The 57,671-nt window shown below is 62.2% G+C and carries 48 protein-coding genes, 1 tRNA gene and 1 pseudogene (1 of these 50 running past the window's edge); 21 read left to right on the top strand and 29 right to left on the bottom strand.

Annotated features, from left to right (window positions below):
• The 6 genes from I3253_RS15185 to I3253_RS15160 form a co-directional block, all read left to right on the top strand.
• Positions 1-634, top strand: partial view of a CmpA/NrtA family ABC transporter substrate-binding protein gene (locus tag I3253_RS15185; protein WP_197918728.1) — the final stretch only. 734 nt of this gene lie to the left of the window's left edge; the window shows 634 of its 1,368 coding nt (coding positions 735-1,368); the start codon falls outside the window, past its left edge; the stop codon is at positions 632-634.
• Positions 635-732: 98 nt separating this feature from the next.
• Positions 733-1,815: an ABC transporter permease gene (locus I3253_RS15180; RefSeq protein ID WP_197918727.1), complete on the top strand. Its 1,083-nt coding sequence runs from the start codon at positions 733-735 to the stop codon at positions 1,813-1,815.
• 6 nt (positions 1,816-1,821) lie between these two features.
• A complete protein-coding gene (locus tag I3253_RS15175; RefSeq protein WP_197918726.1) occupies positions 1,822-3,513 on the top strand; it encodes an ABC transporter ATP-binding protein in 1,692 nt (563 codons plus the stop codon).
• A 5-nt stretch (positions 3,514-3,518) separates the two neighbouring features.
• Positions 3,519-5,963, top strand: coding sequence for a nitrite reductase large subunit NirB (nirB, locus tag I3253_RS15170; RefSeq protein WP_197918725.1), 2,445 nt, complete (start codon positions 3,519-3,521; stop codon positions 5,961-5,963).
• Positions 5,960-6,292, top strand: a complete 333-nt coding sequence (gene nirD / locus I3253_RS15165) for a nitrite reductase small subunit NirD (protein WP_197918724.1) — start codon at positions 5,960-5,962, stop codon at positions 6,290-6,292. The genes nirB and nirD overlap by 4 nt, the downstream gene beginning before the upstream one ends.
• Complete coding sequence (locus I3253_RS15160; protein WP_197918723.1) at positions 6,292-8,934, top strand: nitrate reductase; 2,643 nt, start codon at positions 6,292-6,294, stop codon at positions 8,932-8,934. The genes nirD and I3253_RS15160 overlap by 1 nt, the downstream gene beginning before the upstream one ends.
• 1 nt (position 8,935) lies before the next feature.
• Here the strand turns inward: I3253_RS15160 and I3253_RS15155 are convergent, their stop codons facing one another.
• The 8 genes from I3253_RS15155 to I3253_RS15120 form a co-directional block, all read right to left on the bottom strand.
• The gene (locus I3253_RS15155) at positions 8,936-9,772 is read right to left on the bottom strand and encodes an alkaline phosphatase family protein (protein ID WP_197918722.1); all 837 of its coding nucleotides are present in this window, start codon (positions 9,770-9,772) and stop codon (positions 8,936-8,938) included.
• 126 nt (positions 9,773-9,898) lie between these two features.
• Positions 9,899-10,225, bottom strand: coding sequence for a hypothetical protein (locus I3253_RS15150; RefSeq protein WP_197918721.1), 327 nt, complete (start codon positions 10,223-10,225; stop codon positions 9,899-9,901).
• A 152-nt stretch (positions 10,226-10,377) separates the two neighbouring features.
• Entirely contained in the window at positions 10,378-12,015 is a 1,638-nt protein-coding gene (locus I3253_RS15145) for an ABC transporter ATP-binding protein (protein ID WP_197918720.1), read from the bottom strand.
• The gene (locus I3253_RS15140) at positions 12,012-12,827 is read right to left on the bottom strand and encodes an ABC transporter permease (protein WP_197918796.1); all 816 of its coding nucleotides are present in this window, start codon (positions 12,825-12,827) and stop codon (positions 12,012-12,014) included. The genes I3253_RS15145 and I3253_RS15140 overlap by 4 nt, the downstream gene beginning before the upstream one ends.
• Positions 12,827-13,783, bottom strand: coding sequence for an ABC transporter permease (locus I3253_RS15135; RefSeq protein ID WP_197918719.1), 957 nt, complete (start codon positions 13,781-13,783; stop codon positions 12,827-12,829). The genes I3253_RS15140 and I3253_RS15135 overlap by 1 nt, the downstream gene beginning before the upstream one ends.
• A gap of 1 nt (position 13,784) precedes the next feature.
• Positions 13,785-15,368 (bottom strand): ABC transporter substrate-binding protein, encoded by a 1,584-nt coding sequence (locus I3253_RS15130; RefSeq protein ID WP_197918718.1) that lies wholly within the window; start codon positions 15,366-15,368, stop codon positions 13,785-13,787.
• Between the two features lie 106 nt (positions 15,369-15,474).
• Positions 15,475-17,463 carry a CocE/NonD family hydrolase gene (locus I3253_RS15125; protein WP_197918717.1) on the bottom strand — a complete coding sequence of 663 codons (1,989 nt, stop codon included), beginning with the start codon at positions 17,461-17,463 and terminating at the stop codon, positions 15,475-15,477.
• A 79-nt stretch (positions 17,464-17,542) separates the two neighbouring features.
• Positions 17,543-19,435, bottom strand: coding sequence for a PhoX family protein (locus I3253_RS15120; RefSeq protein WP_197918716.1), 1,893 nt, complete (start codon positions 19,433-19,435; stop codon positions 17,543-17,545).
• 186 nt (positions 19,436-19,621) lie between these two features.
• On the opposite strand from I3253_RS15120, the gene I3253_RS15115 reads away from it, so the two are divergent.
• The 3 genes from I3253_RS15115 (at position 19,622) to I3253_RS15105 (ending at position 23,574) form a co-directional block, all read left to right on the top strand.
• The gene (locus I3253_RS15115; protein WP_197918715.1) at positions 19,622-20,941 is read left to right on the top strand and encodes an aromatic ring-hydroxylating dioxygenase subunit alpha; all 1,320 of its coding nucleotides are present in this window, start codon (positions 19,622-19,624) and stop codon (positions 20,939-20,941) included.
• A gap of 367 nt (positions 20,942-21,308) precedes the next feature.
• Positions 21,309-22,766, top strand: coding sequence for a glutamine synthetase family protein (locus I3253_RS15110; protein WP_332255707.1), 1,458 nt, complete (start codon positions 21,309-21,311; stop codon positions 22,764-22,766).
• Positions 22,767-22,770: 4 nt separating this feature from the next.
• Positions 22,771-23,574, top strand: a complete 804-nt coding sequence (locus I3253_RS15105) for an arylamine N-acetyltransferase family protein (protein ID WP_197918714.1) — start codon at positions 22,771-22,773, stop codon at positions 23,572-23,574.
• Positions 23,575-23,603: 29 nt separating this feature from the next.
• On the opposite strand, the gene I3253_RS15100 is transcribed toward I3253_RS15105, so the two are convergent.
• The 7 genes from I3253_RS15100 to I3253_RS15070 form a co-directional block, all read right to left on the bottom strand.
• Positions 23,604-24,230, bottom strand: a complete 627-nt coding sequence (locus tag I3253_RS15100) for a trimeric intracellular cation channel family protein (RefSeq protein ID WP_232237091.1) — start codon at positions 24,228-24,230, stop codon at positions 23,604-23,606.
• The gene (locus I3253_RS15095) at positions 24,223-25,629 is read right to left on the bottom strand and encodes an FAD/NAD(P)-dependent oxidoreductase (protein WP_197918713.1); all 1,407 of its coding nucleotides are present in this window, start codon (positions 25,627-25,629) and stop codon (positions 24,223-24,225) included. Before I3253_RS15095 ends, I3253_RS15100 begins: the two co-directional genes overlap by 8 nt.
• A complete protein-coding gene (locus tag I3253_RS15090; protein ID WP_332255706.1) occupies positions 25,616-25,930 on the bottom strand; it encodes a 2Fe-2S iron-sulfur cluster-binding protein in 315 nt (104 codons plus the stop codon). The genes I3253_RS15095 and I3253_RS15090 overlap by 14 nt, the downstream gene beginning before the upstream one ends.
• Positions 25,908-27,008, bottom strand: coding sequence for an NAD(P)/FAD-dependent oxidoreductase (locus tag I3253_RS15085; RefSeq protein ID WP_197918712.1), 1,101 nt, complete (start codon positions 27,006-27,008; stop codon positions 25,908-25,910). Before I3253_RS15085 ends, I3253_RS15090 begins: the two co-directional genes overlap by 23 nt.
• A 323-nt stretch (positions 27,009-27,331) precedes the next feature.
• Entirely contained in the window at positions 27,332-28,606 is a 1,275-nt protein-coding gene (locus I3253_RS15080) for a bifunctional folylpolyglutamate synthase/dihydrofolate synthase (protein WP_197918711.1), read from the bottom strand.
• Positions 28,603-29,553: an acetyl-CoA carboxylase, carboxyltransferase subunit beta gene (gene accD, locus I3253_RS15075; RefSeq protein ID WP_197918710.1), complete on the bottom strand. Its 951-nt coding sequence runs from the start codon at positions 29,551-29,553 to the stop codon at positions 28,603-28,605. Before accD ends, I3253_RS15080 begins: the two co-directional genes overlap by 4 nt.
• A 63-nt stretch (positions 29,554-29,616) precedes the next feature.
• Positions 29,617-30,498: a CPBP family intramembrane glutamic endopeptidase gene (locus I3253_RS15070; protein WP_197918709.1), complete on the bottom strand. Its 882-nt coding sequence runs from the start codon at positions 30,496-30,498 to the stop codon at positions 29,617-29,619.
• A gap of 171 nt (positions 30,499-30,669) precedes the next feature.
• Here I3253_RS15070 and I3253_RS15065 point away from each other — a divergent pair, with 171 nt between their 5' ends.
• The 3 genes from I3253_RS15065 to I3253_RS15055 all read left to right on the top strand — a co-directional run bounded on the left by I3253_RS15065 (position 30,670) and on the right by I3253_RS15055 (position 34,265).
• A complete protein-coding gene (locus I3253_RS15065) occupies positions 30,670-31,440 on the top strand; it encodes a DUF6478 family protein (protein WP_197918708.1) in 771 nt (256 codons plus the stop codon).
• 33 nt (positions 31,441-31,473) lie between these two features.
• Positions 31,474-31,851 (top strand): hypothetical protein, encoded by a 378-nt coding sequence (locus I3253_RS15060; protein ID WP_197918707.1) that lies wholly within the window; start codon positions 31,474-31,476, stop codon positions 31,849-31,851.
• 386 nt (positions 31,852-32,237) lie between these two features.
• Positions 32,238-34,265, top strand: a complete 2,028-nt coding sequence (locus I3253_RS15055) for an NADPH-dependent 2,4-dienoyl-CoA reductase (protein ID WP_197918706.1) — start codon at positions 32,238-32,240, stop codon at positions 34,263-34,265.
• Positions 34,266-34,307: 42 nt separating this feature from the next.
• On the opposite strand, the gene I3253_RS15050 is transcribed toward I3253_RS15055, so the two are convergent.
• Positions 34,308-35,189, bottom strand: a complete 882-nt coding sequence (locus I3253_RS15050) for a LysR substrate-binding domain-containing protein (protein WP_197918705.1) — start codon at positions 35,187-35,189, stop codon at positions 34,308-34,310.
• 107 nt (positions 35,190-35,296) lie between these two features.
• Between I3253_RS15050 and I3253_RS15045 the strand changes: the two genes are divergently transcribed.
• From I3253_RS15045 to pbfA, 4 genes are read left to right on the top strand one after another with little or no spacing between them, the layout of a single operon-like run.
• A complete protein-coding gene (locus tag I3253_RS15045; RefSeq protein WP_197918704.1) occupies positions 35,297-36,472 on the top strand; it encodes a 2-aminoethylphosphonate--pyruvate transaminase in 1,176 nt (391 codons plus the stop codon).
• A gap of 24 nt (positions 36,473-36,496) precedes the next feature.
• Entirely contained in the window at positions 36,497-37,741 is a 1,245-nt protein-coding gene (gene phnA, locus I3253_RS15040) for a phosphonoacetate hydrolase (protein WP_197918703.1), read from the top strand.
• Between the two features lie 16 nt (positions 37,742-37,757).
• Positions 37,758-39,206 carry a phosphonoacetaldehyde dehydrogenase gene (gene phnY / locus I3253_RS15035; protein WP_197918702.1) on the top strand — a complete coding sequence of 483 codons (1,449 nt, stop codon included), beginning with the start codon at positions 37,758-37,760 and terminating at the stop codon, positions 39,204-39,206.
• Positions 39,203-40,567 (top strand): (R)-1-hydroxy-2-aminoethylphosphonate ammonia-lyase, encoded by a 1,365-nt coding sequence (gene pbfA / locus I3253_RS15030; protein WP_232237089.1) that lies wholly within the window; start codon positions 39,203-39,205, stop codon positions 40,565-40,567. Before phnY ends, pbfA begins: the two co-directional genes overlap by 4 nt.
• A gap of 146 nt (positions 40,568-40,713) precedes the next feature.
• Here the strand turns inward: pbfA and I3253_RS15025 are convergent, their stop codons facing one another.
• From I3253_RS15025 to I3253_RS14970, 12 genes are all read right to left on the bottom strand, one after another.
• Complete coding sequence (locus tag I3253_RS15025; protein WP_197918701.1) at positions 40,714-41,454, bottom strand: proteasome-type protease; 741 nt, start codon at positions 41,452-41,454, stop codon at positions 40,714-40,716.
• A 7-nt stretch (positions 41,455-41,461) separates the two neighbouring features.
• Positions 41,462-42,259: a transglutaminase family protein gene (locus I3253_RS15020; RefSeq protein WP_197918700.1), complete on the bottom strand. Its 798-nt coding sequence runs from the start codon at positions 42,257-42,259 to the stop codon at positions 41,462-41,464.
• A 3-nt stretch (positions 42,260-42,262) separates the two neighbouring features.
• Positions 42,263-43,204 (bottom strand): alpha-E domain-containing protein, encoded by a 942-nt coding sequence (locus I3253_RS15015; protein WP_197918699.1) that lies wholly within the window; start codon positions 43,202-43,204, stop codon positions 42,263-42,265.
• 4 nt (positions 43,205-43,208) lie between these two features.
• Positions 43,209-44,633, bottom strand: a complete 1,425-nt coding sequence (locus I3253_RS15010; protein WP_197918698.1) for a circularly permuted type 2 ATP-grasp protein — start codon at positions 44,631-44,633, stop codon at positions 43,209-43,211.
• Positions 44,634-44,894: 261 nt separating this feature from the next.
• Positions 44,895-45,554: a DsbA family oxidoreductase gene (locus tag I3253_RS15005; RefSeq protein ID WP_197918697.1), complete on the bottom strand. Its 660-nt coding sequence runs from the start codon at positions 45,552-45,554 to the stop codon at positions 44,895-44,897.
• A gap of 55 nt (positions 45,555-45,609) precedes the next feature.
• Entirely contained in the window at positions 45,610-46,539 is a 930-nt protein-coding gene (locus tag I3253_RS15000; RefSeq protein WP_197918696.1) for an AEC family transporter, read from the bottom strand.
• A 9-nt stretch (positions 46,540-46,548) separates the two neighbouring features.
• Complete coding sequence (locus I3253_RS14995; protein ID WP_197918695.1) at positions 46,549-47,349, bottom strand: MBL fold metallo-hydrolase; 801 nt, start codon at positions 47,347-47,349, stop codon at positions 46,549-46,551.
• On the bottom strand, positions 47,346-48,152 hold the full coding sequence (locus tag I3253_RS14990; RefSeq protein ID WP_197918694.1) for a TatD family hydrolase: 807 nt from the start codon (positions 48,150-48,152) through the stop codon (positions 47,346-47,348). The genes I3253_RS14995 and I3253_RS14990 overlap by 4 nt, the downstream gene beginning before the upstream one ends.
• A 4-nt stretch (positions 48,153-48,156) precedes the next feature.
• Complete coding sequence (locus I3253_RS14985) at positions 48,157-49,308, bottom strand: DNA polymerase III subunit delta' (RefSeq protein ID WP_197918693.1); 1,152 nt, start codon at positions 49,306-49,308, stop codon at positions 48,157-48,159.
• Entirely contained in the window at positions 49,305-49,922 is a 618-nt protein-coding gene (gene tmk / locus I3253_RS14980; protein ID WP_197918692.1) for a dTMP kinase, read from the bottom strand. Before tmk ends, I3253_RS14985 begins: the two co-directional genes overlap by 4 nt.
• 5 nt (positions 49,923-49,927) lie before the next feature.
• Positions 49,928-51,106, bottom strand: a complete 1,179-nt coding sequence (locus I3253_RS14975) for a D-alanyl-D-alanine carboxypeptidase family protein (RefSeq protein WP_197918691.1) — start codon at positions 51,104-51,106, stop codon at positions 49,928-49,930.
• Positions 51,107-51,118: 12 nt separating this feature from the next.
• Positions 51,119-52,000: an SPOR domain-containing protein gene (locus I3253_RS14970; RefSeq protein ID WP_197918690.1), complete on the bottom strand. Its 882-nt coding sequence runs from the start codon at positions 51,998-52,000 to the stop codon at positions 51,119-51,121.
• A gap of 194 nt (positions 52,001-52,194) precedes the next feature.
• On the opposite strand from I3253_RS14970, the gene I3253_RS14965 reads away from it, so the two are divergent.
• Together I3253_RS14965 and I3253_RS14960 are read left to right on the top strand one after the other, a co-directional pair.
• Positions 52,195-52,284: transfer RNA gene (locus I3253_RS14965), tRNA-Ser, on the top strand.
• Between the two features lie 211 nt (positions 52,285-52,495).
• Positions 52,496-53,203: pseudogene (locus I3253_RS14960) on the top strand (IS6 family transposase).
• Positions 53,204-53,298: 95 nt separating this feature from the next.
• On the opposite strand, the gene I3253_RS14955 reads toward I3253_RS14960, so the two are convergent.
• Positions 53,299-53,985: a GntR family transcriptional regulator gene (locus tag I3253_RS14955; RefSeq protein ID WP_197918689.1), complete on the bottom strand. Its 687-nt coding sequence runs from the start codon at positions 53,983-53,985 to the stop codon at positions 53,299-53,301.
• A 112-nt stretch (positions 53,986-54,097) separates the two neighbouring features.
• Between I3253_RS14955 and I3253_RS14950 the strand changes: the two genes are divergently transcribed.
• From I3253_RS14950 to I3253_RS14940, 3 genes are all read left to right on the top strand, one after another.
• Positions 54,098-55,432, top strand: coding sequence for an FAD-dependent oxidoreductase (locus I3253_RS14950; RefSeq protein ID WP_197918688.1), 1,335 nt, complete (start codon positions 54,098-54,100; stop codon positions 55,430-55,432).
• An 8-nt stretch (positions 55,433-55,440) separates the two neighbouring features.
• Positions 55,441-56,193: an enoyl-CoA hydratase/isomerase family protein gene (locus I3253_RS14945; RefSeq protein ID WP_197918687.1), complete on the top strand. Its 753-nt coding sequence runs from the start codon at positions 55,441-55,443 to the stop codon at positions 56,191-56,193.
• On the top strand, positions 56,190-57,671 hold a 1,482-nt coding region (locus I3253_RS14940), incomplete at its 3' end, for a CoA-transferase (RefSeq protein WP_197918686.1). The genes I3253_RS14945 and I3253_RS14940, both read left to right, overlap by 4 nt.

The raw sequence follows: 57,671 nt of genomic DNA, 5'->3' as shown, positions 1-57,671 counted from the left end.
CGATTATGAACTCTGGAAGAACAACCCCGAAAAAGTGTTCGGCATTACCGACGAATTTGCCCGGGAAAACCCCAACACCACGCTGGCCGTGGTCAAGGCGCTGATCCGCGCGGCGATGTGGCTGGATGAAAACGACAACGCCAATCGCATGGCGGCGGTCGAAATGCTCAGCCAGCCGGAATATGTGGGCGCCGATGCCGATGTGATCGCCGCCTCGATGACAGGCACGTTCGAGTATGAAAAAGGCGACGTGCGCGAGGTGCCCGATTTCAACGTGTTCTTCCGCTACAACGCGACCTACCCCTTTTATTCGGACGCCGTCTGGTACCTGACCCAGATGCGCCGCTGGGGCCAGATCGCCGAGGCCAAGCCGAACACCTGGTATGACGAAGTCGCCAGGTCGGTCTACAAGCCCGAAATCTACCTGCAAGCCGCCCGGCTTCTGGTCGAAGAAGGTCTTGCCAACGAGGCTGATTTCCCCTGGGACAGCGATGGCTACAAGGCCCCGACCCCGGCGGCGGATATCATCGACGGCATCGCCTATGACGGCAAGGCCCCGAACGCCTATCTCGAAAGCCTGCCCATCGGCCTGAAGGGCAACCAGAAGGTGATCGGCACCGAGATCCAAGGCTAAGCAACGCACAACGCGCCGCTCCTCCGCCCCACCGGGCGTCCTCGCGAGGAAAGCCCGCAAGGGCATGAGGAGCGGCCAGCCCCCCAAGGACCTGACCCATGACCGCGACAGACCCCCAAGCCCTTGCCGATGACGCACGCGAAGCCCGCCGCGCGCGCCTCTTCACCCGCATCAACAAGGCCGACACCTGGTTCCAGGTTCTGGGCCTCAGCTTCATCACCCCGATCCTCAAGGCCGCCGCCGGCGACAACCCCAAAGCGCAGGCCAGGGAAATCTGGCGCCTGCTCGGTGTGCCGGTTCTGGCAATCCTCCTGTTCCTGTTTGTGTGGGCCAGCCTCGCCCCGACGGTGCAAACCTCGCTGGGCGCCGTACCCGGCCCCTCCCAGGTCTGGACCGAAGCCGTCAACCTGCACGAGGACGCTCAGGCCAAGGCCACGAAAGAGCAGAAATTCTATGACCGGGTCGACGCGCGCAACCAGAAATTCATCGACAACGGTCAGCCCGAAAAGGTGAAACAGATCACCTATACCGGCGCGCCCAGCTATTACGATCAGATCTGGACCTCCATCAAAACCGTGTTCTTCGGCTTCCTGATCGGCTCGGCTGTCGCCATTCCGCTGGGCATCCTCGCCGGCCTGTCGCCCTATGCCAGCGCCGCCATCAACCCGCTGATCCAGATTTTCAAACCGGTCTCGCCGCTGGCGTGGCTGCCGATTGTCACCATGATCGTGTCCGCCACATACACGGTCGATGACGGGCTGTTCTCCAAATCCTTCCTCAACTCGGCCATCACCGTCACGCTGTGCTCGCTCTGGCCGACGCTGATCAACACCTCGCTTGGGGTCGCCTCCATCGACAAGGATCTGGTGAATGTCTCCAAGGTTTTGAAAATGAACACCTATACCAAGATCACAAAGCTGGTTCTGCCCTCGGCCCTGCCGCTGATTTTCACCGGCCTGCGCCTGAGCCTCGGTGTGGGCTGGATGGTACTGATCGCCGCCGAAATGCTGGCCCAGAACCCCGGTCTTGGCAAATTCGTCTGGGATGAATTCCAGAACGGCTCGTCCAGCTCGCTGGCCAAGATCATGGTGGCGGTTCTCACCATCGGCATCATCGGCTTCCTGCTGGACCGCCTGATGTATGCCATCCAGTCGCTCTTTACCTTCTCCTCGAACCGGTGATCCGACATGAGCATTCTCAAGTTCGAAAACGTATCCAAGGATTTCGGCGAGGGCACCGCCCGCACCCATGTTCTGAAAGACATCACGCTCGATGTGCAGGAAGGCGAATTCCTTGTCCTGCTCGGCTTTTCCGGCTCGGGCAAGACCACGCTGATCAACCTGATGGCGGGTCTGGAACAGCCAACCAAAGGCAGCGTCACCTTCAAGGGCGCACCGATCACCGGTCCGGGGCCGGAACGCGGCGTGATCTTCCAGAACTACTCGCTGATGCCCTGGCTCACGGTGAACGGCAACGTCATGCTGGCGCTCGATTCGGTCTTTCCGAACATGCCCAGGGCCGAAAAGGCCGCGAAGGTCGCCCATTACGTTGACATGGTCGGCCTCTCCCATGCCACCACGCGCCGCCCGGCCGAACTTTCGGGCGGGATGCGCCAGCGGGTCAATGTCGCCCGTGCGCTGGCCATGAACCCCGAAATGCTCCTGCTCGACGAGCCGCTCTCCGCGCTGGACGCGCTCACCCGCGCCAATCTCGCCGACGAGATCGAGGCGATCTGGGACGCCGACAAGAAAACCTGCGTCCTGATCACCAATGACGTGGACGAGGCGATCATCCTCGCCGACCGCATCATCGCGCTGAACCCGGACGGCACCCTGGGCGACGCGTTCACTGTCACCATCCCGCGCCCCCGCGACCGGATGGAAATGAACCACCATGACGGCTTCAAGAAGCTGCGCGCCGAAATCACCACCTACCTGATGGATGTCGGGATCAAGGCCAAGGTGGATACCGCGCGCGAGCTTCCCAACGTCACCGCAATCCACAACCTGCCCAAGGCCCAGGCAGACGTGCAAGCCACGCAATCCCAGCGTACCGACCGCTATCTCGAGTTTTCGCAACTCCACAAGATCTACCCGACCCCCAAAGGCCCGCTCACCGTGGTCGAGGATTTCGACCTCAAGCTGGACAAGGGCGAGTTCATCTCGCTGATCGGCCATTCGGGCTGCGGCAAATCCACCGTGCTCACCATGGCAGCCGGCCTCAACGACATCTCCAAAGGCGTCATCAATCTTGACGGGCGCGGCGTGGTCGGCGCCGATCCCGAACGCGCCGTGGTGTTCCAGTCGCCCAACCTGTTCCCATGGCTCTCAGCCAGGGAGAACGTCGCCATAGGCGTGGACAAGGTCTATCCCCGCGCCTCCCAGGCCGAACGCCAGGACGTGGTCGAATACTACCTCGAACGGGTCGGTCTGGGCGATGCGATGGACCGCCCCGCGCATTCCATGTCCAACGGCATGAAACAGCGCGTCGGCATCGCCCGCGCCTTTGCCCTCTCGCCCAAACTGCTCTTGCTGGACGAACCCTTCGGAATGCTCGACAGCCTCACCCGCTGGGAGCTGCAAGAGGTGCTGATGGAAGTCTGGGACCGCACCAAGGTCACGGCGGTCTGCGTCACCCATGACGTGGACGAAGCCATCCTGCTGGCCGATCGCGTGGTGATGATGACCAACGGCCCCCAGGCCACCATCGGCAAGATCGTCGATGTCGATCTGCCCCGCCCGCGCACCCGCAAGGCGCTGCTGGAACATCCCGACTACTACAAGTTCCGCCAGGAAGTTCTCGATTTTCTCGAGGAATATGAACACGGCGCCAAGCCCACACCCAAAACCCCGGCCCCCGCGCCGATTGCAGCCGAGTGAACCCCATGAAACAGAAACTGATCATCGTCGGGGCTGGCATGGCTTCGGGCCGCGCGCTCGAACACCTGCTGGAACACGCCCCCAACGCTTACAACATCACCCTGTTCAACGCCGAACCGCGCGGCACCTATAACCGCATCATGCTGTCCCCCGTGCTCTCCGGCGACAAGACATTCGACGAGATCGTCACCCACACCGCCGAATGGTACGAGGAAAACGGCGTCACCTGCCGCTTTGGCGAAAAGATCACCGCCATCGACAAATCCGCCAGGACGGTCACGGCGGAAAACGGCGATGTGCTGGAATATGACAAGCTGATCATCGCAACCGGCTCCGCCCCCTTTATCATCCCGCTTCCCGGCCACGATCTTGACGGCGTGATCGCTTACCGCGACCTCGAAGACACCAACGCCATGATCGCCCTTGGCGACCGGCCCGGCGCCAGGGCGGTTGTCATCGGCGGCGGCCTTCTGGGTCTCGAAGCGGCGGCGGGCCTCAAGGCGCGCGGCGTCGACGTGACCGTTGTGCATATCATGGGCCACCTGATGGAGCGCCAGCTTGACGAGGCCGCCGGGTATCTCTTGCGCAAGGCACTGGTCGACAAGGGCATCACGGTGAAATGCTCGGCCAACTCCAGGGAAATTCTGGGCGAGAATGGCAAGGTCAAGGCCCTGCTGCTGGATGACGGCACCGAACTGCCCTGTGACCTGCTGGTCATGGCCGTCGGCATCCGCCCCGCCATCGCGCTGGCCGCTGACGCGGGCCTCGCCACCGGTCGCGGCATCCATGTCGACGATCAGATGGTCACTTCCGATGCCAACATCCTCGCCCTTGGCGAATGTGTCGAACATGACGGCAATATCTTCGGCCTCGTCGCCCCTCTCTATGATCAGGCCAGGGTGCTCGCCAAGACCCTGCTCGGCGAAGAGGCGGCGTTCAGGAACAAGGAAGTCTCGACCAAGCTCAAGGTCACGGGCTGTGACCTGTTCTCTGCCGGGGATTTTGCCGAAGCCGAGGGGCGCGAGGACATCGTCTTCCGCGACCCGGCGCGCGGCGTCTACAAGCGCCTGGTGATCGCGGAAAATCGCCTCATCGGCGCCGTGATGTATGGCGACACCGCAGACGGCAACTGGTTCTTTGGCCTGATCAAAGACGGCACCGACATATCCGAAATGCGCGACACCCTGATCTTTGGACCCGCCTACCAAGGGGGGGCCGCCCTGGACCCTATGGCGGCCGTTGCAGCCTTACCGGCTGACGCAGAAATCTGCGGCTGCAACGGCGTTTGCAAAGGTCAGATCGTCGACGCCATCAACAACGGCGCCACAGACCTTGGCGCGATCCGTGCCACCACAAAGGCATCCGCCTCCTGCGGCACCTGCACCGGGCTTGTGGAACAGGTGCTCGCCACCACGCTGGGGGACGATTTCGTCATGCCCGCCGCCGCCTCGGTCTGTGGCTGCACCGACCTGAGCCACGAGGACGTGCGCCGCCTGATCAAATCCCGCGCACTGAAATCCCAGCCCGCCGTCTGGCAGGAACTCGGCTGGAGCACGCCCAACGGTTGCCATGTCTGCCGCCCGGCGATCAATTACTACCTGCTGGCCGACTGGCCGCTGGACTATGCCGACGATCCGCAATCGCGTTTTGTCAACGAACGCAACCACGCCAATATCCAGAAAGACGGCACCTATTCCGTCGTGCCGCGCATGTGGGGCGGCATCACCACCCCCGAAGAACTGCGCGCCATTGCCGATGCCGCCGACAAATACGCCGTGCCCACCGTCAAGGTCACAGGCGGTCAGCGCATCGACCTTCTTGGCGTCAGGAAAGAAGACCTGCCCGCCATCTGGTACGATCTCAACCAGGCCGGGCTGGTCTCGGGCCACGCCTATTCCAAGGGCCTGCGCACGGTAAAAACCTGTGTTGGCGCGGACCATTGCCGTTTTGGGACACAAGACAGCACCGGGCTTGGCATCAAGCTGGAAAAACACCTCTGGGGGTCGTGGACACCGCACAAACTCAAGCTCGGGGTCTCGGGCTGTCCGCGCAACTGCGCCGAGGCCACCTGCAAGGATATCGGCGTGATCTGTGTCGACTCGGGCTACGAGATTTCCATCGCCGGCGCGGCTGGCATGGAGGTCAAGGAAACCGAATTGCTGTGCAAGGTCGCCACCGAGGAAGACGCCATCGAAGTGATCTCGGCCATGACCCAGATCTACCGCGAAAATGCCAAATACCTTGACCGCGTTTTCAAATGGGTCGCCAAGGTGGGTCTCGACTGGGTCAGGGAACAGATCGTCGACGATCTGAAAAACCGCAAGGCGCTGGCCGACCGGTTCGAGATCTCCCAATCCGTCTATCGCACCGACCCATGGGCCGAACACGCCCGCGAAAAGGCGGCCACCTATCACCCTATCGCCAACCTGACACTGGAGGCCGCAGAATGAGCTGGATCGACATTGGCGCCATCACCGACATCCCCCTGCGCGGCGCGCGTATCGTGAAAACCGAACTGGGCTGTGTCGCCGTGTTCCGCACCGACGACAACGAAGTGTTCGCCACTTCGGACCGCTGCCCGCACAAGGGCGGCCCCCTCTCCGAAGGCATCGTGCACGGGCGCAAGGTAACTTGTCCGCTGCACAACTGGGTTTTCAGCCTTGAGACCGGCGAGGCCCAGGGCGCCGATGACGGCCAGATCGCCACCTACCCCACCCGCATCCTTGATGGGCGGGTCATGCTGGACGGAACCCACCTCGCGACCGAGGCCGCCGCCTGATGAAAGACCTTGATCTGACCCCCGCCAACGCGACCTGCACCACCTGCCCCTATTGCGGCACCGGTTGCGGCGTTCTGGCCGCCCCGGACGGCGCGGGCGGGCTGGCGATCAAGGGCGATCCGGCCCATCCGGCCAATCTCGGCCGGCTCTGCTCCAAGGGGTCGGCGCTCGGCGAGACCGTCGATACCGACGGTCGTCTTCTCACGCCGCAGATCGCCAACCGTTCCGCAAGCTGGGACGAGGCGCTCGATCTGGTCGCCACCCGGTTCTCCGACACCATCGCCATGCATGGGCCGGACTCGGTGGCCTTCTATGTTTCGGGCCAGCTTCTGACCGAGGATTACTACGTCGCCAACAAGCTGATGAAGGGCTTCATCGGATCGGCCAACATCGACACCAACTCGCGCCTCTGCATGGCTTCCACCGTCGCTGGCCACAAACGCGCCTTCGGCACCGACACGGTGCCCGGCACCTACGAAGATCTGGAACTGGCCGATCTGGTCGTGCTGGTCGGGTCCAACCTGGCCTGGTGCCACCCGGTTCTTTATCAACGCATCGCGGCCGCCAAAAAGACCCGTCCCAACATGCGCATCGTGGTCATCGACCCGCGCCGCACCGCCACCACCGACATCGCCGATCTGCACCTTGCAATCGCCCCCGGCACCGACGTGGCCCTGTTCAACCGCCTGCTCGCGGAGATCCACCAACAAGGCGCCGTGGACGCGGATTTCGTTTCCAACCACGTGTCCGGCCTGCGCGAAGCCCTTGATACCGCCAGTTCCACAGACACCGCCGAAACCGGCCTTCCCGACGACCAGTTGATGCATTTCCTGAACCTCTGGGTGCGCACGGAAAAGGTTGTCACTGTCTTTTCCCAGGGTGTGAACCAATCCGCTCAGGGCTCGGACAAGGTGAACGCGATCCTGAACTGCCACCTTGCCACGGGCCGCATCGGCCAGCCCGGCATGGGACCGTTCTCTGTCACTGGCCAACCCAACGCCATGGGCGGGCGCGAGGTGGGCGGGCTGGCCAATATGCTCGCCTGCCACCTGGATATCGAAAACCCCGATCACCGCGCCCTTGTCGGTGGCTTTTGGTCCGCCCCCGCCATGCCCGAACGGCCCGGGCTGAAGGCGGTGGACATGTTCCGCGCCGTGGCCGATGGCCGGATCAAGGCGCTTTGGATCATGTGCACCAATCCTGCCGTGTCCATGCCGGATGCCGATGCCGTGCGTGATGCCATCGCGGGCTGTGACTTTGCCGTGGTCTCCGACCTCACCGGCACCACCGACACCGCGCGCCTTGCCGACGTGGTGCTGCCCGCCACCGGCTGGGGCGAAAAGGACGGAACCGTCACCAATTCAGACCGCACGATCTCGCGCCAGCGCAGCGTCCTGCCCGCCCCAGGCCAGGCGCGCCACGATTGGGACATCATCACCGAAATCGGTCGCCGCATGGGCTGGCAGGCCGCGTTCGATTATTCCTGCCCCGCCGAGATCTTCCGCGAATACGCCGCCCTTTCCGGCCTGGCCGCCGCGCAGGGCAAGGATTTTGACATCTCCGGCCTCGCGGACCTGTCCAATACGGAATACGATGCCCTGCGCCCCATACGCTGGCCCGTCAGCGCCCGCAACAAACCCGCCGACCGCCTGTTCGGCGACGGGCGCTTCTTTACCGCGTCGGGACGCGCCAACATGCTGGCTGTGGAACAGGCCCCTTCCGTCCGCACCCCACCCCACCGCTTTCGCCTCAACACCGGCCGTATCCGCGATCAGTGGCACACCATGACCCGCACCGCCCGCGCGCCCCGGCTCAACCAGCACTATGGCGAGCCCTTTCTGGAAATCCACCCCGAAGACGCGCTCGCCCTTGGCCTGAAACCCGCCGAACTTGCCCGGGTTTCGAACCAGCACGGCCATGCCGTCCTGCGTGTTCTGATCACCGACCGACTGCGCCCCGGCACCGTCTTTGCCCCGATCCACTGGACATCCGAAACCGCCTCGGCAGGACGCATAGGCACACTGGTCCCCCCCCGCACCGATCCGGTCTCGGGCCAGCCCGACAGTAAATCGGCCATGGTCTCGATCGCGCCATACGCACCCGAATGGTATGGGTTCGCGGTCTCCTCCACACCGCTCGCGCCAAAAACCGATTACTGGGCCAACGCCCGCCACAGTTCCGGCTGGCGCAGCGAACTGGCCGGTTTGCAAACGCCCGACAACTGGGAGGATTTTGCCCGCGCCCTCTTTGACGCACCCGGCGCGCAGGTCTCCAGCGTCATCGATCCTGCGAAATCCACAACCCGCATCGCCCTGCACGACAACGGCGCCCTGATCGGCGCGCTTTATACCGCGCCCGAACCCGTCGCCGTGGCGCGCGCCCATATATCGGCCCTGCTGGGCACCCCCGGCGCCGCCGCCCTCGCGGGCCGCCCGGGTCAGGACCAGCCCGATCCCGGCGCCACGGTCTGCGCCTGTTTCAATGTCGGGGTGAACACCATCATCGCCGCCATCACCCAACAGAACCTGCTCAGCGTGGACGAGATCGGCACCGCCCTTCAGGCCGGCTCCAACTGCGGCTCCTGCCGCCCCGAACTTGCCGCGCTGCTGAACGCCACGCTGGGCCAAGCCGCCGCCGAATAGCTCAACTCAGAAATGGCCGCGCCTTCATGGTTTCCGGCACCGGCACACCCAGGCGGCTCAAAACCGTCGGCGCCAGCTGCAACTGGTGCAGCACGGTATCCGCCGAAGGCCCCTCGCCCGGCCCAAAATAATACAGCGCGAATTCCTGCTGCAACGTCCCGCGCCCGCCATGATGCCCACGTTCGTCCTGTCCGTGATCCGCCGTCACGATCACCTCATAACCCGCCGCGCGCCACTTCGGGATAAACGGTGCCAACATCTCGTCCATGACGAAACAGGCATGATCCATCTCGTGGCTTTCATGCTGAAACCGGTGCCCCATGCTGTCCAGCGTACAGGTGTGCAACATCCCGTAATTCAGCCCGAACCGCAGGCACAGATTGGTCAGCGTGCCAAACAGGTCCACATCCGACGGCGTCATCTGGTTGGCCGCGCCATACCCCGTCATCGTGTGAAACCGCCCGTGGTTGATGGTCTCGCTGTCGGGTTCGTCATACTCAATGTCACGCACGAAATCGAACGGATGCCGATTGAAAAACTCTGACCAGAAGGAATGCGCCACCGCCCCGGTCACGCCGCCCGCCTTGCGCACTTCGCTGAATATATCCGGCTGGCTTATGCGGAACACATTGCCGTTTCCGGTGCACCCATGCTCCTGCGGCGTCACGCCGGTATGGATCGACGCATAGCAACTGGCCGAGATCGACGGCAGCACCGCCGACATCCGCCATTTCCTGGCCTCGCCACTTTCGACCCATCCCTCAAGATTGCCGAACAACCGCTCCCAGTTGCGCCACGGCACCCCGTCCAGAATGATCAGCAGTAGCTTTTTGTCCATCTTCGCCCTCGCATCGCGTGATTTGCATTGCCACTACCCTAGGCACAACACGGACCTTCCCGCAATTCGCCGCGGCCCTTGTCCAGCCACGTCACCCCCCATTTCCAGGACGTTCAGATCCCCGGATCAGCCGTCTTGCCCCCGTCCGCCGCGCACAGGCGCGTTGCCCGCCAACGCCTGCGCGATCTGCGCGTCACTCAGCCCCGCATCCGCGCTTTTCAGACAGGCCGCCACCGCGCGCATGTCCCGGCGCGCAGGCTGACCGCCACCACTCAGGTCCGACCCGGGAAAACAGGCCGCAACCTGATCCGCGCGCACCCCCAGATCGGCGCCAATGGCCGCAAATCGCGGCGCTGTCGCGTGCCGCTCCTGCGCCGCCGTTTCGCTCAGGTAGAACCCGGCCAACGAGGCAAAGCCCAACACGGCGATGAATAGATACTGCTTAACGGTCATCGCAACGAAGTCCTTTCTTGTTCACTTGACCCTGATACGCGCCCACCCGTAGATCCGTCGCACCACGCACAAAAAAAACGGCCCCGATCCCGGAGCCGCTTCATTTTGCCAGAAATTCTCCTGCCCGCCGCCCGAAAGGGGGGCAGCGAAGCTCAGTTGCCCGCGCTCTCCATCTTGCGGTTCGCGATCACCTCTTCCAGCCAGCCCAGCTTCATTTCCGGCACCGAACTCAACAGCAGGTCGGTATAATCGTCAAAGGGCGGGCTCAACACCTCCGTCTTGCCGCCATACCGCACCACTTCGCCCTGATACATCACCGCAATCGAATCCGCGATCGCCTTCACCGTTGCCAGATCATGGGTGATGAACAGATAGGCCACATCCTCGATCTTTTGCAGGTTCAGCAAAAGCTTGAGAATGCCATCCGCCACCAAAGGGTCCAGCGCGCTGGTCACTTCGTCGCAGATGATCATCTTCGGCTTGGCCGCCAGCGCGCGCGCGATGCACACTCGCTGCTTCTGCCCCCCCGAAAGCTCGGCCGGATAGCGGTCGATAAACTCGATCCCCATCTCGATCTCGTCCAGCAATTCCACGATCCGCTTGCGCTTCTGCGCGCCGCGCAGCCCGAAATAGAACTCCAGCGGCCGCCCGATGATCGTGCCCACCGTCTGGCGCGGATTCATCGCCACATCCGCCATCTGGTAGATCATCTGCAACTCGCGCAGATCCTCTCGAGAACGCCCGCCAAGGGCGGCCGAGAGATCACGTCCCGCGAAATGGATACTGCCCTCCTTGGGCGGCAACAGCCCGGTGATCACCCGCGCCAGCGTCGACTTGCCCGATCCGCTCTCACCCACCACCGCCAGCGTCTGGCCCGGATGCAATTCCACGTTTACATCATGCAACACGTCGAAATTCGTACCCCGATAACGCGCCGTGATGTTTTCAACCTTCAGCACCGGTTCGGACGTTGGCTCCTTTTCCTTGTGGTCGATCGAGCGCACGGACACCAGCGCCCGGGTATATTCTTCCCGTGGCGCGTTGATGATCTGGTCGACGGATCCGTATTCCACCATGTCGCCCATCTTCAGCACCAGTATATCGTCGCTCACCTGCGCCACCACGGCCAGATCATGGGTGATATAAAGCGCGGCAACCCCGGTGTCGCGAATGGCCTCCTTGATCGCCATAAGCACTTCGATCTGCGTGGTCACGTCGAGCGCCGTCGTCGGCTCGTCAAACACCACCAGATCCGGTTCCGGGCACAGCGCCAGCGCCGTCATGCAGCGCTGCAACTGCCCGCCCGACACCTGGTGCGGATAGCGGTTGCCGATGGTCTCCGGATCCGGCAGGCCCAGCCTGGCAAACAGCTCGATAGCCCGCGCCTCGGCGTCTTTCCTGGAAAACTTGCCGTGACGCACCGAGGCCTCGATCACCTGGTCCATGATCTTCTTGGCCGGGTTGAACGACGCCGCCGCCGACTGGCTGACATAGGTCACTTCGCCACCGCGCAAACTGCGCACATCCTGCAACGGCGTCTTCAGAATATCGCGCCCGTTGACCCATACTTCGCCGCCGGTGATCTCCACACCGCCCCGGCCATAGGCCATCGACGCCAGCCCGATGGTCGATTTCCCGGCGCCCGACTCTCCGATCAGGCCCAGCACCTTGCCCTTCTCCAGATCGAAGGACACACCATGCACAATCTCGATATCATGCGGCTTCTCGCCCGGCGGATACACCGTCGCGCCGATCTTCAGGTCGCGGACTTTCAGCAAGGACTCACTCATCCCCGGCCCCCTTTCAGCGAGGTCGTGCGGTTCAGCACCCAGTCGGCCACCAGGTTCACGCTGATCGCCAGCGTCGCAATCGCGACCGCCGGATAAAGCGCGGCACCGATGCCGTAGACGATCCCGTCCTTGTTTTCCTTCACGATCCCGCCCCAATCGGCCTGCGGCGGCTGCACGCCCAGCCCCAGGAACGACAATGTCGAGACAAACAGCACCATGAAGATGAACCGCAGCCCCATTTCCGCCACCAGCGGGCTAAGCGCATTCGGCAGGATCTCGCGGAAAATGATCCAGCGCCGCCCCTCGCCACGCAGCTTGGCGGCCTCAACGTAGTCCATCACGTTGATATCCACCGCCACCGCGCGGGCCAGACGATACACGCGCGTCGAATCCAGCAATCCCATCACCACAATCAGAACCGGCACCGTCACCGGCATCACGGACAGGATCACCAGCGCAAAGATCAGCGACGGGATCGACATCAGCAGATCAACAAAACGGCTCAGCGCCTGATCCACCCAGCCCCCGACAACAGCGGCCAGAAACCCCAGAACCGACCCGGTGACAAAACTCAGGATCGTCGCCACCGTCGCGATGAATATCGTCGTCCGGCCGCCATAGATCATCCGCGTCAACAGATCGCGCCCGATATTGTCGGTGCCCAGCCAATGCTCCGCGCTGGCTGGCTCCCATACGTCACCCACCGATTCGGCCATGCCATAGGGCGCCAGCAACGGCGCAAAGATCGCCATCAGGAAATAGAGGGCCATGAAAAACAGCCCGACCATCGCCGAGACTGGCATATTCTTGATCATTTCGGATGCCTCAATCGCGGGTTGGACAGGATGGCGACAATATCGGCAACCATGTTCAGCCCGATATAGACGGCCGCAAACACAAGCCCGCTGGCCTGCACCACCGGCAGGTCGCGTTTGGACACGTGATCCACAAGGTATTGCCCCATGCCGGGATAGGTGAACACCACCTCGATCACCACCACACCCACCACCAGATAGGCCAGGTTAAGCATCACCACGTTCACGATCGGCGCGATAGAATTGGGGAACGCATGTTTCCAGATGATCAGGAACATCGTCAGCCCCTTGAGTTCGGCCGTTTCGATATAGGCCGACTGCATCACGTTCAATATCGCCGCGCGGGTCATACGCATCATATGCGCAAGAACCACCAGCGTCAGAACGGCCACCGGCAGCGCGATGGTTTGCAGCTTTTCGCCAAGGCTCATGCCGTCATAGATCGTTGCCACCGTCGGCGCCCAGCCCAGCTTGACGCCAATGAAATACATCAGCACATATCCGATCAGGAATTCGGGGATCGAAATCGACGCCAGCGTAACGCCGGAAATCAGCTTGTCCGGCCAACGATCGCGAAACCGCACCGCAACCAGCCCAAGGAAAACGGCCAGCGGAACCGAAATGATCGCCGCCCACATGGCAAGGAAAAGCGTGTTCGACAGGCGCTTGCCCATGCTTTCGGCAATGTCCTGGCCACTGGTCAATGCCGTGCCCAGGTCGCCCTGCAAAACCCCGCCCAGCCAGCTGAAATAGCGGTTCAGCGCCGGTTCGTTCAGCCCGAGCTCTTCACGCAGGTTCGCCAACGCTTCAGGAGTTGCCGATTGGCCCAGAATACTCTGGGCGACGTCACCGGGCAGTATATTCGTGCCGGCGAAAATCAGCGCCGAAACCATGAACAGCAATAGAAGCCCCAGCGCAAGACGCTGGGACACCAGTTTTAACGCCACGTGCATATCAGGCAGTGACCCAGGTTTTCACCGGCGCGTAGAGGTTCATCAGGCCGAACCCGGCGGTTTCATCCCAGCCACCGATCTTGTCGCTCACGCCATCGATGAAATCGTTGAACATTGGCGCGATCAGCCCGCCTTCATTGTGCAGGATCAGGGCCATGTCGGCATACATCTGCTTGCGCTTGGCGCTGTCAAGCTCGGCCCGTGCGGCAACAAGCAACTGGTCGAACTGCGGGTTCTTGAACCGGGTATCGTTCCAGTCCGCCGTTGACAGATACGCCGTCGAATACATCTGGTCCTGAACCGGGCGACCGCTCCAGTAGCTCGTAGAGAAGGGTTGCTTGTTCCAGACTTCCGACCAGTAACCGTCATTGGGCTCGCGCTTGATGTCCATCTTGATCCCCGCCGCGGCACAGGATTGCTGGAACAACGCCGCCGCATCCGGCGCTCCAGGGAAGGAGTTGTCCGAGGTCCGCAGCAGAATCGGGCCGTCATATTCCGATTTCTTCATGTGAAACGCGGCCTTTTCCGGATCATACTCGCGCTGCGGCAGCGGGGTGAAAAGCGGATAAGACGCGTTGATCGGAATGTCGTTGCCGATAGACCCATAACCAAACAGGATCTTGTCGACCATTTCCTGACGGTTGATGCCGTATTTCAGCGCCATCATCACGTGCGGGTTGTTGAACGGCGCGGTATCGACATGCGCGATGAACACGTAATGGCCCGGTCCGCTCTTGGTGTGCACGTTGATGGTTGGCGCCCGCGCGATCAGCCCGGCGGTGCGCGGCGGCACCCGGCTGATCATGTGAACCTGACCCGACTGCAACGCCGCAACGCGCGCCGTGTCATCGTTGATCACCAACAGTTCGATCGTGTCGGCATGGCCCTGGCTGTCATCCCAGTGATTGGGGTTCTTCTCGGCCACATAGCGCACACCCGGATCGGCGCTCTTGATGATATAGGGGCCGGTGCCGATCATGGCGCTGGGATCATCCTTGCCGCCATTGGGCTGAATCATCAGGTGGTAATCGGTCATCAGGAACGGCAGGTCCGCATTCGCTTCATGCAGTTCGACGATAAAGTCACGGCCTTCCGCGCGCATCGCCTTGATGCCGCGCATCACACCCAGTGCACCAGATTTCGTATCCTCGCCCGAATGACGATCCATCGTGGCGACAACGTCCTCGGCAGTCACTTCCTTGCCGTTGGAGAACGTGATGCCCTGACGAATCCGGAACGTCCACACGCTGGCGTCGGCGGATCCTTCCCAGCTCTCGGCAACGCGGCCATCAAGCCCGCCGCCCGCCGCCAGTTCCACCAGCGGTTCACCCCAAAGCCGTGTCACCGTCCCCATGGTGGTGTTGGTCGACAGCGCCGGATCAAGGCTGTCGGACGAGCTGCCGCCCTCCACGCCAACCTTGATCGTCCCGCCTTTTTTCGGTCCGGCGGCCTTCACGGCACCGGCCAGCATGGTATTGGCGGCAACCGCGCTCAGACCCAGCGCGCTGGCCCGGCCCAGGAAATTCCGGCGTGTCAAACGCCCCATCGCAGCCCGGCTGCTCAGATATTTCAGTTCGTCATTCATTGTTGATCTCCCGTTGGTCACTTGCTTTTTTCCCATGCTGCGGTCCAGCCGGATCACAAATCAAGGAAAAACTTAAACACTCATTCAAACTTTTTCGCGAAACGGCTCAGGCGCGCGGCACCTGCGCCCGCCATTTGCGGTCAAAAACGGTCGCGTCTCCCTCGCGCACCTCCATGTCGGCCTCGACGATGAAACCGGCTTTATCCGCCCGCATCGTCACCCCGGAAATCACCCGCGCGCCCCAAGCCCCGCGCCCCAGGGACCGGTCCCAGCGAAAGCTGGCCTCGGCCGAAAGCGGATCACCCTCGCGAATGACAAACCGTTCCTCGACGCGGGTCGCGTGATCCAGCCCGGTGGGCAGATCGCGCAGCTTGCCGTCATCTCCGGTGATCTCCAAACTCAGGGTATTGCTCCCGGCATCAAGAATCAACCGCTTGGATTCCCGCGCTTTTTCCAGCCGCTCCCGGGCCAGCGGCGGCGCCGCTTTCGGCGGGTCAAACACCCATTCGTCGCCCTGCGCCACCGGACGCAGCGGCAGCGACATATGCCCTCCGACGATCTCCAGCACCGCCTGCTCCGCCTCCGGCCAGACAAAAGGCCAATAGCTGGACGATACCGCCAGCCGCAACCGATGCCCGGCCGGCAGGTGATAGGCGCATTGGTCCAGCACCACGCGCGCCTCGACCACCTCTCCCACCGGCAGATCCTGCATGGCGCTGCGCCCTTGACGCTGGCGCAGGTTCAGGAACCCATGGGCGATCAGGGCGCTGGTGCCGTCCGGGCGCAGATCGCACAACCGAACCGCCACCTGGGCCCGTGCCTTGTCCGAACACAACCGCAGCGTCACCTCCGGCGCGCCAATGATATCGCGCGCACCAGGGGTTTCCGCGCTGTCAAAACAACAGCTCAGCGCATCGTCCCGCCGCTGATCGTCGGGCAATTCTCCGGGGCCAAAGCCAAACGGGAAATACTCACCCGTCCCCTGCCCGCAGGCCAGCGACGGAACCACCTTGCGCGCCACGTCGCCCGGACCGCCGGCCAGCATTGCCCCGTTCAGATGCCAGGTCTCCGGTGATCTTTCGCCATGCCAGTCGCGAATCGCCACCCAGCGCCCGGGCCGCTCTTCATAGCTCACTCTCGGGGCCACGCTGTCCATCACCCAGACGCGCATCTCGGGCCAGTCCTCGGCCCCGTTGTCCACGCCCTTCAGCCAGCGGTCCCACCAGCGCAGCATTTCACCCAGAAAATCGATCCGCGGCCCCGGCACCGCGAAATGCGGGTATTTGTGGTTCCACGGCCCCACCAGTCCCTTGACCGGCGCGTCCAGATTCTCCACCAGATGCGCCATCGTGTTGCGATACCCGTCATGCCAGCCGCCCACGCTCAGCACCGCCGCCTTGATCGCACCGTAATCCTCGCAAACCGAACCGTGCTTCCAGTAATCGTCCCGCAGCTGATGCTCCACCCATTTCGCCGCCAGAAACGGCGTGTTCTCCAGCCGCTCCAGCCACATCTCGCGCCAGCCCTCCCCCACGATCTCGGGGTCCGGCGGCAGGGCAAACCAGCCCAGCACGGTTGCCGCCCAGCCGGGATTTTCGCCCAGCATCAGGCCGCCCTTGTAATGGATGTCGTCCGCATAACGGTCCGTGGTGGAACAGATGCTGACCACCGCCTTCAACGGCTCCGGCGCCAGCGCGGCGATCTGCAATCCGTTGAACCCGCCCCAGCTGATTCCCATCATGCCCACGCTGCCGCTGCACCAGCCCTGCGCGGCCAGCCAGTGGATCACCGACACACCATCGGCCAGTTCCTGTTCGGAATACTCGTCGTCAAACAATCCCTCGCTGTCACCGCAACCGCGCATGTCAACCCGTACGCAGGCGTATCCATGCCCGGCCAAATAGGGATGGGTCAGCGCATCGCGCACCGCCGTGCCGTCGCGCTTGCGATAGGGCAGGTATTCCAGGATCGCTGGCACCGGACCGGCACCTACGGGCCGCCATATCCGCGCCGACAGATTCACACCGTCGGGCATGGGAATGGCCACATGCGGCGTTTCCTCCACCTCGAACGGGAAGTCTTCGACAATCTGCATGAGGCACCTCCCAAGGCCGATAGGCTCACCTCACCCTGCCGCGCGGTCGCCCGCGCGGCAAGTGTTCTTCAGGTCGGGCTCAGCCGACCAGCCCGTTGTCGTCGCGCTTGACCGCGATCACCGCCGACCGGGGCAGGCCGCTGCCGGTGGGCCAGCTGCCGCCGGGGTGCTGGATGCCGACAAACATCGTGCGCCGGTCCGCCGACCAGGCCAGCCCGGTCACTTCGCTGCCCTGCGGCCCGGTCAGGAACCGCACGATCTCGCCGGTCGCCGGATCGCCCGCCAGCATCTGATTGTTGCCCATGCCGGCGAAATCCCCGGCGTTGCCGTCGTCGCCATCGGTCTGGATCCACACCAACCCGGTCGAATCGAACGCCATGCCATCCGGCGCGTTGAACAGGTTGCCTTCGTTGATGTTTTCCGACCCGCCATAGACGTTGTTATAGACGCCCGGATTGCCCGCCATCACATAAAGATCCCAGTCAAACGCCTCGGCGGCGTGGTCATCGTCCTTCGGGAACCAGCGCACGATCTGGCCATAGCGGTTGGTCTCGCGCGGGTTGGGGCCGTTGACCGGGGTTTCGTCGCCCCCCGCATTGGGCTTGACCCCGCGGTTCTTGTTGTTGGTCAGACAGCAATAGGCCTCGACCGCATGGGGGTTGGCCGCGATCCATTCCGGGCGATCCATCGTTGTCGCGCCCACCGTGGACCCGGCCATCCGGGCAAAGATCAGGATCTCGGCCGGCTCCATGCCCGTGCTTTCGGGGGTCAGCGCGATCCAGCGGCCGGTGCCGTCCTCCTCGAACCGGGCCACGTACAGCGTGCCGTCATCCAACAGCCCCTCGGTCGATCCGCCCGGCCTATAGGTGCCGTTCGACACGAACTTGTAAAGGAACTCGCCACGCTCGTCGTCGCCCATGTAAACCACCACACGCCCGTCGCGGGCCAGCACGACCTCGGCGTTCTCATGCTTGAACCGGCCCAGACCGGTGTGCTTGACTGGCGTGCTCTCGGGGTCGGTCGGGTCAATCTCGACCACCCAGCCCGCGCGATGCGGCTCGTTGGGATTTTCCGAGACATCAAACCGAGGATCGTGCTTGTGATAGTCATACCCCCAACCGTCGGCACCGATCCCATAACGGGAGTAGCCAGCCTCCAGAGCGGCCCCGCCGGGCAGCGCGCCCGTCGCCCCGAAATACCCGTTGAAGTTTTCCTCGCAGGTCAGATAGGTGCCCCAGGGCGTCGTGCCCGATCCACAGTTGTTCATCGTGCCCAGCGACATCGTGCCGGTCGGATCGGCCCCGGTCTGCATCAGCGCGTGCCCGGCGGCGGGGCCAACGATCTTCATCGGCGTGTTATGCGTGATCCGGCGGTTATAGGGGCTGTCCCTGACCACCTCCCAGCCGCTGTCGCCCTCACGAATTTCCATCACCGTGACGCCTTGCAGGTTCTGCAACTTCACCACGTCGCCCGCGTTGGCTGGCGTGCCTTCCTGCGCGGCGGGCAGGTTGATCTTGCGATTGGTGTACTCGTGGTTGACGGCGATCAGCTGGCGCCCCTTGTGGGTAAAGGTCTCCATGCCATCGGTATTCTCGCCGAATACCCGGTCCGACCCCGCGACCGGGCCGCCCTCTGCCACGTCATAGCCATCGGCATCCGAAAACAGCGGATCCCCCCAGCGGGCCAGAACCTGGGTGCCATAGCCATCGGGCACATGCACCTCGAAATCAGTCTGGATCGGGATCGGCGTAAAGGCAAAGCGCGACGCGCCCATCGCCCGGGCCGAGGCGCCGCCCAGCAGGCCGGTGCCCATCACCGCCGCGCCCGACCCAAAGGCCAGCACGCCGCCCAGGAACCCGCGCCGCGAAATCGCGCGCTCGACCACGCGGTCAAAATCGTTCTCGTCGGGGCGGGGAAAATTCAGTTCATCCAGTTCGTCAAAGGTAAGCTCGGTGGCGTCGATACGGGTCATGCGAATCTCCTTGTTCTGGTGTGACGGATCATACGTCGCGGGGAACCGCTAAGGGCATTGCGTGAAACCCTTGTGACATGGCTGCGATTGCGCCGTAACCTGCGATCACCTTTGTGCATCCACTGACCCCTTGCGATAGGCGCCGACCTGCGCAACCATCCCCACAACGAAAGCGGAGGCCTTCACATGATCAGCCAGGAACAGAATGACCTTATTACCCGCATCACCCCCGGCACCCCGGCGGGCCAGGTCTTGCGCCGCTACTGGCAGCCCGCCGCGCTGTCGGACGAACTTGCCGGGAACCGTCCGGTGGTGCCGGTGCGCCTGCTGGGCGAAGATCTCGTGCTGTTTCGCGACAGCGAGGGCAAGCTGGGCCTGATCCAGCGCGCCTGCCCGCATCGCGGCGCCGACATGTGCTTTGGCCGGCTCGAAGACAACGGCCTGCGTTGCCCCTTTCACGGCTGGCACTTCAACCGCGCGGGCCAATGCGTCGAACAACCCGGCGAGCCGGACGGCAGCCGGATGCATGAACGTATCCGCGCCACCGCCTATCCGGTGGTCGAAAGGAACGGCATCGTCTTTGCCTATATGGGCCCCGGCGAACCGCCCGCCTTCCCCGATCTCGATTGCTTCCGCGCGCCCGATACCCATGTCTTTGCCTTCAAGGGACTGTGGGAATGCAACTGGCTCCAGGCGCTCGAAGTCGGCATAGACCCGGCCCATGCCTCGTTCCTGCACCGCTTTCTTCAGGATGAAGACCCCGCCGAAAGCTATGGCAAGCAATTTCGCGACACCGCCGCCGATACCGAAATCCCCATGACCCGCCTTCTGCGCGAATACCCCCGTCCCGACATCACCGTCGAAGATACCGAGTACGGCCTGCGCATCATCGCCCTGCGCCATCTGGATGACGGGCGCACCCATGTGCGCGTCACCAACCAGATCTTCCCCGAGGCGATCTCGATCCCCATGTCGCGCGAGATGATCATCACCCAGTGGCACGTCCCGATCGACGATGAAACCTGCTACTGGTATTCGATGTTCACCAGCTTCGACAAACCAGTGGACAAGGACAGGATGCGCGCCCAGCGCCTTGCCGAACACGTCCTGCCGACCTATGCGCCGAAAAAGAACAGGCGCAACAATTACGGCTATGACCCGGACGAACAGGCGCGCGAGACCTATACCGGCATGGGGCTGGATATCAACGTACACGATCAATGGGCGGTCGAAAGCATGGGCGCGATCCAGGATCGCACCCGCGAACACCTGGGCAAGACAGACGTGGCGATCATCGCCAACCGCCGCAAGCTGCGCGCCGCGATCCAGGCGCTTCAGGACGGCGACGAAACCGCCCTGCCGATGCGCAACGGGGTGGACCCGGCGACCATTCGCGGCCCGATCTCCAACGACACGCTCACCGCCGACGGCAACTGGCGCTTGTCCTTCGAAAAAGGCGACGCCGCCCGCCGCGCCGCCTGCGCCGACTGGGACGCCACGATCTAGGGTCAGGACCCGTTAATCCTGCACCACTGGCGCCAAATCCACGAAATATCGGGGGTTTGGCGCGCGCCGGACATAGTGGCTCTATTTCCAAGCGTGCCAAGCCGCTGGGATGAAGTGGATTTGGCGTCCTACGGATTTGACGGATTTGCCGCCTGACGTCCTTTCAATGCCTTGAAATAGAACCACTATTCCTGCGGCATTGTACGTAGTCAGACAGCAAATCTGTTAAACTAGTGGCGCAGGATTAATGGGTCCTGACCCTAGCGAAGCGGCCCGCCCAGGGCCAAAGAGCGCGCGCGCAAACCTTGCCGCGCACACGCCACTGGTGTTTGATCCCCGGAACAAAGCCATCACAACAGGAGCCGCCGTGACCCGCCACAAGGACATGATCGCAAACGGCGCCCTGGCGCGCCTTGGCCTGATGCCGGATGCGCGGATCCACGCCGCCGCCACGCTGGCCGATACCGTGGCCGCCTCGGATCTTGAAACCATCCGCGTGCTGTTCCCCGATCAGCATGGCGTCCTGCGCGGCAAGACCGTCACCGCCGCCGCCCTGCCCGCGATCCTGGCGGGCGGCATGGCCGCGCCGTCCACCCTGCTGCTCAAGGACACATCGCACCGCACCGTCTTTCCGGTCTGGTCCGGTGCGGCCGCCACCGATGCCGATCCGATGCGCGGCGCGGGCGATATCCTGCTGGTTCCCGATCCGGCCACCTTCCACCCCCTGCCATGGTCGCCCCATTCCGCGTGGCTTCTGTGTGACGCGCATTTCAAATCCGGTGCCCCGATCCCATTTGCCCCGCGCAGCGTGCTGCGCACCGCGCTGGACCGGCTTGGCGCGCGCGACCTGTCGCTGACCGTGGGGCTTGAACTGGAATTCCACGTCTTCGAAAAACGCGACCCGCATCCGCGCCACCGCGATACCACCATGCCGCCACATCCGCCGCGCACCCGCCCGCTGGCCACCGGCTACCAGTTCCTCACCGATGCGCTTTACGATCAGCTAGAGCCGGTGATGGACGATCTGCGCCGCACCGCGCAGGCCATGCGGATGCCGGTGCGCTCGACCGAGGTCGAAATGGGCCCGTCACAGTTCGAATTCACCTTCGATCCCGCCGACCCGATGACCCATGCCGACACGATGGTGATGTTCCGCACCATGGCGAAAGAGCTCTGCGCCCGGCGCGGGCTGCATGCCACCTTCATGTGCCGCCCCCGGCTGGAAAACGCCGCCGCCTCCGGCTGGCACCTGCACCAATCTTTGTGCAACGCCAACGGCGACAACCTGTTCACCCCCGGCTCCAACGGCGCGCTGACACCCTACGCCACCGCATGGATCGCCGGCCTTCTGGTGCACGCCAACGAAAGCTGCCTGCTGACCACGCCCACCGTGAACGGCTACAAACGCTATCAGCCGTTTCAACTCGCGCCCGACCGTATCCAATGGGGCCAGGACAATCGCGGCGCCATGCTGCGCGCGCTGCTCGCCCCCGGCGACCCGGCCAGCCGCATCGAAAACCGCGTGCCCGAAAGCGCCGCCAACCCCTATTTCGTCTTTGCCAGCCAGATCATCTCGGGCCTGTCGGGGCTGGATCGCGACATGATCGCCCCGCCGCCCTGCGAACAACCCTATGACGGCACCGCACCCGCCCTGCCCGCCAGCCTGGCCGACGCCATCATGCATTTCGAAAACAGCGCGCTGTACCGGGACGCGCTTGGCGCGGGTTTCGTGGATTGGTTCACCACGATCAAGCGCGCCGAATGGTCCCGCTATGTCTCGGCCCTCTCCGAATGGGAGCAGGCCGAATATTTTTCCCTATACTAGCGCCATGCTGCATACCAACGCCTACCTTGCCCGCCTGGGCCTCCCGGCCCCCGCCCCCCACACGCTGGACGGGCTGCACAGGCTTCAGGCCGCCCAACTTCGCGCGATCCCCTTCGAAAACCTCGATCCCCTGCTGGGCACGGTCCCCGATCTTGATCCGCACGCGCTTCAGGACAAGCTGCTTGGCGCCGGTCGGGGCGGCTATTGCTTCGAGCTGAACGCGTTGTTCGGCCTTGCGTTGCGCGAATGGGGTTTTGCCGCCGAGCCGCTCCTGGCCCGTGTGCGCAACGGCGCGCCCCATGGCGGCGCGCGCACGCACCAGGCCTGGATCGTGGCCATCGACCGGCATGAATACCTGGCCGATGTCGGGTTTGGCGGTCCCGTCAGCCCCGCACCGCTGCAACTGGACACCAACGCGCAACAGGCCACCGCCAGCGGCACCTACCGGGTGCGCCATGACGACACCACCAACGAAACCGTGGTGGAAAAACGAACCCCGCAAGGCTGGTACGCGCTTTACAGCTTTGACCGGGTCGAGGTCGCCCCGGTGGATTTCGAGGCCGCCAATTTCCTGAGCGCCCGCTGGCACGGCGCCCCGTTTCGCGACAACCTGATGCTGTCCCTGCACCGCCCCGACGGACGGATCAGCCTGTTCAACCGCGCCTATCGCGAAGACCGCAAGATAACGCTGATCGACAGGGCGGACATTTTCGAAACGGTCCTGACCACCCGCTTCGGCCTGACCCTGCTCCCCGACATGGCCCTTGCCGCCTGGGAACGGATCAGGGATCAACCAACCGAAAGATAACCGCGCCGGGCGCGCCGCGCGATCCGCCCCTACCCCCGCGCGCCGCGCTGGATCACCACCAGCCGCGCCACCAGCATCAGGCCAAAGCTCACCCCCATCGCGGCCCGCACATCCATCAGCGGCTGAATCAGCACGAACACCGCGCCGCCCGCCAGCGAGATCGTGGCATACAGATCCTCGCGCAGCACCGAAGGCGTCACGTTGCACAGGATATCTCGGATCATCCCGCCCACGGTTCCGTTGATGCAGCCAATGACCACCGCGACGAACGGATGAACCTGCGCCCCCAGCGCCACCTCGATCCCCACCAGCGTGAACAGCGCCAGCCCCGCCGCGTCAAACATCATCAACAGCCGCAACCGCCGCCCATTCCCGGACGGCAACGTCCGCCCAACCAGAAAGGCCAGCGCCCCCACCGGGATCGCCGTCAGAAGATAGGTCAGATCCGTGATCCAGAACACCGGCATCCGCCCCAGCAACAGGTCGCGCACCGTGCCCCCGCCCACGGCCGCCGCCACCGCGATCACCGTGGCCCCGAACAGATCCAGCTCGTGGCGCACCCCCTGCAACGCCGCCGATGCCGCCATCACCGCCGTCGCCAGCACCGTCAGCAGCAGCAGCATATGCGCCAGCGGATCCGTCAGGATCTCAGCCATGCGGCCCCGCCTGCACCAACGGATCATCCGGGTCGTGCAGGGCCGCCACCTCGCCCAAAGTCACCGGGCGCAACGGCGGACGGGCGCGGAAATATCCGATCTCACCGGGGTCTCGCCCCTGCATCTCGGCCAGAATACCGGTCACGCTCAACCCACAGAACCGCCCCTGACAGCGCCCCATTCCTGCCCGCGTAAAGGCCTTGGCCTGATTGGGCCCGGCACATCCCTGCTCTGCCGCGCGCCGGATTTCACCGGCGCTCACTTCCTCACAGCGGCACACCGTCACCGCGTCCGCCGGCACCAGCGCCGCCGCATAGGGCGGAAAGGCGCGATCCAGAAACGGGCGAATGCTCATCTCCACCGCCCTTGCCGACAACAGCGGCGCCGCGCGCCTGTCCCGCTCCGCCTCGCTCAGCGCCCCCATCTCGTGCGCGATGCCCAGCCCGGCAATCCGCCCGGACAGTTCCGCAACCCGCGCACCGCCAATCCCGGCCCCGTCCCCGGCGCCCCAAATCCCGGGCTGCGCGCCAAGCCCCCAACGGTCCAGCACCGGCACAAAGGCGTGCTGACGCGGCGCCCAGCGATGCGCCAGTCCCAGCGCACGCGTCGCCTGCACATTGGGCACAACCCCGTGATGCAACAGAACTGTCTCCGCCGGCAGCTCATGCAGGTCTCCGCCACAGGAAAAATGCACCGCCTCCACCCGACGCGACCCCAACAACGCCAGATCGCGCGCGCCCACATGCCGGCGAACCCCGGCATTGCGCAGCTCGTTCAGCATCGCCGCGCCGCGTTGCAGATAGCGCCAGCCCCGCAGCGCCGCCCGCCAATGGGTCAGCGCGTGGCGCATGTCGCCGCGCGTCTGGGTCTCGACCAACGCGCGCGGCGGGCACCCGGCCCGCAACAACTGGACCGCAACCAGATACAAAAGCGGCCCGGACCCGACCAGCACAGCCTCGCGCACCGCAATCCCGGACTGTTTCAGCATGATCTGTGCCGCGCCCGCCGTCATCACGCCCGGCAAAGTCCAGCCGGGCATCGGCATCGCCCGTTCCAGCGCGCCGGTCGCGATCAGCACATGGTCCGAGACCACCTCGCGCGCGCCATCCGGTGCCGTATAGGCCACGTTCGTCCCCTCCACAGACCAGACGCTGGCCTGTGCGACATGCGTGATCCGGGGATGGTTCAAGGCACCCGTCAGCGCCCGCCCGCGCGTGAAATCCCGGCCCAAAATCTTGCCGCGCCGCGCCGCCGCCTCGTCGACATTGCGGTACACCTGCCCGCCGGGCGTGGGCTGTTCGTCCAGCAGCAACACGTTCAGCCCGGCCCCCGCCGCCTCGGCCGCCGCAGCCATGCCCGCCGGGCCGGCGCCGATGATCGTCAGGTCAGCGCGCGGCATACGGCCCCTCCCGCAACTGCCGCGCCGGCCGGATGTCCAGCCCCGGTGCCACCTGCATCAGACAGGCCTGCCGCGACACGCCATCCACCTCGACAAGACAGTCAAAACACGCCCCCATCATGCAAAACGGCGCCCGCCCCACCCCGCGATGGGCAGTCTGGCGAAAGGCATCGACCCCGGCCGCCAGCAATGCCGCCGCCAGGTTCGCGCCCTCTGGCACGTCATAGGCCTGCCCGGCAAAACGCACCGTCACGCGCGGCGCGTCCTTGTCCAGCAACTCAAACCGCAAATCTGGCTTCACCAAACACCTCCAGATCGGGCGCACCGTCGCGCCCCAGAATCCAATTCGGCATCAGCCGCGCATGCGCGGCGGCCAGCGTGATGCCACTGTGGCAGGTTATCAGAAACGCCCCCGGCACCGCCTCACTTTCCTGATAGATCGGCAATCCGTCGGGCGACATCACCCGCAACGCGCCCCAACTGCGCACCAATTGCGCCTGGGCCAGCGCCGGATAGGCGGCCACGGCCTCGGCCGCCAGCTGCGCCATGCCCTTTCGGGTGCTGCGATCATCCAGCCCGGCGCGCTCGTTCGTCGCTCCGATCTGCACCGCGCCTTCGCCCACCTGCCGGGCAATCAGCGACGGCCGCCGGATCAGCGGCGGCAGCTTTTCCGTGATCAGAACCTGCCCCCGTTCGGGCGTGACCGGCGCGGCAAACCCCAGCTGCGGGCCCAGCGCCGCCGCGCCCAGTCCTGCCGCCAACACCACCCGTCCGGCATGAAACACCGTGCCATCCGCACAGCCCAGGGCAAACCCCTCCCCCGGCGGCAGCAGTTGCGATACCATCCGCCCGGTTTCCAGCCGCCCGCCAAGGCGGCGCACATCCTCGCTCAGGGCGCGCAGCAACATCAGCGGATTGGCGTGGCCATCTTCGGGATGCAGCACCGCCCCAGCCACTTTCGGCCCGATCCCGGGCTCTTCGCGCATCAGCGCCGCGCCGGTCAGTACCTCGAACGGATAATCCCCGCCCAGTTCAGCGCGCAACGCGGCGTAGCGGGTGGCGCAATCGGCCAGGCTGCCATCGCTGAAATGCAGGTCCAGCCCTCCCTCCTGGCGCAGCGCCAGATCCAGCCCCGTGTTATCCTCAAGCTCTTGCGCAAAATCGCCCCACAGCGCCGCCGAGCGCCGGCTCCAGCGCGCATAATGCGGCGCGTTCAGCCCCTTGCCCTGCACCCAGATCAGCCCGAAATTGCCCCGGCTGGCGCGCAGCGCGTCATCCGCCCCGTCCACCACCACAACACTCTGACCGGCCCGCAACAGACCCCATGCCACCGACAGGCCGACAATCCCGCCTCCGACAATGGCAAAATCCGCGTCCATGCAATCCTCCGGCGCCGCGTGCAATCTCACGCTCTCAGGCCCATTATCGCCAACCCGGCCGCCCTGCCAACCACCGGAGCACGGCCCAGGTAAATATTTTTGAGGCACAAATTATTTGGGGGGCACAATGCCCCCCGATTGCCTGCCTGCCTGTCCCGATAGTCCCGTGGCTTTCCCGTTTCGCTATGAGCATTGGCGGAAAACCGTGGCTGTTCGACTATAGGCGCAGTGATTCGACCCCGTCAATGGGGTGATTCGCAAAACGATTCGTTTTCCGCGAATCGCCCGTTCGAATCGCCTCGTCAAATGGGCTTGTACCCGTGTCAGCCGTTTTCGCGCAGCACCGCGCCGGCCAGGTAAAGCGAACCACAGATCAGCACCCGCGCCGTCGCGTCTTCTGCCGCGATCCCGTCCAGCGCCGCGGCCACCGATCCGGCCTCATGCGCCCGCAATCCCACCGACCGCGCCGCCGCCGCCGTTTCCGCGGCGGACAAGGTGGCCCTCTCGCCGGGAATGGACACCGCCCGCAGGCTTTGCGCGTGCTGCGCCAGCGGCGCCATGTAACCGGCGACATCCTTGGTGTTCAGCATCCCGCAAATCAGATGGGTCGGGCGTTCGGGCAACCGCGCCAGATGCGCGCCCAGCGCCAGGCCCGCGGCAGCATTGTGCCCGCCATCCAGCCAAAGCTCCACGCCGGGCGCGGCCTCTGTCAGCGGCCCGCTACGCAGCCGCTGCATCCGGGCGGGCCAGAAAACGTTTTCCATGGCGGCGCGACAGGCGTCTTCTGTGGCCCCAAGGTGGCGCAGCGCCGCCAGCGCCGCGCCGGCATTCTGCATCTGGTGCGCCCCCGGCAAGCCCGCCATCGGCAAATCCAGAAGCCCGCTCTCGTCCTGAAACACCAGCCGCCCGCGTTCCTCATGCACATGCCAATGCTGCCCATGGGCCATCACCGGTACGCCCAGCCGCGCCGCCTGCCGCTCGATCACGTCAAGCGCCTCGTCCGGCTGCGGCCCTACCACGCATGGCACGCCGCGCTTCAGGATCCCGGCCTTCTCAAAGGCAATCTTGCCCAGCGTATCGCCCAGATACTGCTCGTGATCTATCGACACCGGCGTGATCACCGTCAGCGCAGGGCGGTCGATCACATTGGTCGCGTCCAGCCGCCCGCCCAGCCCGACCTCCAGCAAGGTGTAATCCGCCGGGCAGCGGGCAAAGGCCAGAAGCGCCGCGCAGGTCGTGATCTCGAAATAGGTGATGTCCGCGCCCTTGTTGGCGCCATAGCACGTGTCCAGCACCGCACTCAGATGGTCTTCGGAAATCAGCTCTCCGGCCAGCCGGATCCGCTCGTGAAACCGCGCCAGATGCGGGCTGGTATAGGCGTGCACCACCTTGCCCATCGCCTCCAGCCCGGCCCGGATCATCGCCTGGGTCGATCCCTTGCCATTGGTTCCGGCCAGATGGATCACCGGCGGCAGGTTGCGTTCAGGATGGTCCAGCGCCGCCAGCAACCGCCACATCCGGTCCAGCGTCAGGTCGATGATCTTGGGATGCAGAGCCATCATCCGCTCCAGGATGATGTCAGATGACGGCTGCGTCATTTCCCGCCGGGCGCTTTCTTGTCAACCGCAACATCCGCCTTGGTCACTTGTGGCGCGGACACGGTTTCGGGCGCGGGCAGATCGCCCGCAACCGCCGGCGGCAGGCCCAGCAACATCCGGGTGATGGTGATCAACTCGGCACGCAACTCCGTGCGCGGCGTCACCCGGTCCAGCATCCCGTGATCCAGCAGGTATTCCGCCCGCTGGAACCCGTCGGGCAGCTTTTCGCGGATGGTCTGCTCGATCACGCGCGGCCCGGCAAAACAGATCAGCGCATTGGGTTCGGAAATCTGCACATCCCCCAGCATCGCATAAGACGCGGTCACACCCCCGGTGGTGGGATGCGTCAGCACAACGATATAGGGCAGCCCGGCCTCCTTCAGCATCTGTACCGCCACCGTCGTGCGCGGCATCTGCATCAGGCTCAGGATACCTTCCTGCATCCGCGCGCCCCCGGCGGCGGCAAACAGGATCAGCGGGCGCTTGCGCTTTACCGCGCGCTCGGCGGCGGCGATGATCGCATTGCCCACATACATGCCCATGGACCCGCCCATGAAATCGAAATCCTGCGCCGCGGCCACGATCGGGGTGCGCCCGATCTCTCCCTCGGCCACCAGCATGGCCTCTTTTTCTCCGGTCTTCTTCTGCGCCGCCTTCATGCGGTCGGGATATTTCTTCTGGTCGCGGAAATGCAGCGGATCGGCCAGCGGCTCGGGCACATCCACCTCGACGAACACACCACCGTCAAACAGCGCCTCGAACCGCTCGCGCGGGCCGATCGCCATATGGTGGCCGCATTGCGTGCACACGTTCAGATTCGCCGTCAATTCACGGTGGAACAGCATCGTGCCGCACTCGTCGCACTTGCTCCACAGATTGTCCGGCACTTCCCGGCGGGAAAAGATCGAGTTGATCCGCGGGCGGACATAGTTGGTGATCCAGTTCATGCGCTCTTTCGCCTTTTGCCTTCGCAACACAGCTGAAATAGGCCGACCGGACGCGAAATGCAATCAACGTCGCAAGGCAATCCGCGCCGCCAGCCAGACACAAAGCAGCACGGCCCCCTCGATCGGCATCAGCCGCATCAGCGCCGCGCTGTCTCCCGGCCCGACCGGCAGGGTATAAAGCGCAAGGCCGTCCCAATAACCATCCATCGCGGTCAGGCTGACAGCCGCGAAATTATTGGCCACGTGCAGCGCCAGCGCCGGCCCCAGAGATCCAGACCGCGCCGTCAGATCGCCCGCGACCACCCCAAAGAAAAACGCCCAGACCACTGGCCAGACAGCGGCATCGCCATAAGTGGCCGGATCATAATGCAGCAGGCCAAACACCAGGCTGGGCACCCCGATCCAGATCGCCGGGTGGCGGAACCGGGCCGCCAGCTGGCTTTGCAGATAGCCACGAAACAGCAGCTCCTCGGTCCCGCTTTGCAACAGCAACAACCCCAGGCTAAGCGGCACCAGCGTCAGCCAGCGCCCCAGGCCCATCGCCCGCTCCGGCGCCAGGTCGGCGGGCATCGGCAAAAAAAACACCACCAGGAACACCAGGGCGCTGGCGCGAAACACCCGGGCGCCCTGCCCCAGGAGGTGCCGCAACGGCCCAAGAAGGCTTCTCATGCCGCGCCCATGCGCCACGCGCAGCGCCACACCCAACGCCCCCAGCAACGAGATGAAACTGCCCAGCAAGAACACCATGCCGCGCACCGTGTCGCCCTGCTGGATCTCGCGGAAAATCTCTGCGGCCTCGGGCAGACGGCGCACCATGCCGAACCACAGGATGTTCAGCACGACAAACGTCATCACCAGAACGGCAATACCAAAAATCAGCCGCCCCAGCGCCGCGCTGGGGCGGGCCGGGGCTATCAGGGTGTCATGGGGATCATATGCGCTCATGACATCGCCCTAGCTTATCCCACGCGACAGGGAAACCACCGGTTTCTGGCGTCTTCCCTGAATAATCCGAAAATGTGCGTTTGTTTCATGGCAACCAATTGGGTAAATAATGAAAAAGCCGGGCGCGCATTGTTGCGTCATCGGAAACAATTCGGGGCAAACGGGGGCATGATGGCGCAGGGCAGAAACTTTCTCCAGCGAATCTACCAGAACGGGCTCGCCCGCTATTGGGCGCGCAATGCACGCAGGGCGGCGGATGCGGATCTGGCGACCCTGCGCACCCAGCGCCGGGGCGCGCGCGTCTTGCGCCAGCACCTCGATACGCTGATCTCGGTGGCCGAAAGCCGGCTGGCCCTGCCGGTGATCGGTTCCAACGCCTTTCCCAAACCCCACGGCACCGATTGGGCGTGGCGCCCCGCGCTGTGGCGCGAGCCGCTGGCGCTCAAGGGACGCGCGGCCGTGCAGAACAAGCAGATGCTGGGCAACGAGGTCACCCTGTTTCACGATTGCCGGATTTCGGAACTGACGCTGCGCCAGCTGCGCAACACCCGCGATCGCGATCTGGCCCCTTTTGGCCTGCGCATGGACGTGTTTCGCTTTGACGGATCGTTCCTGTCGCTGGTGGTGGACCTGCCGCCCAGTTCGGTCGAGGGGCTGCGTCGCAACCACGTGGTGCGCGTCGATACCATCGTGGAAATGGAAAAACCGCTGGAAATCTTTGCCCGGCTCAATATCCGCCACGGCCCCAATACCGAACAGATCGTGCGCGAACTGCCCTTGCACGAAGAAGATATCCGTGTCGAATTCGATCTCGCCTATTCCAACCTCAATGAAAAACGTGTCGAGCAGATGTGGCTCGATCTGATTTTCGAAGGCCCCGAGATGAACCAGGTCATCTTGCGGGACCTGACCTTTTCGCGCCGCCCGCGCGCGGAATTCTGACCCTGCCGCAAGCCAACCCCAAGGATACGGACCATGAGCCAACTGACCCTGACCAAGACCCGGCTGTTCGAAGGCGCCTGGGAGGGCGTGCTGCGCTACGAGGGCGGCAGCGGGCCGGAACCGGTGGTCGATGTCACCTATCGGCAGAAACCGGTGCCCGATGTCGCGGTCGCGCCGCATGACGACAGCGATGGCTGGGCGCTGCGCATCCCGATCCCGTCCGAAAGCCTGAATGACGGGGTGCAGACGCTTGTCATCAGCGACCGCGCCTCGGGCGAGCGGCTGGACACGATCACCTTCATCGCCGGCGAGGCGCTGGCCGATGATATCCGCGCAGAGATCGATCTTTTGCGCGCCGAGCTGGACATGCTCAAGCGCGCCTTCCGCCGCCATTGCGTGGAAACCATGTAGCGCCCGGGCGGCGCCTGTTGGGCCGGCGCCAGGCTGGGCGGCTTTCGGCGGCTCAGCCGAGCTGAGCCTGGGGGGGCGCTGCCCCCGTCGCCCAAGGGGCGACTCCCCCGGGATATTTCCGGCCAAAAGAAGGCCGGGCGCGGTTCTGGGTCCGTGACGGAGCGTTGACGCATCGGGCGGTGTGTTCACCGTGCGATCTGGCGGATCGATACCGCCGCGAAACCGACGCGATACCGATGCCGGATTTGCAGCAGGGCAAGGCCATTAACCGTGAGTCGCCGGATCCGACGCAACGGCACCGCGCGGTGGGTGCGGCCATGACGCGGCGTCCCGCGTGACAGGCGCGGGGGTTTACGTTTTGGTGAGGCAAATTCGAGGAGGCTCTGATGACCCAATATCCCCACCTTCTGGCGCCGCTGGACCTGGGTTTTACCACCCTGAAGAACCGCGTGTTGATGGGCTCGATGCATACCGGCCTGGAAGAGACCCGGGACTGGAACCGGGTTGCGGAATTCTATGGCGAACGGGCCCGGGGCGGGGTAGCGTTGATCGTTACCGGCGGTATGGCACCTTCGAAAGAGGGCGGTGTGTTTCCCGGTGCGGCGGGGCTTTTCAATGATCAGGACATCGCCAACCACCGGATCGTCACCGACCGCGTGCATGATGCAGGTGGCAAGATCGCCATGCAGATCCTTCATGCGGGGCGATACGCTTATGGGCCGGAATGTGTCTCGGCCTCGCCTGTCAAATCTCCGATCTCTCCCTTTCCGCCCAAGGCGTTGGACGAAGACGGCATCGAAAAGCAGATACGGGATTTTGTCACGGCCACGGTCCGGGCCCGTGAGGCCGGGTATGACGGTGTCGAGATCATGGGATCGGAAGGCTATTTCCTGAACCAGTTCCTGGTCACCCACACCAACAAGCGCACCGATCGCTGGGGCGGGTCGTATGAGAACCGGATGCGATTGCCCGTCGAGGTGGTGCGCCGCTGCCGAGAGGCGGTGGGTGAGGATTTCATCATCATCTATCGCCTGTCTATGATCGACCTGATCCCCAATGGCTCGACCCATGAAGAGGTGGTCATGTTGGCGCAAGCCGTTGAAAAGGCGGGGGCCACCATTCTGAATACCGGAATCGGCTGGCACGAGGCGCGCATCCCGACAATCGCGACAAGTGTACCGCGCCGCGCCTTCGCCTGGGTCACGAAAAAGCTGATGGGCAAGGTGGGGATCCCGGTGATCACGTCGAACCGGATCAATATGCCGGATGTGGCTGAAAATGTGCTGGCCGAGGGCTGTGCCGACATGGTGTCCATGGCGCGTCCGTTTCTTGCGGATGCCGATTTCGTGGCCAAGGCGGCCGCCGGCCAGGCCGCCCTCATCGCGCCGTGCATCGGCTGCAACCAAGCTTGTCTGGATCATACTTTCTCGGGCAAGCTGACGTCATGTCTTGTGAATCCACGCGCCTGTCATGAGACTGAATTGGTTCTCGAACCGGCTGAAACGACAAAGAAAATCGCTGTCGTCGGGGCCGGGCCTGCCGGGCTTGCGGCGGCCATTACCGCCGCCCGGCGCGGTCATGACGTGACCCTGTTCGACCGCGCCGACAAGCTGGGCGGTCAGTTGAACGTGGCCAAGCAGATCCCCGGCAAGGAAGAATTCCGGGGCCTCGTGGAGTGGTACGAAGCCATGGTCGCCGCCGAAGGCGTCACCGTGAAACTGAACACCGGGGTCGGCGCCGAGGATCTTACCGGGTTTGATGAGGTGATCGTGTCCACCGGCATCCTGCCGCGCGACCCCGGCATCCCCGGCGATGATCGCCCCGAGGTTCTGTCTTATCTGGATGTCCTGCGTGAGAAGAGGCCCGTGGGCAATCGCGTCGCCGTGATCGGCGCGGGGGGCATTGGCTTTGATGTTGCCGAATTTCTTGTGCACGAAGGCCAGAGCCTGACCGAGAACCTGCCCGAATGGATGAAGGAATGGGGCGTCGGAGACCCCGAACAAACCCCCGGCGGTCTTGCGCCGCAAGGCCCGCAACCGCATCCCCCGGCGCGTCAGGTCACGCTGTTACAGCGCAAGGCCAAGGCGCTTGGCAAGGGGCTTGGCAAGACGACAGGCTGGATCCACCGGGCGGCGCTCAGGATGAAGGACGTGCAGATGCTGGGTGGGGTGAACTATGAAAAGATCGACGACGCGGGGCTGCATATCTCGTTTGGAGAGGCGCGCGAGAACCCGCAGGTCATCGAGGTCGACAATGTCGTGATCTGCGCCGGTCAGATTCCGGACCGGTCCCTGGCGGACGCATTGGAGGCGAACGGTATCACGTGCCATGTGATCGGTGGCGCCGACGTGGCCGCCGAACTGGACGCCAAGCGTGCCATCGATCAGGGCACCCGTTTGGCGGCAACACTTTGAACATACGTTACTTTTGGGGGGACACGCATTCCCAATGCCGGTTCAGCCTGTGCCCTCCTGCCTTGTGGAGGCAACGGCAAAGTCCATGAAGGTTCGGATCAGGCGCACGTCGCCGCGCTGGGACAGATGAACGATTGATTCGGGCATTCGGGCTTTCAAATCCAGGATTTGAATGGGCGCCAGACGTTCGTCGGGGCCAAATTCCGCCTCGGACACAAACCCGATGCCCCCGCCCGAAAGTACTATCGACCGGACCGCTTCGCGCCCCTCCACCTCGAAGGCCGGTGCGATCCTGACCCCTGATTGCCGTGCTCCGTCCAGGATATGCTGGCGGGTCTTGGAACCGTCCTCTCGCAGGACAAGCGGGTATTGCGCAAGTTCCGCCAGGGTCATGCCGCTTCTTGCCTCGGAAAGGAAATCACGATGTGCAAAGGCAATGATGGGCGAAGCTCCGATGTTCAGAGCGACCATTTCTCTGGCCTGGGGTGGGCTGCCAACCACGCCGATCTCTGCGTTGTAGGCGCGCAACTCATTGAAAACGGTCTGTGTATTTCCCGACCGGATCGTGATCCTGACCGAAGGATACCGCGCCCGAAAGCGACAGACCAGATCGGTAACATGCTGCGCGGAATCGGCCACAAGCCGAAGATGACCAGCCAAACGCGCATTCCATTCCTTCAGGCAGTCGTCGATTTCATCCTCGATGGCGAAATACCGTTTGGTCAGGTGAAACAGGCTTGCGCCATCCGGCGTTAGCTGCGCGCCCTTGCGGCTTCTTTGAAACAGCAACATGTCGTTTTCCTGTTCAAGCCGCCTGACCTGTTCGGAAATGGCTGGCTGGGTCAGCAGCAGCTTCTCCGCGGCTTTCGAGAAACTGCCCAGCATCGCAACGGCGTGAAACGCACGTATTTGCGTGTGGTTCATGGCATTCCGCCCTTATATAAATCTGGCCTATACTACCGACACTTTTTTCAATTTCATATATCCATTGATTTTCTGCGACAACAGTCCTGTCGATCAGGAGATTTTCGATGCAGGCACTACCGCCCCCTCATCTGGGCGAGCCCTATTTGCTCACGCCAGGCCCCCTGACTACCTCATTTGAAACCAAGCAGGCCATGTTGCGCGACTGGGGCAGCTGGGACGGCGATTTCCGGCAGATGACCCAGGACATCCGCAGCCGCCTCGTCGCGATGCTGGGGCGCGGGAACGAGGCGTACGACTGCGTTCCGATACAGGGGTCGGGATCGTTTGCGGTTGAGGCGATGCTTGGCTCTTTTGTCCCGGACACCGGTAAGGTTCTTGTATTGGCCAATGGCGCCTATGGGCTTCGCGCAGCCAGGACACTGCAATATCTGCGGCGGGATCACGTGGTTCTGAACAAGGGCGATTACTTTCCCCCGCGTGCCGATGAAGTGACCCGGATTCTGCGCGACGATCCGGCCATCACCCATGTGTTCGCCGTGCATTGCGAAACAAGCTCGGGCATTCTCAACCCGATCGAGGAAATTTCACGGGCCGTACAGGGCGAAGGCAGGACGCTTCTGATCGATTCGATGTCGGCATTCGGCGCCGTTGCGCTGAACCCGGACAGCGTTCAATGCGAGGCAATGGTGTCATCGGCCAACAAATGCATCGAGGGCGTGCCGGGCTTCGGGTTTGTGCTTGCGCGAAAAGAGGCGCTGATCCGGGCAGAGGGCAACAGCCACTCGCTTTGCCTGGATGTGCATGATCAGTGGGCGCATATGCAGCGCACCGGCCAATGGCGGTTTACCCCGCCGACGCATGTGGTTGCGGCATTCGCCGCCGCCCTGAAGGCGCACGAGGCCGAAGGCGGCGTGGCCGCGCGCGGTGCCCGCTATGCGCGCAATCGCGATGTGCTGGTGGACGGGATGCGCGGGCTTGGCTTTGAAACGCTTCTGAAAGACCGTTGGCTCAGCCCGATCATCGTGACGTTTTTCTGCCCGGCCGATCCCCAATTCGGCTTTGATCGCTTCTACGCGCTGATGAAACAGCAGGGCTTTATCATCTATCCCGGCAAGTTGACCGTCGCCGACAGCTTTCGGATTGGCTGTATCGGGCAAATGGACGAACATGTCATGCGGCAGGTGGTCCGGGCGGCCCGTCGCGCACTGGACGATATGGGGGTTGAATCGGCGGCGCCCTCGCCCGAAGCCCTGAAAGAACGCGGCAAGCTGGCCGCCTGAAATGACTGACAAAGGAAATCCCCTATGAACATCCAAGCCCCGGTCACGGCCAACGACCGCGCATATCCGTTTCCCAAAGTGCCTGCGGTCGCGATCTGTCTGGACGGTTGCGAGCCGGAATATCTGGATGTGGCCATCGCCAAGGGGCTGATGCCCACGCTCAAGCACATGCGCGAAACCGGAACAGACCGGCTGGCCCATTCCGTCATCCCCAGCTTTACCAACCCCAACAACCTGTCGATCGCAACCGGGCGCCCGCCAAGCGTTCACGGCATTTGCGGCAACTATCTGATCGATCCGGACAGCGGCGAAGAGGTGATGATGAATGACGTGCGCTTTCTGCGCGCGCCAACCTTGTTTTCGCAGTTTTATCAGGCCGGTGCCCGCGTGGCGGTGGTGACGGCCAAGGACAAGCTGAGAGCCTTGCTGGGGGCGGGCCTGAAATTCGACGAAGATCGCGCGGTGGCGTTTTCCTCGGAACGCGCGGGCGAGACAACAAGGGATAAGCACGGCATCGACAATGCCAGCGCATGGTTGGGCATGGACGTGCCCGAAGTGTATTCGGCAGAGCTGAGCGAGTTCGTGTTCGCAGCCGGCGTCAAGCTGCTGAACGAATTCAAGCCCGACGTGATGTACCTGTCGACAACCGACTACATTCAGCACAAATTCGCCCCCCACGAACAGGGCGCGCTGGATTTTTATGCCATGTTCGATCGCTATCTGGCGCAGCTTGATGCGCTTGGCGCGGCCATTGTGGTCACTGCGGACCATGGCATGAAGCCGAAACATCACGCCGATGGCACGCCCAATGTGATCTACGCGCAGGATCTTCTGGATACGTGGCTGGGCAAGGATGCGGGCCGGGTGATCCTGCCGATTACCGATCCTTACGTGGTGCACCACGGCGCGCTGGGGTCTTTCGCGACGGCCTATCTGCCCGAAGGGGCAGACCGCGACGACATCATCACCCGGCTGCGCGCATTGGAGGGCATGATGCTGGTCATCCCCAGGGAAGACGCGATCCGTCGCTTCGAACTGCCGGGCGACCGGATCGGGGATATCGTGATGGTCTCGGGCGAAAATATCTGTATCGGCACGTCCGAGCATCGCCACGATCTCGCCGCGCTCAAGGAACCCCTGCGCAGCCATGGGGGGCTGACAGAACAGGAAGTGCCCTTCATCGTCAACAAGGCACTTGACCTGCCCGACGCTCCGGTGCTGCGCAATTTCGATGCGTTTTTCTACGCCACAATGGCGGCGGCACTTTAGGATGCGGGACAAGGCAATGGCGCAACTCCAAATTCGAAACGAAGGTATGCGTATCGGTGGCAAGGTCGTGTTTGCCGAAAACACCGTGCCGGTTCACTATCCCTATACCGGCGAACTGGTTGGCACCGTTCCCGCCGGCACAGCCGAACACGCGCGAAAAGCCTTTGAAATCGCCGCGAATTATCACCCCCGCCTTACACGGTACGAGCGCAGCCAGATCCTGCAACGCACCGGAGAGCTGATCGGGGAAAAACGTGATTATCTGGCCAGGTGGCTGGTGTTGGAACTGGGTATTTGCCACCAGCACGCGATATACGAGACCAAGCGTGCCCAGGATGTGTATCAGTTCGCGGCCGCCCAGGCACTGAAGGACGATGGCGAGATTTTTTCCTGCGATCTGACGCATAACGGCAAGGCGCGCAAGATCTTCACCAAGCGCGAACCGGTCCGCGCCATCAGCGCGATCACCCCGTTCAATCATCCGCTGAACATGGTCAGCCACAAGATCGCTCCCGCCATCGCCACCAACAACTGCATGGTCTGCAAACCTACCGAACTGACCCCGCTGACCGCCCTGGCGCTGGCCGACATCCTGTACGAGGCCGGATTGCCGCCGGAAATGTTCCAGGTGGTCACCGGCTGGCCCGGGGATATCGGCGACGAGATGATCGTCAACGACAATATCGACATCATCACTTTCACCGGCGGTGTGCCTGTCGGAAAGATGATTGCGGCCAAGGCAGGCTACAAGCGAACCGCGCTGGAACTGGGCGGCAATGACCCGCTGATCGTGCTGAACGATCTGGGCGATGACGATCTGGACAAGGCCGCCGCCATCGCCGTGGCCGGGGCGACAGGCAATTCCGGCCAGCGTTGTACGGCGATCAAGCGTATTCTGGTGCAGGAAAGCGTGGCCGAAAGATTTGTGCCGCTGGTTCTGGAAAAGGCGCGCAGGATCCGCTTCGGCGATCCGTTGGACCCCGACACCGAACTGGGCTGTGTGATCCACGAACAGGCCGCCGCGCTGTTTGAAGACCGCGTTCTGCAAGCGGCGCAACAGGGGGCCGAAATCCTGTATCACCCGGGGCGCCAGGGCGCCTTGCTGCCCCCGATCGTTGTCGACAAGGTTCCGTATGACAGCGCGTTGGTGATGGAAGAAACCTTTGGCCCGATCATCCCGATCGTGCGGGTTCCCGACGATGACGCGCGGGTCATGGCAATCTCGAACGCGACGGAATTCGGCCTGTCCTCGGGGGTGTGCACAAACGATCTCAACCGGGCCATCGCCTTTATCAACGGGCTGAATGTCGGCACCTGCAATATCTGGGAGCAACCCGGCTACCGGATCGAAATGTCCCCGTTCGGCGGCATCAAGGACAGCGGCAATGGCGTCAAGGAAGGTGTGATCGAAGCGATGAAATTTTTCACGAACGTCAAAACCTATTCGCTGCCCTGGCCGGAATGACGCGGGATATCGCGCATACCGAGGGTGAATCCAATACCTCGCCAGAGCGGCAAAAATGGGCGCGGGATCGGATCGGTCCGGTCTCTGCGCCTTTGCTGGAACGGGACGCAAACGCATTCCTGCATCAAAGCCTCTCCAGCCCCTGCCTATCCACGATTGTACGGGCCGAAGGGATCTGGATCGAGGATCTGGACGGGCGGCGCTACATGGATTTCCATGGCAACTCGGTCCACCATATCGGCTATGGCCACCCCCGTGTGATCACCGCGATCAAGGCGCAGCTGGATGCCCTGCCTTTTGCGCCACGCCGGTTTACCAACGAACCCGCCGTGCAACTGGCCGAAAAACTGGCGGCCATTGCGCCGGACAACCTGTCCAAGGTTCTGTTCACAACCGGCGGATCGGACGCCAACGAGGTCGCTCTCAAGATCGCCCGCGCGGCGACGGGACGGTTCAAGACGCTGTCATTCTGGGAGTCCTTTCACGGCGCCGGGTTCGGCGCGGCCTCGGTTGGCGGCGAAGCGACATTCCGCAGTCACATCGCCGGCCCCCTTCTGCCGGGAACCGAACATGTCGCCCCATTCACCTGCTATCGCTGTCCCTATGGTCACGCCGGTCCGGAAAGCTGCGCGCTGGCCTGCGCGAACATGGTGGATTACGTTCTGGGGCGCGAAGGCGACGTGGCCGCCGTTATCGCCGAGCCGATGCGCGCGGTGCCTTACGTACCGCCACCGGGGTTCTGGAAGGCGGTCCGGGCGGCCTGTGACAAGCATGGAACACTGTTGATCCTTGACGAAATTCCAACCGGTCTTGGGAAAACCGGCAGGATGTTTGCGTTCGAACATGACGGGATCGTCCCGGATATCGTTACCCTGGGCAAAGCACTGGGCGGTGGTATCCTGCCAATCGCGGCGGTGATCGCACGGGCGGATCTGGATATTTGCGGTGATTTCGCCATTGGCCACTACACCCATGAAAAGAACCCGGTGACAGCCGCCGCCGCGTTGGCGACACTGGACGTTATCGAAACGGAAGGCCTGATTGAACGCGCGGCGCAGCTTGGGGCGCGGTCGATGGATCGGCTGCGCGCCTTCGCGCAAACCTGCCCCCTGATCGGAGATATTCGCGGGCGCGGCCTGATGTTCGGCATCGAGATCGTGCAAGACGGGATCACGAAAGAGCCCGATTTCGCCACCGCCGAACGGATATATTATCGATGCCTGAACGACGGGCTCAGCTTCAAGATCAGCGCGGGCAACGTTCTGACGCTTTCACCACCAATGACCATCTCTTCACGGGATCTGGAAACAGCCCTGACGATTGTGGAAACAGCCATCACCGCCGAGGCGGGCACAGGCTGAGCCGCTCAATCGGACGACCCTACAAAGGGCCCGGATCGTGGCTGGGGCACGGGTGCGTGGCTCTGTCCAAATCACCACAGCTGTCTGCCCTTCACTGCGACCTCCGGGAACACACCCATGGTGGGTGCCCGGATTAACGGTTGTGGTCAGGTCGCGGGCAGCGTGAAATCCGGCATACCCTCCAATGCATTTCTGAGCGCATCTCCCCAATCCTGGGCAATGGCCTGAAGATAGGCGTCATCCTGTTCGATACGTCCGACATGGCCAACCTTCAGAGAATCCGTCCGAAAGAAATGAAAATCGAACGGTGCACCAACCGACAGATTGGCCTTCACGGTCGAGTCAAAACTGACGAGAAGCAGTTTCATCGCCGCCTCGAATGACATCGCGGAATCATAGGCCCGCACAAGAATCGGACGGCCATATTTCGTTTCGCCGACTTGAAAAAACGGCGTGTCCGAACTGGCCTCTATGAAATTGCCCTCTGGGTAGATCAAAAACAAACGCGGCGGCCCGCCCTTTATCTGCCCGCCCAGAATCAGCGTGGCTTCAAAGGCACTGTCCGCCCGCTGGCCCGATTGGGCATGGCGGCCAATCACCTCTCTTAGCGTATCGGCCACCAGGTTGGCGGCCTGGAACATCGACGGTGCGCCCAACAACGTCGGGTCTCTGTCCTCTGGCGACTTCAGGCGCTCATCCAGCAAGCTGACAACGGCCTGCGTCGTCGCAAGATTGCCCGAGGACAAGAGCGTGATAACGCGCTCTCCGGGTGTCTCCCAGACGCTCATCTTCTTGAAGGTCGAAATATTGTCGAGTCCGGCATTCGTGCGGGTGTCCGACATAAAGATCAACCCGGCTTCCAGCATCATTCCAACGCAATATGTCATCAACGCCTCATTGCTGGGCCACTTCTATCTGGACCTCAAGCGATTCGCCTGCGCCTCCGACCCGTGTGCCAGATACAGGCGCGGCATCGGAATAGTCCAGTCCAGTTGCGACACGCACATACCTGGAATCCGGGGATATTCCGTTGGAGACATCGAATCCAACCCAGCCCAGCCCATCGATATGGGCCTCGGCCCAGGCGTGCATTGCATTCTGCGTCGTTCGGTCATCCAGCATCAGGTATCCAGAGACATATCGCGCCGGTAGACCCAGCTTTCGGGCGCAGGCAATAAAGACATGGGAATGGTCCTGGCACACACCGCGACCGGCCTTGATCGCGTCTTCCGCTGTCCAGTCCGGATAGGATCCACCCAACTCGTATCGGATCTCCGATCCGATCCTGGCGGAAAGCCGGTGAAGATTATCCAGCGAAATATTCCCGTCGATTTCAGACAAAAAATCCCGAACGCCACTGCCCGCCTCTGTGCGGCGCGTGGCCTGCGCATAAAGCCACAGCGGAGCCGGCCCACGATGCGGCCCCACGATCCCGTGGGTTTCCTTCATTTCCACGGTTCCTTGCGAAACCAATTCCAGGGTCTGGATATCGGGGTCGATACTGATCAGTTCGGTCAGGTTGTGATGATGGTCTTCGAACGTGGCCTCCTTGCGCCCCCCCACGATCGAGGTGCGCCACTCCACGACATGTTGATGTCGCGCGTTTTTCGGCGTCTTTCTCAATTGCTGCACGCCATATCTAACAGGCTGATCGAAGAAATAGCGCGTTGTGTGATGAACGCTCAGGCGCATGGGTTACTCATAAAACCGAAAATCCTTTTCGACCTGACCGGCAATACCGGCGATAAGTGACAGCATTTTCTGGATGAATTCGTGCAGGCCGAATTCGAACACCGCCGAGATATCCTGCGAAAGATACAGATCGTTCAATTCCGCGACCAACTTCTGCGAGTCAGACGGTGCTTCCAGATCAGCATTGAGATACGCCAGATTGGACCGCATCTTGCCGACACAAAATGCAAGGCTGCGCGGCATCCGCCGGTTCAGGATCAGGAAATCGGCGATTTCCTGCGGTCCTCCCTCGGCTCCGTATTCCATGCGAAACCCGCCACGCGCGGAAACCGAACGAAGGATGATTTCCCATTGCACGTTGTCGATAGAGCTGCCAACGGCGCTGACCGATGGCAGCAGGACATAGTATTTCACATCCAGAATACGCGCTGTATTGTCCGCACGCTCCAGAAACGTGCCAACGCGCAAGAAATCGTAGATGTCATTTCGCAACATCGTGCCATGCACCATTCCACGCACCAGCGCGGTATGCTGGCGAATGGCACTCAACACGGTCGGCAAATCCCGTTCACTGACCCTGCGCCCCAGAATGCTCTTTGTCGACATATAGGTCGCGTTGATCGCTTCCCAGGTTTCACCGGTGATCGCCGCCCGTACCATGCGCGCATTTTGTCGTGCGCCCAGAATACAAGACTGAATGGAGGAAGGGTTGCCATGATCGCGCATCATCCAATCTACCGCGGCGTCCTGAGTCACCTCGTCATATATCTCCATGAATCCGGAAAGCACCCCGGCCGTCTTCATGATCGAGGTCCACTCCTCATCGCCGCTGCCAAGCCGCGTCAGCGCGATCCTTTGGCCGGTTTCGATCAGGCGGGCAGTGTTTTCCGCACGCTCCAGATAGCGCGACATCCAGAACAGACCATTGGCAGTTTTCCCAAGCATGGCGTCAGTCCTCCAATACCCAGGTGTCCTTGGTCCCGCCGCCCTGGGACGAATTCACCACCAAAGATCCCTTTTTCAGGGCCACCCGCGTCAAACCGCCTGGCGTGACATGGATCTTATCCGGGCCGACCAGGACAAAGGGCCGCAAATCCACGTGACGTGGGCTCAGCCCGGCGCGGGAAAAGACCGGGACGGTCGAAAGGCTGAGTGTGGGCTGCGCGATATAGTTGGACGGGCGGGCAATCAGCTTGCGTCGGAACGCTGCGATATCCTTTTTGGTGGCTGTCGGGCCGATCAACATGCCGTAGCCGCCTGATCCGTGGACCTCTTTCACCACCAGTTCATGAAGATTGTCCAGAACATAAGCCAGAGATTCCGGCTCGGAACAGCGCCAGGTTTCCACATTGGGCAGCAACGGGCGTTCGCCTGTATAGAATTCGACAATCTCCGGCATATAGCTGTAGATTGCCTTGTCATCGGCAATTCCGGTGCCGGGCGCGTTGGCGATCGTGATGCCGCCAGCCCGATAGACATCCATAATGCCAGGCACACCCAGGCTGCTCTCGGGGTTGAAATTAAGCGGGTCCAGGAAATCGTCATCGACACGTCTGTACAGCACGTCAATCGGTGTGTAGCCCCGCGTTGTCCGCATCGCAATCCGCCCATCCACAACACGCAGGTCATTTCCTTCGACCAGTTCCACACCCATCTTGTCGGCCAGGAACGCGTGCTCGAAATAGGCGGAGTTGTATATGCCGGGTGTCAGAACCGCGACGACGGGTGTGCCGGTACATGCCGGCGGCGCGCTGGCCGCCAGCGACCGGCGCAGGTCTGTCGGATAGTTCTGCACCGGCTGCACCCGGTTTCGAGAGAACAACTCGGGAAACATCTGCAACATGGTTTCCCGATTTTCCAGCATATAACTCACCCCCGATGGGGTACGCGCGTTGTCCTCCAGAACAAAAAACTCTCCCGGGCCCGTGCGCACCAGGTCGATGCCCACAATATGCGTATAAACGCCGCCCGGCGGCTTGACTCCAATCATATGCGGCAGAAACGCGGCATTGCGGCTGATCATCTCTTCGGGGATACGCCCGGCGCGAATGATTTCCTGATTGTGATAGATATCATGCAAAAAGGCATTGATCGCGCGCACACGCTGCTCGATGCCACGCGATAGCCGATGCCATTCACCACCGGAGATGATTCTCGGGATGATGTCGAACGGAATCAGACGTTCTTCGGCCTCGGCTTTTCCGTAAACGTTGAACGTAATTCCGGTCAATCGGAACAAATCGTCGGCGTCACGCTGCTTTTTTCGAAGGCGGGTCAGGTCTTCACCATCAAACCAATCGTAAAACCCCCGATAGGGCGGGCACAATTGCCCGTCCGTACCCCACATTTCGTCAAATGGTCCTGCTGTATCCATGGTGCCGATCAACCTGCCATTTCGCATCCAGCCTATCTGCTTTGTCCCGACATTACAGAAAAAAAGCGGAAACCGGCCGCATTGCGGCGCCGCAAGCTCTGGCGAGCTGGTCTTGATGCTGTCGAATTGGGCAATACTTTCGCGCAGGAACCGACGGGTTCAGCCTGCCCCGGCCCGAAAGTTTGCAAGGCACACGCCCAGCCACGCAGCCAGTGCAAACTTGCACCCGTCAGTTGCGATGTCGCAACGCCGCCCGCTGCGTCAGACGGCAACCTCGCGCGGCTCGCGCGCCAGGCGAAGAAGGAGAGTGGAAAATGTGTCGACCCCCTGCGCGCCAGACGTTGCAATCCGGGCATCAAACAGCATGGTCGGCACCCCGCTGACACCTCGCGATGTCCAGAAAGCCTCTTTTTCGCGAACCGTTTCGCCAAAGCGGCTCTCGGCCAGAACCGCCCGCGCGTCTTGGCCATTCAACCCCACAAGTGCCGCCGTCGCGATCAGGATTTCGGGATCGGAGATGTCCTGGGCGCGCGCGAAATAGCTTTCGAACAGCGCCAGCTTCAGATCCTGCGCGCGGCCTGCCTGCGCCGCCCAATGCAACAATTGGTGCGCCTGAAACGTATTGTAAATCCGGCTCTCCGGCGAAAATGCGAATGCAATCCCCAACTCGGCACCCAATTCCACCAGCCGGGCTCGGGCCGCGGCCGATTGCTCAGGCGTACTGCCGTATTTTCGGGCAATATGTTCCGAAAGGAGTTCACCTTTCCGGGGCATGTCGGGATTCAATTCGAACGGGTGCCAGAAAGTAACAATCGGCACGCCGGTTTCCTTGCTTGCCATGACAAGCTGACGGTACCCGATGATACACCACGGGCAAACGACATCCGAGACAATGTCAACGCGGATCGGTTCAATGGGCATGGGACTACTCCGGTCAGGTGGCTGAATCATGGCGCATGGGCCCGGTGCCCGCAATTCACGGAATCGCGAAAAGCCACAGCCAAACGGTAATCACCGAAGCACCTGTTGCGATCAGAACAGTGGACGCCGCCACACGCTGCGCGCGGCCATACATACTCGCGAACAGATAAGCATTGACCCCGGGCGCCATCGTGGCCGTCAGCACCGCCGAACGGAACCCGTCCGTGTCCACCTGCCAAAGGCGCGCCAGGGACCATGTGATCGCCGGGTGCAAGGCAAGCGACACCGCGCAACAATAAAGGATCACCCGTATGTCGCCCTCGGGGCGATACCGGAACAACACCCCCCCCATCGCGAACAATGCGGCGGGCAACGCGGACTCGGCCATCAGATCAACCGCAACGGACACCGGCGCCGGCAAGGTTAGCTGCGTCAGATTGACCGCGAACCCCAAACCGATTCCCAGGATCAGCGCATTGGAAAACACCGCGCGCAACACGGTCGGCACGATGGCCAACCGGCTCTTGCCCCGCGCGCGTACCACCTCCATCACAGTGATCCCGAGCCCATAACAAAACGGCGCATGGATCGACACGATCGCAAAATTGCCGGCAAGCGCCTCGGCGCCAAAGGCTCTTTCGGTAATCGCCAGCCCCAACAGAAGCGAGTTGGAAAACAGCCCGGTGAACCCGATCGCGACAGAATCTTCCCAATCCCGGCCGAACAGCCACCTTGCACCGAACATCCCCGCAAGAAAGCTTGCTGTCGCGCCGGCGTAGAAACTGGCCATCATCGGCAGATCGTATTCCACCGCCAGGTCCAGCCCCGAGATCGCCCGAAAAAGCAGGACCGGCACCGCAAAGCTGGTGGCATAGCGCATCAGCCCGTCGACATTGCTTGCCGTGAAGTACCCACGCCAAACGGCAACATATCCGAACCCGATCAGGACAAAGACCGGCAGAATGACAGAGATCAGCGTTTGCACCGGACCGGCCTAGATGTCGTAAACGATCTGCATCCCATCATAGGCCGGGCTGACGTGAGAAGGGGTTTGGGCATCGACAATGGCGTAATCCAGATCGATATGCATGTTGGTAAGCACCGCGCGTCGCGGCGCTGCACGTTCGATCCACTCAAGCGTATTCTCGAAATGGCTGTGGGTCGGATGCGGCGTCCGGCGTAGGGTATCGACCACAAAGCAGTCCATATCGCGAAGCTCGCGCCACGCATCGTCGTAGATGTCGGCCACATCCGGCATATAGACCAGCCCGCCCACACGAAACGCCAGCGCATCAATGCTGCCGTGATTCACCTTGATGGGTTTCAGGATAATGTCACCACCTGCACCGGAAATCGTCACGTCCCCCTTGATCGTATGCATGTCCAGAATCGGCGGATACGGAGATCCCTCGGGCTGAACAAAGGCATAGCCAAACCGCGAATACAGCGCCTCCTGTGTCGGGCCATCGGCCCAGACCGGCAGGCGCTGGCGCATATTGAACACGATCATGCGCAGATCGTCTATGCCATGTACATGGTCGGCGTGGGAATGGGTGTACACGACGGCATCCAGACGGCCCACACCGGCATCCAGCAGTTGTGCACGCATGTCTGGAGATGTGTCGATCAACACGGTCGTCGTGCCGGCACCCGTTATGCGCTCGATCAGCATCGAGCATCGGCGGCGGCGATTCCTCGGGTTCCCGGGATCACAATCACCCCAATGCCCACCCAAACGCGGCACTCCGCCAGAACTGCCACAGCCCAGGATCGTGAATGTCAGTTGCCCGCTCATGCCGCCTCGGCCCATCGCCGCGCCTTGCCAAACAGCCGGTCGAAATTCGCCTGCGTGTGTGCCGCGAAATCCGCGTAGTCCATGCCAAACAGTTCGGCGCCGACCCGCGCCGTTTTTTCCACATAGGCCGGTTCATTCCGTTTGCCGCGATAGGGTGGCGGCGCAAGATACGGCGCATCGGTTTCCACCAGGATGCGATCCACGGGCGCGGCGGCGAAGATATCGCGCACCTCTTGCGATCGCGGAAACGCGGCGATACCCGACATCGACAGGTAAAACCCAAGATCCAGCATCCGACGGGCCAGTTCCGCCCCCGAACTGTAACAATGCATGACGCAGGTATAAGCCCCCTTGCCGTATTCTTCGGTCAGGATTCGGGCCATGTCCTCATCCGCGTCCCGGCTGTGTATGATCAGCGGCAAACCGGTTTCCCGCGCCGCAGAAACGTGTACGCGCAGGGAAGTCTGCTGGATGTCTTTGCTTTGGGCCGTGTAATGGTAATCCAGCCCGGATTCGCCAATACCCACAAACTTGGGGTGTTGCGCCATGGCAACCAACTCGTCCACACTGGCCAAAGGTTCCTCGGCGGCGCTCATCGGATGGGTTCCGGCGGCATAAAATACCGGCGCATGTGCCTCTGCAATGGCGCGCACCGACGGTTCCAGCCGAAGACGCGTGCAAATCGTCACCATCCGCGTCACGCCCGATTGCGCCGCACGTGCAACGATGTCGTCGATTGCACCCTGGAAATCCGGAAAGTCCAGATGGCAATGACTATCGGTGATTTCTGGCAAGTCGGTCATGTGCTCACACGGTGGCGGTTTTCTTGATCTTGAAAACCGTATCCAGCACCAGCGCGGCAGGGTCAAGGTTCACCGCCTTGCCGTGGCGGCTGCGATCGGTGATTTCCTGTGCGGCCACCGCCCAGGTGCGGGCGGCGCGGGCATCAGGGGCCAATCGGGCCAGCAAGTCAATTTCACCGGGCGCCGCTTCAACTGTGGGGGGGCGACCGGTGGCTCCGGTGCGGGCCGCCCGGGTCACGAAAACGTCGATCAGCGTCAGTAAAAGCTCGAACCGTTCTCCGCCGCCCCGTTGCGCCGCCAACTCCGCCAGTTTCAGCGCGCGCTGCCGATCCAGCACAGGAAGCGTTGCGAACATTGCAACAAGCCGCTCGTACATTTCCAACCCGCCCAGGCGAACCAGCCGTATCGCTTCGCCCACCGATCCCGCCGACAATTCCGCAAGCGCCGGGGTTTCAACCACATCCAGCCCGGTTTGCTGCAAGGCAGAGTGCATGTTTTCAACTGAAAGCGGCTTCAGGCGCAACGCGCGACACCGAGACCGGATGGTCGACAACAGCCGCGACGGCTGATGCGAGATCAACAACAATGTCGTGCGCGCCGGAGGCTCTTCGAGCATCTTCAACAGGCCGTTGGCAGCCTGGGCATTCATATCGTCGGCACAATCCACAATAACCACCCGCCGACCGCCTTCGGTGTTGGACATGTGTAGAAAGTTGGCAAGCCCCCGCACCTCTTCGATGCGAATAACCTCCGAAAATTCGCCGAGTAGAAAGTTTTCCCTGCGCTTTTCTTCACGATCGCCCTTGCCCCCCCGACGCACAAGGTAAAGCCCGGTCTCCGTAAGCGCACGGGTGCGCGCCACCACGGGATGGTCCTCGGGAATATCAAGCGATGTGGGCGGGGGCGGCGGAGCGAACAGGCCGCCGCCAGATTCCGGTTCCTGGGTGGCGCGCAAAAAGCGTGCGATGCGCCAGGCCAACGTCGCCTTGCCCACCCCGATCGGGCCAGTCAATATCCAGCCGTGATGCAACCGCCCGGTCACAAAAGCATCAAGGAATTCTTTCTCGGCGTCCTGCTGCCCGTAGAGGAGTCTGGTTTGACGCGGATGCGGCGCCCCTTGCACGCAATCCGGTTCCGGGGCGGCCGTGTCGCTCACGCCAGATACTCCAATGCAATGCGGCTGACATCACGTGCCACATCCTGGGTGTTCCGCGCGCCGTCGACCACCCGAATACGCGACGGGAACTCGTTCGCCAGTTCCAGAAAGCCCCGGCGCATCTGGTCCTGAAGCGCCTGCCCGAAATCCTCGAACCTTTCCTCGGAAGTCTGGCGCGCCTTGGCGCGGGATAATCCAATGGCCGGGTCCATGTCGATCAGCAGGGTCAGGTCGGGTTCGCGCCCGATCATGAGGTGATGAAGCTGATCAACGATCCCTCGAAGGTCGCCGCGCGACAGCCCCTGATACATGCGCGTGGAATCCGCGAACCGATCGCAAATCACCACCTTGCCCTGCGCAAGGGCCGGAAGGATAGTGCGTTCCAGATGATCGCGCCTGGCAGCGGTAAACAGCAGAATTTCCGTTTCGGCCGACCACCTGTCGGGATCGCCCTCCAACACCAGAGACCGTATCTCCTCGGCACCCGGACTGCCACCAGGCTCGCGCGTCAGAACCACGTCCCGCCCCGTGTCGCGCAAAGTGTCGGCCAGCAATCCGGCCTGTGTGGATTTTCCAGATCCGTCAATTCCCTCGAAGGTGATGAAAGCAGACATACAGGCTACAACGCGCCCACTGGCGTTCGGCCGAATTGCTTCATCAAGACAGATGTCGCCGTGCGCATCCTGACCGCAAAGCCACCTTCGGGCACCGCGTTCTCAGCAACAAGCGGTATGCGGATTTCGGGCAATTCCTCCGGCATCAGAATCAACTGGGCCAGTTCCTGCCCCTTTTCAACGGGTGCCTGCACCGGTCCATTGTAAACCACTTCCGCCTTGACCTTGTTTTGCGCCAGCACCGGCAGCAAAACCGTTACATCCTCGGCAGGCACCAGACCCACGCGCGGCTGCTTGCCCATCCACACTTCGGCATCGGCCACGCGTTCGCCCTGTCGCGCCAGCGTGCTTTCGGAAAACTGGCGGAACGCCCAATTGACGATCTGCTCGCTGATCTCGGCCCGGTCCTTGGCCGTTTCCATCCCGGAAATCGCGAAAATCACACGGCGCCCGTCCTGCACGGCAGAACCGACCAGCCCATACCCCGCCTCCTGCGTATGTCCGGTCTTGAGGCCATCAGCGCCGATGTTCAGCCTCAACAGCGGGTTGCGGTTCTGGGTGTTCTGCGGCGCGCGACCATCAAACTCAAAGGTCGTTTCCGCGAACATTGGATAAAATTCCGGGAAATCGACGATCAGCCGGTTGGCCAGCAGGGCCAGATCACGCATTGACATACGCTGGCCGGGCGCCGGCCATCCGTTGGAATTGACGAAGGTGGAGTTCGTCATCCCCAGTTGCCGGGCGCGCCGTGTCATGAGCCGCGCAAACCCCGCCTCCGTGCCGTCCGGGCTTAGCGCTTCGGCAATGACCGCACAGGCATCATTCCCCGAAAGCACGATGATCCCGCGCAACAGGTCTATCACTCGCACACGGTCTGTCGTGTCCAAAAACATGGTAGAGCCGCCATAGCTCATCGCCTTCTGCGAGACAGGCAGCCGCTCTTCGGTAGACAGCCGGCCGTCGCGGATAGCCTCGAATGCCATGTACAAAGTCATGAGCTTGGACATCGACGCGGGTGGAAGAGGCTCATCGGCATTCTTGGCCATCAGGACTGTGCCGGTCTGCTGATCAATGACAAAGGCCGCGCCGGCGCGCGTTTCGAACGCGACAGCGGCGGTGACAGGCAACAGTAACAACAGCGCGAGTACCACAAGACGTGATCTGTGGACGGCGGACCGGAACATGCGTTTTCTCCGTCAGTTGGTCACGGCATAGGCATCGGTAAAGCCTGTGCCATGCACTTTCTTGATCATTGTGTTCAATTCCGACCTGCCCGAAGCTGGCCCAACCAGCACCCGCCAGAACGTCTTTGATCCAGAAGTGGTTTTCTTGATCAGTGGCGTCAATCCAGCGGTCCGCATCTGTTCCGCGGCGTTGCTGGCATTGGCCTGGACAGAAAAAATTCCGATCTGAACATAGGGCTTATCAAGAGAGCTGGACTGTGGCGTGGGCGCCACCTCGGATTGCGCGGCCGCCGACGCAGGCTTGGCTTCCTTCGCCTCGGCCGCGGCAATCGCGGCAGTGGCCGCGGCGATCGGTGCCAATGGCGATTCTTCAACCGCCTCGGTTGCCGCGGATCCGGCTTCCTCGGGATTTGGCGGCGCTTCCTGCGGCACCTCTTCGCGCCGCAGCGCCGTGATGTTCAGCTCCACGGGTTGTCCGGCCAGCATTCCCAACGCCTCGGCGGCGTCCGAGGATACCTGAATACGCGGCCCGGGGATCTCCCGCTCGCGCCGGAACAGGGCCCCGATCACGAATTTGCCGTTGGCCTGATTGCGGATGATGACCCGCTCGGGATCCGATACGTCAGGATGCGCCGCCCAAACACCACCAAGCGAAGGGCGACCGTCCCAAAGGCCCGCTTCGGTTGCGGAAAAAACGTCCGGAGCTTCAACGTCGCGCTCGACCAGCTTTGTTGTTTGCCCGGCGCTTGACGCCGTTCCCGTATCCACCGGCTTCTTGAACAGGGCAAAGTCTTCGCCTTCCGTGCAGCCCGCAATGGCGAGCAGAGCCACCAGAGCCGCCAGCGGCAAAACACCGTGGCCGCGCTTGCGAAACGGTTGAAAATCAATGCTCATTCTACGCCCTTTGCCTGTCCGCGGTCGTTGCCGCAAGCCCGCCCGCCAAGGATCATGGCGACAGGTCTCCCCAATTGCTGCGCAGAGTTTACCTTCATGGCGAAGGCATTGAAAGTCCAGCCTTGGGAATCGGCAAAAAATCACCCCGCAAAGCCTTGCGCCGATACAAGCGCCCGATTAGTGATACCGATGCCGGAGGAGTGGCAGAGCGGTCGAATGCGGCGGTCTTGAAAACCGTTGAGGGTTAACGCCCTCCGGGGGTTCGAATCCCTCCTCCTCCGCCACCGATCCCTGTCTCGGTTTTCCCTGCAGAATTGGCTTTGAATAGTGGCGTGTTTCCCGTCGGTTACGGCTGTGTGTTTTTCATTGAGACGCACCGTACCTCGGTAACTCCCGGGACAATCTCAGAAGTCTCAGAGACCCATTTTTGCCGGTGAGGGGCTTGTTAGAGGGATGGCGCTTGAGGAGGCTAAGGTGGTTTCGTAACGTCGCCCCATGACAAAGAAATCGCCGTTCCGCTACTTTCGAACCTCACCCGAGATTATCCGCTTGGCGGTGATGATGTATGTCCGGTTTCCTCTTTCGCTCAAGAACGTCGAAGACCTGTTGCATGAGCGAGGGATCGACGTCAGCTATGAGTCCGTCCGCTTTTGGTGGCAGAGGTTTGGACCTCAATTCGCGTCCGATATTCGCAAGAGGCGGGCTCTATCAATGAGGGACCACTCGAATTGGAAGTGGCACCTGGATGAGATGTTTGTGAAGATCAACGGCGACCGGCACTAACTGTGGCGGGCCGTTGACCACGAAGGAGAAGTGCTGGAAAGCTTTGTCACGAAGACCCGTGATAAGAAGGCTGCATTGAAATTCCTCAAGAAATCAATGCGTAAGTATGGCCGCCCGAAAACGATTGTGACAGACAAACTACGCTCTTACGGGGCCGCCCTTAAGGAAATCGGAAACGCAGATTTGCAGGAAACCGGGCGTTGGCGGAACAATCGCGCCGAGAATTCCCAGCTCCCGTTCCGACGAAGGGAGAGGGCGATGCAGCGCTTCCGGAGATTGCGAAGTTTGCAGAAATTCGTCTCCGTCCACGCCTCGGTTCTCAACCTCTTCAATTCGGAACGCAGGCTCCATTCCAGACCAAATTTCAAGCTGAACCGTGCCGCTGCTCTTGCTGAGTGGCGCCAACTTCGTGCGGATTAAAAGACAGTATCAATGTCCAAGCTGAGACTAGTTCGAATCTGTCTGACAGCACCCTTTTGCGTGATCGGCGGTTCCGCGACGCCTCTTTGGCGAGGTCAACTCATCCCGGTAATTGCGTCCCGTGTCACTTTTTCGAGGCAATCCAGCAGGTCTTGATTGTGCAAGATCGCGTCTTCCTCATCGCCGTCAGCAATGGCGCGCAGTGTTTCCGCATGGTGCTTTGCGGCGATCGAAAAGCTCTCTGTGTCGGAGATGGATGAGTACCAGAACCGTCGTGACTGGTTGTGCACAATGGTGATCTGGCTCTTCAAGAATCGGTTGCCGGTTGCCTCGGCCTGGATTTGGTGAATCAACTTGTTGATATCAAGGTAACGGTCGATATCATTCTTCTGGATGGCCTGTTCCAGTTCGTCTGCCAGATGTCGCATTGCTTGACGCTGGTCGGGCTTGGCGCGTTTCGCTGCCAGTTTCACAACCAGCCGTTCCAGAGGGCGGCGCATCTCCAGCAACTCAAGCTGTCCGTTGACATCTGCCGCTGTTACCAGAATGCCGCGACGCGGAAGAACCTCGACAAACCCTTCAAATTTAAGACGTTGGAGCGCTTCACGGATGGGTGTCCGGCCACAATCCAGTTCACGCCCCAATTCGCTTTCGGAAATCAGCTGATGGGGCCCAAGGGCGCCTGTCACAATCATTCTCTGGATGGCGTCATACGCGATATCCGTTAGGGATCTGTCGGTCGAAATCTTTTTCGCGTCCTTTCTTCCCTTGTCTGGCGACATTCGGCGGCCTCCGGTTTCATGCTTCTATCGAGATTGTTGACAAGATGCATATCAATTGGATATTAGTCAAATCAACATATGATATATCAGATGGTGATCAGAAGGGGCGACTATGACCGCACAGGATGTGAGACCTAGAGAGCGGCTGGATTGCGACCTGTTTGTGGTTGGCGGCGGCGCTGCAGGTGTAACGGCGGCAACGGTGGCGGCGCGCAACGGGCTGCACGTTGTGCTGGTCGAGCGGCACGGCTTTGCCGGTGGCGGCGCGGTGGCCGGTCACTCGGGCACGATTTGCGGTCTATACGAGGCAACAGACAATCGCACCACCGCGCCAGTACTGGCCGTGCATGGCTTTGCGGGCGAGTTCATCTCGCGGCTCGAGGCTCGGGGCGGACTTGCCGCGCCCGTGCAATACGGCAAGACCTTTACCCGGGTGCATGACCCGATCGTCTGGCGCGAGGTGTCCGACGATTTGCTGATAGAATCCGGCGTCACGACGATCTACCATGCGGTTGCGACGCGCGTCCTAGTGGATGGCGACTCGATTGAAGGTGTCGAGGTCTGGACCAAGCAGGGTCCGCTGGACATTCGTGCAAAGATCACGGTCGACGCCTCGGGGGATGCCGACCTGGTGGCGATGGCCGGGTTGCCGAATTTCGTGGGCGACAATGGGCGGGTGCAGAACCCGACGATGATCTTCCGGCTGCTGGGCGTCGATGTGGCTGCGTTCAAAGCCGCCTACGGAACAGATACGATCATGCCGCCGGACGTCTCGGAGATGATCATCGAGGCCAACGAGTCCGGCGAGTATCTTCTACCACGGGCCAAGATCTGGCTGTTCCCGACAACCCGCCCGGATGAACTGCTGTGCAACTGCACCCGGATCATCGGCGAAGATGGCCGAGAGTTGAATCCGCTGTTCTGGCGCGATTTTTCGGAGGCAGAAATTCAGGGGCGGCGGCAGGCACGTGAGTATGCGCGGTTTTTCAAGGACAAGTTGACGGGATGCGAAAACGCCTTTGTCAACGACATGGCCGTGCAGGTCGGGGTGCGACAGACGCGACAGGTCGAGGGTGTGCACAAGCTGCTGAATTCGGATGTCGTGAGAGGTGCAAAATTCGCCGATGGTATCGCGCGCTCGCCCTGGCCAATCGAACTGCATGCCGGAACGAAACCCAAGGTCGAATGGTTGCTGAACGATGTCTACGAGATTCCGTTTGGGTGTTTCGTACCGCAGGCGGGACAGAACCTGATGGTGGCCGGGCGTTGCTTGTCGGCCGAACACGAGGCCGTCGCGTCGGCGCGCGTGACTGCGCAATGCTTTGGCTACGGTCATGCCGTTGGCCACGCATCGGTGATCGCGGCCCGGGACAATCTACAGCCCCGCGACATCAATGGTGCCGACATTCGCGCGATCCTGAACAAAGAAAACGCCCAATTGGATTGAGAAAGATCATGAGTGACCAAATTCTGGTGGACCGCCGGGATGGCTTTGCCATTGTCACAAACAACAAGCCCGCACGTCGCAATGCGCTTGGCACCGAAAGCATTGCCGCGCTTGAGGTCGCGCTGGGGGATCTCGACCGCGATCCCTCGTGCCGCGCTATCGTTCTGACTGGTGCCGCACCTGCGTTTTGTGCCGGCAGCGATCTGAAAGAGCTGGGTGGCTTGAGCATTCGCGGAATGTGTCATCATGAAGCCGAAACGGCTCGGGTGGCGCGGGGCATCGGCCTGTTGTCTACACCGGTAGTGGCGGCGGTCGAGGGGTATGCCTTGGGAGGTGGGTTTATTCTTGCGACCTCCTGCGATGTCGTGATCAGCGCTGCCAGCACAAGGTGGAATCTGCCGGAAGTGCGCAATGGTTGGATCCCGCCCTGGGGGCTGCAAACCCTGCTGGCCCGCACCAGCCCGGCCAACGCCCGCCTGATCACCTGGGGTGTTACCGAGATCGATGGTGCCGAAGCACTGCGTCTTGGCATCGCTGACATGGTCGCCCCGGACGGCGAAGCCCTTGAACTGGCATGTGAAATGGCCGCGCGACTGGCGGCATTGCCGGGCAACGCTGTGGCCTCGACCAAACGTTTCTTCGAGACCACCTGCACCGCAGACGCCGAGCGGCAGGATGCCGAGGCAAACAGGCTCTTTGGGACCGATTGCGAAAGTGACGCCGCCAAGGCTGTCCTGGCAAAATTCGGGGAAAAGTCATGAGCAAGATCACCACCGCCAAAAATGCCGTCGCGTCCATTCCGTCAAACGCCACTGTTGCAAGTGCGGGGGTGATTGGATGGGTGACGCCAGACATGGTTCTAAAAGCGCTTGGCGACCGGTTTGCCGAAACTGCCGCACCACGCGACCTGACCTTCTATTTTCCATGCGGAACCGGCGACGCGATGGGCATCAAGGGAATGGATCATGTGGCCCGCGAAGGGTTGATGAAACGCATCGTTTCGGGCAGCTACATCAATCCGGTCGATCCACAAACCGGCAAACGTCCCGAGTTGATGCGGCTGATCCGTGAGAACAAGATCGAGGCCTATAGCTGGCCGATTGGTGCGACGATGCACTGGCTGCGCGAGGTGGCGCGCAACTCTCCAGGATACATGACCCGTGTCGGACTCGGCACTTATGCTGATCCGCGTCACGGTGGGGGCAAATTCACCGAAAAGGCAACCGAAGACCTGATCCGCGTGATTGAACTGGACGGGGAAGAGTTGTTGTTCTACCCCAGCTGGCCCGTCGACGTGGCGATCCTGCGGGCCGCGACTGCAGACGAACATGGCAACCTCAGCTGGGAAGACGAACCGCTGACCACGTCAAACATCGCGCTGGCGCTTGCGGCCAAGGCCAGTGGTGGCACGGTGATTGCCCAGGTCCGACGGGTGGTGCCTGTGGGTAGCCGTCCAGCAAGCCAGAACAGGCTGCCTGGTGTCTTTGTCGATCAGGTTGTGGTCGATCCCGACATGATGATGACCACGAATGTGCCCTATGACGCGGCCTATTTCGGCGGTCAGCAAAAGGACATTTCCACCCTGTCCGCCCCGCGATTTTCGGCAGACCGGATTATCGCCAATCGCATCGCGCCGGAGGTGCGAAAGCACGAGTTGTCGATCTTCGGGTTCGGCGCCGCGACGGATGTGCCCCTCGTGATGGCCGAGAATGGTGCCTTTGCCAATGGAGGTATTTACGACTATCCCGGCACTACAGAGCATGGTGCCTATGGCGGCATTGTAATGCCCGGCTGGCAGTTTTCGGCCAATATCAACCCCGACGCCCTGTTGGACGGAGTCACGCAGTTCGACGCGATTGACGGCGGATTGTGCAAATTCACGGCTTTGAGCTTTGCCGAGTTTGATGCCGAGGGTGTTGTAAACGTGTCGAAATTCGGCGCGGCGAACCCCGGGGCCGGGGGCTTCATAGACATCGCTCAAAATGCCGAACGATTGATTTTTGCCGGCACATTCACCACCGGCGGGCTGAAAACGGATGTCGTTGACGGGGAGCTTGTTATCGAGCGCGAGGGAAAGGTGAAGAAATTTGTCCAGCAAGCGGCATCCATCACCTATCGTGTTCAGGAAGGCGTCTCGTCACGAAGTCAGCAAGCACTGATCGTGAAGTGGTCCCGGAAATCCGGACAGTTAGCTAAGGTGTATCCCGAACTTTTTGGAGGGATACGAGATGGCGAAACG

This window comes from Thiosulfatihalobacter marinus (genome assembly GCF_016019955.1).
GTDB classification, from domain to species: Bacteria; Pseudomonadota; Alphaproteobacteria; order Rhodobacterales; family Rhodobacteraceae; genus Shimia; species Shimia marinus_A.
Note: the sequence above shows the minus strand (reverse complement) of the source record. Positions and strands in the feature narration are given on the sequence as shown.

Excerpts from the sequence above, each read along its gene's own strand:
- I3253_RS15180 (WP_197918727.1), top strand. The coding sequence starts at position 733 with ATGACCGCGACAGACCCCCAAGCCCTTGCCGATGACGCACGCGAAGCC.
- I3253_RS15175 (WP_197918726.1), top strand. The coding sequence starts at position 1,822 with ATGAGCATTCTCAAGTTCGAAAACGTATCCAAGGATTTCGGCGAGGGC.
- nirB (WP_197918725.1), top strand. The coding sequence starts at position 3,519 with ATGAAACAGAAACTGATCATCGTCGGGGCTGGCATGGCTTCGGGCCGC.
- nirD (WP_197918724.1), top strand. The coding sequence starts at position 5,960 with ATGAGCTGGATCGACATTGGCGCCATCACCGACATCCCCCTGCGCGGC.
- I3253_RS15160 (WP_197918723.1), top strand. The coding sequence starts at position 6,292 with ATGAAAGACCTTGATCTGACCCCCGCCAACGCGACCTGCACCACCTGC.
- I3253_RS15155 (WP_197918722.1), bottom strand. The coding sequence starts at position 9,772 with ATGGACAAAAAGCTACTGCTGATCATTCTGGACGGGGTGCCGTGGCGC.
- I3253_RS15150 (WP_197918721.1), bottom strand. The coding sequence starts at position 10,225 with ATGACCGTTAAGCAGTATCTATTCATCGCCGTGTTGGGCTTTGCCTCG.
- I3253_RS15145 (WP_197918720.1), bottom strand. The coding sequence starts at position 12,015 with ATGAGTGAGTCCTTGCTGAAAGTCCGCGACCTGAAGATCGGCGCGACG.
- I3253_RS15135 (WP_197918719.1), bottom strand. The coding sequence starts at position 13,783 with ATGCACGTGGCGTTAAAACTGGTGTCCCAGCGTCTTGCGCTGGGGCTT.
- I3253_RS15130 (WP_197918718.1), bottom strand. The coding sequence starts at position 15,368 with ATGAATGACGAACTGAAATATCTGAGCAGCCGGGCTGCGATGGGGCGT.
- I3253_RS15125 (WP_197918717.1), bottom strand. The coding sequence starts at position 17,463 with ATGCAGATTGTCGAAGACTTCCCGTTCGAGGTGGAGGAAACGCCGCAT.
- I3253_RS15120 (WP_197918716.1), bottom strand. The coding sequence starts at position 19,435 with ATGACCCGTATCGACGCCACCGAGCTTACCTTTGACGAACTGGATGAA.
- I3253_RS15115 (WP_197918715.1), top strand. The coding sequence starts at position 19,622 with ATGATCAGCCAGGAACAGAATGACCTTATTACCCGCATCACCCCCGGC.
- I3253_RS15105 (WP_197918714.1), top strand. The coding sequence starts at position 22,771 with ATGCTGCATACCAACGCCTACCTTGCCCGCCTGGGCCTCCCGGCCCCC.
- I3253_RS15100 (WP_232237091.1), bottom strand. The coding sequence starts at position 24,230 with ATGGCTGAGATCCTGACGGATCCGCTGGCGCATATGCTGCTGCTGCTG.
- I3253_RS15095 (WP_197918713.1), bottom strand. The coding sequence starts at position 25,629 with ATGCCGCGCGCTGACCTGACGATCATCGGCGCCGGCCCGGCGGGCATG.
- I3253_RS15085 (WP_197918712.1), bottom strand. The coding sequence starts at position 27,008 with ATGGACGCGGATTTTGCCATTGTCGGAGGCGGGATTGTCGGCCTGTCG.
- I3253_RS15080 (WP_197918711.1), bottom strand. The coding sequence starts at position 28,606 with ATGACGCAGCCGTCATCTGACATCATCCTGGAGCGGATGATGGCTCTG.
- accD (WP_197918710.1), bottom strand. The coding sequence starts at position 29,553 with ATGAACTGGATCACCAACTATGTCCGCCCGCGGATCAACTCGATCTTT.
- I3253_RS15070 (WP_197918709.1), bottom strand. The coding sequence starts at position 30,498 with ATGAGCGCATATGATCCCCATGACACCCTGATAGCCCCGGCCCGCCCC.
- I3253_RS15065 (WP_197918708.1), top strand. The coding sequence starts at position 30,670 with ATGGCGCAGGGCAGAAACTTTCTCCAGCGAATCTACCAGAACGGGCTC.
- I3253_RS15060 (WP_197918707.1), top strand. The coding sequence starts at position 31,474 with ATGAGCCAACTGACCCTGACCAAGACCCGGCTGTTCGAAGGCGCCTGG.
- I3253_RS15055 (WP_197918706.1), top strand. The coding sequence starts at position 32,238 with ATGACCCAATATCCCCACCTTCTGGCGCCGCTGGACCTGGGTTTTACC.
- I3253_RS15050 (WP_197918705.1), bottom strand. The coding sequence starts at position 35,189 with ATGAACCACACGCAAATACGTGCGTTTCACGCCGTTGCGATGCTGGGC.
- I3253_RS15045 (WP_197918704.1), top strand. The coding sequence starts at position 35,297 with ATGCAGGCACTACCGCCCCCTCATCTGGGCGAGCCCTATTTGCTCACG.
- phnA (WP_197918703.1), top strand. The coding sequence starts at position 36,497 with ATGAACATCCAAGCCCCGGTCACGGCCAACGACCGCGCATATCCGTTT.
- phnY (WP_197918702.1), top strand. The coding sequence starts at position 37,758 with ATGGCGCAACTCCAAATTCGAAACGAAGGTATGCGTATCGGTGGCAAG.
- pbfA (WP_232237089.1), top strand. The coding sequence starts at position 39,203 with ATGACGCGGGATATCGCGCATACCGAGGGTGAATCCAATACCTCGCCA.
- I3253_RS15025 (WP_197918701.1), bottom strand. The coding sequence starts at position 41,454 with ATGACATATTGCGTTGGAATGATGCTGGAAGCCGGGTTGATCTTTATG.
- I3253_RS15020 (WP_197918700.1), bottom strand. The coding sequence starts at position 42,259 with ATGCGCCTGAGCGTTCATCACACAACGCGCTATTTCTTCGATCAGCCT.
- I3253_RS15015 (WP_197918699.1), bottom strand. The coding sequence starts at position 43,204 with ATGCTTGGGAAAACTGCCAATGGTCTGTTCTGGATGTCGCGCTATCTG.
- I3253_RS15010 (WP_197918698.1), bottom strand. The coding sequence starts at position 44,633 with ATGGATACAGCAGGACCATTTGACGAAATGTGGGGTACGGACGGGCAA.
- I3253_RS15005 (WP_197918697.1), bottom strand. The coding sequence starts at position 45,554 with ATGCCCATTGAACCGATCCGCGTTGACATTGTCTCGGATGTCGTTTGC.
- I3253_RS14995 (WP_197918695.1), bottom strand. The coding sequence starts at position 47,349 with ATGAGCGGGCAACTGACATTCACGATCCTGGGCTGTGGCAGTTCTGGC.
- I3253_RS14990 (WP_197918694.1), bottom strand. The coding sequence starts at position 48,152 with ATGACCGACTTGCCAGAAATCACCGATAGTCATTGCCATCTGGACTTT.
- tmk (WP_197918692.1), bottom strand. The coding sequence starts at position 49,922 with ATGTCTGCTTTCATCACCTTCGAGGGAATTGACGGATCTGGAAAATCC.
- I3253_RS14975 (WP_197918691.1), bottom strand. The coding sequence starts at position 51,106 with ATGTTCCGGTCCGCCGTCCACAGATCACGTCTTGTGGTACTCGCGCTG.
- I3253_RS14970 (WP_197918690.1), bottom strand. The coding sequence starts at position 52,000 with ATGAGCATTGATTTTCAACCGTTTCGCAAGCGCGGCCACGGTGTTTTG.
- I3253_RS14955 (WP_197918689.1), bottom strand. The coding sequence starts at position 53,985 with ATGTCGCCAGACAAGGGAAGAAAGGACGCGAAAAAGATTTCGACCGAC.
- I3253_RS14950 (WP_197918688.1), top strand. The coding sequence starts at position 54,098 with ATGACCGCACAGGATGTGAGACCTAGAGAGCGGCTGGATTGCGACCTG.
- I3253_RS14945 (WP_197918687.1), top strand. The coding sequence starts at position 55,441 with ATGAGTGACCAAATTCTGGTGGACCGCCGGGATGGCTTTGCCATTGTC.